Genomic DNA, 57671 nt, shown 5'->3' with positions numbered 1-57671 from the left:
ACCACTGCCGGGATTATCGCGATGCTCGGTCGATAAATAGCGTGCGATAAACGCTTTGTATTTCGATCCTCTTACTGTTGCTCGTGCCGCCTGCCCTTGCTCCAATAATTCATCTACCGCATAAGCACAGGTCTGCGCCATTAAATCTTCTTTGGATGCGAAATGGCCGTAAAAGCCGCCGTGGGTTAAGCCTACTTTTTTCATCAGGTCGGCTATGCCGATACCGTCAAAACCCCGCTCGCGAAATAATTGCGCTGCGGTGTGCAAAATTTTTCCGCGATTTTCTGCTGCTTGCTCTCTGCTTACTCTCATCGTTATTTCCGCCTGCGAGTCGATAATCGATACAAATGTCATATGGCTATGACGAAATAGTGTTTGACAGTATACATGATACCCATCATATAATCTTATACATTATGACCATCATGTAAAACCCGGAGCATCCAATGAGCGCGCAGACACGTATTGTTATCACCGGCATGGGCATCACCTCGCCGCTTGGTTGCGGCATAAAGCCTGTATGGCAGCGGCTGTTGGCGGGGCAATCAGGTTTGCGTCGTTTGCCGGATGAAATCGTTAGCGACCTGCCCGCAAAAGTGGGCGGTGTAGTCCCCTCGCTTGAAGAAGATGCAGAAGCAGGCTTGAATCCGGACGCGGTTGTCAGCACCAAAGACCAACGCAAAATGGATCGCTTTATTTTGCTCGCGCTCGCCGCCACCGATGAAGCTTTACAACAAGCGCAATGGCAACCAACAACGGCCGAACAACAAGAGCGTACAGCAACGATTATCGCCTCGGGTGTAGGTGGATTCCCTGCGATTGCCGAGGCGGTACGTACTGCCGATGAACGCGGCACGCGCAAATTATCGCCCTTCACTATTCCCTCGTTTCTGGTCAACCTGGCGGCGGGACATGTCTCGATTAAATACGGATTTAAAGGGCCCTTAGGCGCACCCGTAACTGCTTGTGCGGCCGGAGTACAAGCCATTGGCGATGCCGCGCGCATGATCCGCGCCGGCGAAGTGGATGTTGCGATTTGCGGCGGTGCCGAAGCTTGTATCCACACCGTAAGTCTCGGCGGATTTGCGGCAGCGCGCGCGCTATCATCTGAATTTAATGACGCGCCGACCAAAGCATCGCGCCCGTTTGATCGCGACCGCGATGGTTTTGTAATGGGCGAAGGTGCGGGCATTTTGGTGATTGAATCGCTTGAACATGCACTCGCTCGCGGCGCGCAACCGATTGCCGAAATTGTCGGCTACGGCACCAGCGCTGATGCTTATCACCTGACCTCCGGCCCGGAAGACGGCGACGGAGCAAAACGCGCGATGGAATTGGCCATCAAACAAGCAGGTATTACCCCCACCCAAATCCAACATTTAAACGCACACGCCACCTCAACTCCGGTTGGTGACAAAGGCGAACTTGCTGCGATAAAACGCGTGTTTGGCACAAACAATACGATCGCAGTGACCTCCACCAAATCGGCTACCGGCCATTTGCTGGGAGCTGCGGGCGGTATTGAAACAATTTTCACCGCGCTGGCATTGCGCGACCAAATCATCCCGCCCACGTTAAACCTGGAGCATCCCGACGAAGCGGCAGCGGGCGTGGATATCGTCAGCAGCGAAGCGCGTGCTACCGCTATCGAATACGCTATTTCCAACGGCTTTGGATTTGGCGGGGTAAACGCGAGCATTCTGTTAAAACGCTGGGTGTGAGCCGCACGCCTCAACGCGTATACTGCGCATTCTTTTTTTGCTGCAACAGTTGAGGAGCAAGCATGTCGAAGTTTTGGAGTCAGGTGGTGCGCGAACTGGAGCCTTATGTGCCCGGTGAGCAGCCGCAAATTGATGGTCTAATTAAGTTGAACACTAACGAGAGCCCCTACCCGCCCTCGCCAAAAGTGATCGACCTGATGACCCATGACGCCATCGACCGCTTGCGCCTCTACCCCGACCCTAACTCCAAAAAGCTGAAAAATACCATCGCTGGCTATTACGGCGTAACGGCGGAACAAGTGTTTGTCGGCAATGGCTCGGATGAAGTTCTGGGGCTGTTATTTATGGCGTTTTTCCAGCAGGAAAAGCCGCTGCTGTTCCCGGATATCAGTTACAGTTTTTATCCGGTGTATTGCAAATTATTCGGTATCGAAGCGCAGACAATTCCACTGCGCGATGATTACACCATTAACTTCGCTGACTATGCGCGTGCGAATGGCGGAATTATTTTCCCTAATCCGAATGCACCTACCGCGATTGGAATTGCGTTAGCTGAAATCGAAGCATTGCTACAAAGCAATACTGAATCGGTTGTAGTAGTCGATGAAGCTTACGTGGATTTCGGTGCGGAAACGGCGATCAAGTTAGTGGATAAATATCCAAACCTGTTGGTAGTGCAAACCCTGTCCAAATCGCGCTCGCTCGCGGGTATGCGTGTTGGTTTTGCCGTTGGCCACAAAGATTTGATCGATGCATTGGATCGCGTGAAAAATTCCTTCAACTCTTATCCGCTTGATCGTCTGGCTGAAGCAGCAACTGTCGTTGCGTTTGAAGATGATGCTTACTTCAAAAGCTGCCGCGATAAAATTATCGCCACGCGCGAGTGGACGGTGAGCGAATTGGAAAAACTCGGCTTCAAGATATTGCCATCGCAAGCGAACTTTGTATTCGCCGAACCTGTCGGTAAAAATGCGGCAGACGTTGCGCAGTACTTGCGCGATCACAAAATTCTGGTGCGCTACTTTAACAAGCCGCGCATCAACCAATTCTTGCGCATTACCATAGGTACTGATGAGCAAATGCAAGCGATGATCGATGCACTCAAAGCCCTGTAATTTGCATTAAATCCCGCCTAATAAAAAAGCCCGAGCATATCGGGCTTTTTTGTTGCTCTTATCCAGCTGAATCCTGTTTTACTTCGTAGTGGAGATCTGGGTAGTCTCAATCACAAAATATTTATCCATGCCGCTCCACTCCAACAGCTGGGCAACCTCTTTGTTGCAGTTGCATAATTTGATGGCATCGCGCGACGAACCTTTACGCTCTTTGAATAACAGCAGCATACCCAGGCCAGTCAAACTCAAGGTTGGCGTCTCGTTGAGATTAAACTCGAACTCTTTGATATTCGCCGCCTCGGGATCATTCAACAAACGCGTCCATTCTTTACGCAAATCGTTATCGATATTGCCATAAACACTCACGCGCATACCGCGACCATTATTGATTGCCACCCAATCCATACCTGCTGAATCAGAAAAGGTAACCGCGTTTGATACAACTGCTTTTTTCGGTGCGATAGTTTTTGCTGGAGGGAGGCTTTTACCCCCTGCTTTGATGGGTACTTGCCCTTTGGGTACAGAAACGGATGCACGGGCAACAACTTCAGCAGGTTTGGGTTGGGATTTATCATTCCACCCTTTTGGAACAACATCGTCCCAACTACTTTCCACTTTGCCATCACCCACAACGTCGTCAATCACACGGCCACTCATTCGCTTAGTGCGCGCCTGCTCATCATCGGCGCGAACAACCTTGCGTTCACCCACGAAAGGAACATGATGGCGCATTCAAGACTCCTGACAATTGCCGTTGGTCGTTAACATAATTTTAGTTCAGCACTTCGCAAAAGCGAGTTGCAGATCGCGCCGCTAAAGCCAAGCCACAAGCCGCTGCACCTCACGCGCGTTTTTTACTCACTCTTATGAAAACATATTATTGGCACACTTTTCATCTTTTGCACAAAATGCCGCCCTGTTTGGGAATTTTGGAAACACTAAAACACCTACTACAGCTCAAGTGCCCCTCTTGTTTGAGGGATCTTCATAGTTTCCCTGTTTAATTATCATAAAAAGAATCGCCAATAAGCTTTTTTGTTGTAAAGTGCTGATTCGATGTAGAAATTTGGGAAATGTAGGCCCCGGAAGAGCGGCCAGAGAGTAGATTTTTAGTGATAGTGGCCCACCGCCGTTAATGAGGAAGATTCAGAGGCAGGGCGCACTAAATGGCGATACGATTACCCAAATTGAGCGATTATGCAAAATAGTGAAGCGGGGCAGTCCAAGAATACTGCCATAGAATTAATCAAAAAGTTCCAGCAACTTTTTACCGATTTGAATCACAAACAAATTGCCGAGCGGCTGGTGAAATTGGTTATTGCCAAGAAGACCATTAGCCGCGCGGTGCTCATTGTTGAGCGCGATAGCCATCTCTATGTTGAGGCCATTGCCTCTTCCGGCTCAGGCGAACCCATGGTCAACGGCGTCGCCACCTCCCTCAGCCGATTGAATTATTTACCGCACCAATATATCCATCAGGTTTTCGATTCTGGTCGCGCATGCGCGCTTGACCAACAAACCATCAGCAAACTCGGCGCGCTCTTTATCCAGAAAGGCACCCACTCCTGTTTTTTACATCCCATCCAGGAAAAAAACAAAACCATCGCCGTGTTCTACATGGAATCCGCCGAAGAATTACCTGCGCTGCAAAAAGCCGTAAGTGAATTGGATACCGTCTGGACGTTCAGCTCTTTGCTCGTTCGCCAGGTTATCGACATGTGGCACCACGAGGAGCAAGCCGAACGCTTTCGCCTCGCCGAGCAAGCACTTTGGGCGAGCGAAACTTATCTCAATGCGATCCTGCGTTATTCCCCTGCACTGATTTCAGTTAAAGATCTGGACGGCAACGTCGTACTCGCCAGCGAACACTTCAAACAAATGGCGAATATTGATGAGTCAGGATTCGTCGGCAAAAACGTATTTGATGTCTACCCCAAAGACGTGGCCCAATCCATGTGGGAGATTGATGCCGCCGCCAAAACCAAACAACAGACCTACGAAGTCGAACTGGATTTGATGCACAAAGACGGCAGCCAGCACACCTATTTGATGGTGAAGTTTCCGCTGCGCAGCAAAGAAAATAATGTGTTTGGTGTGTGTACCATCGGCACCGATATTTCCGAGCGCAAACTCGCAGAGAACGCATTACGTGAGCAGCAATCGCGCCTCAATTACATGGCCTTCCACGACTCGCTCACGTCACTCCCGAACCGCTCACTGTTTTACGACCGCATCTATCACGGCCTTGCGCGCGCGCGTCGCGCCAATTCCAAAGTGGCGTTGATGCTGCTCGATATCGACCGCTTTAAAAATATCAACGACAGCCTCGGGCACGACGCTGGTGATATTTTGCTGAAAGCCATCGCCATGCGCCTTAACGAAGGTGTGCGCGATATGGATACAGTGGCGCGCTTGGGTGGCGACGAATTTGTAGTGGTACTTGAAGGTATTCACGATCTCGACGATGTGGTTTTTGTCGCAAACAAATTGCTGAGCACACTGTCGCGCCCGCTGGAAATCAGCGGCCACAACATCACCACCACTGTCAGCATCGGCGTTAGTCTATTCCCTGATGATGGTGCAGACACCGACGAATTGTTGAAGAACGCCGACATCGCCATGTACAAAGCGAAAGAGGCCGGTAAAAACAATTGCCAGTTTTACACCAAGGGCATGAATGCGACCGCAGTAAATTATTTGCTGCTGGAAAACGATTTGCGCCGCGCCGTAGAGCAGCAACAGTTAGTGCTTTACTACCAACCGCAAGTCGATTTAAAAACGGGCGAAATGACGGGTGTGGAAGCGCTGGTGCGCTGGCAACATCCCGACCGTGGTTTGGTATCGCCCGCGCATTTTATTCCGCTGGCGGAAGAGACAGGTTTGATTGTGCCAATTGGCGAGTGGGTGCTGCGTGAAGCCTGTCGCCAACAAAAGCTGTGGCTGAATGCAGGCAAGTTTGTAGGCAAGATTGCAGTGAATTTATCACCGCGCCAATTCCATCAGAAAAACTTTCCTGGCAAGGTCGAGGCGATCCTCAACGAAACCGGTTTGGAAGCAAAACATCTGGAACTGGAAATCACCGAAAGTTGCGCCATGGAGCACGCCGGTGAAACCATCAACCAGATGAATCAACTGAATCAGATGGGCATGTTCCTCGCCATCGACGACTTCGGCACCGGCTACTCATCACTCGCCTATTTGCAGCGCTTTCCGATCCAGAAACTCAAAATCGACCGCAGCTTTATCAACGACATCCACGATGACGACAACGATGCGGCTATCGCCAAATCGATCATTGGCCTCGCCCACAACATGCAGATGCGCGTAGTCGCAGAAGGTGTGGAAACCGAGGGGCAAGCGGAGTGGTTGCGCGATAAAGGTTGCGACCAGGCGCAAGGGTTCCTCTACGCCAAGCCCATGACCGCCAAACAATTGGAAAACCATTTCCGTAACGGCAAGTTCTATTTTGATGGCACTGTCGTCAATCTGGAACAGCATATGAAAATGGGGGCTTAAAGCCCCCATTTTTTACTCTCATTCAATCAGCCTTTGCCACGGGTTTTGTTGGCATTAGGGCGCGCATTTTCCTCGACGAACTCTACGATTGCATCGGCGATATCCTTCTGAGTCGCCCCCTCAATCCCCTCCAATCCCGGAGACGAATTCACTTCCATCACCAAAGGCCCACGACTTGAGCGCAACAAATCAACACCGGCGACTTGCAAGCCCATAGTCTGCGCCGCCTTGATCGCCGTGCGCCGCTCATTAGGGGTCAGCTTGGTCACTTTCGCCGTACCACCGCGATGCAAGTTGGAGCGGAATTCGCCCTCTTGCGCGGTGCGCTCCATAGACGCCACGACCTTATCGCCAATAACAAAACAGCGCACGTCACTGCCGTTGGCCTCTTTGATAAATTCCTGCACCAGAAACTCGGCGCGCAGCTCGCGGAAAGCTTCAATCACACTCTCTGCCGCCTTCTGGGTTTCCGCCAGCACGATTCCGCGCCCTTGGGTACCCTCGCACAGCTTGAGCACCAGAGGAGTGCCGCCGACCAATTTGATCAGCTCTTTGGCATCGTGAACGTTGTAAGCAAAACTGGTTTTAGGCAAGCCAATGCCTTTGCGTGACAGCAGCTGCAACGCACGCAATTTATCGCGCGAACGACCGAGCGCAATGGATTCAGTCAGGCAGTAAACGCCCATCATTTCAAACTGGCGAATCACCGCCAAACCATAGTGAGTGACCGACGCGCCGATACGCGGAATCACTGCATCAAAATCTTCCAGCTGTTCGCCCATATACCAAATAGCCGGGCTGGCAGAGGCGATATCGATATAGCATTTGAGGATGTCGATAACCCGAACTTCATGGCCGCGCTTGATGCAAGCCTCCACCAACCGACGGGTTGAATAGAGGCGGCGATTGCGCGACAGAATAGCGATTTTCATAAAAAATCCGATTGGATAAAGGAAAGGGGGTTGGTTACATCGACGCCATGGCTGGCTGGTTTTTGTTACCACCCAGTAAAAAGGATTTGCTGCTGTCCACCCAGAACCCTTGCCTGAGCGCGCTGCGCCCCAGCAACATCCGGAAGCGCATATTTTCCCGATCGGTCAGCGTCACCTCGATGGTCATGCTGATCCCGTTAATCAGGATGCGGGTTTCGATCACCACCCGCTCTTCCGAGTGCCCGCCGGAATCCGTCACCATGCGTACATCCTTCACCGGAGTTTCACATTCAATGCAGGTCAGGCTGTCTTTTTGCAAGGGATGCAATCCAAACTTCACCCATGGCTTGCCATCTTTTTCAAAAGGCGTAACGTAGTAAGCATGGAGCGCGCTGGTTTTCGCGCCAGTATCGACCTTGGCTTTAATGGCGGGGATGCCTAACTCCGGCAGCCCTATCCACTCGCGCCATCCGATCACTTCAGGTTGTTTTTTTGTCACTGTCTGGAGTCCTCGTTTTGCTGGATCTGAAACTGGAATATGTCGGCCTGAATCTGATTTGAAAGCACCAAGCGCGATCAACTGGACAGGCGCGCTTTGTACCCCAGTTCAGGGCCAAGGTAAAAAGAAAAATTTTATTGTCGCCCATCGATTTTTCTTTTGTTTTTTAATGGGCTATGGTAAATAGCGCGGGTCAAATTCCCACTTGGGGAAATCGACGCCACCCCTCTCTTCTGTCAATGTTGGAGTAGTCTTATGTCAGTTGATGTAGAGTCACAAGATACTGATCTGATGAGTGATGTTAGCATCGAAACCGATGATGAAGAGGCAACGCCGAAGCTAACGGGCAAAGAAGCCAGCCAGCACACTTTGGAAATGCGCCGCAAAATCGAAGATCGCTTGGAACGTCGCCGCATTAAAGATCAACTGGGATACGACGAGCTTTCCGATCTGGACTTTTGATTCTAAAGTCCAATCCTCAAGTCGCCCAGCAACAAACCTGAACATCAGGTATTCGGTCAATACCCATAACTATATTGTTAGCCGCCAGAACACCGGCGGCTGATTTTTCCCCCGTTTTTGCCCACCGTTTCATAACTTTACCAATCCCTGCTACACACGCTATTGCTGTACTCCCATTTAACTTCTATGATCAGCCCAAGTCGCTTGGATGCACATTAACTATAAGCCACTTTTTCAGGCAAAGACTCCAGGGCGGGATTCAGGAACAGGCTGACATCAACCAGATCGCGTTCCCATAAACACAGCGAAAATAAGAATAGTTGTTGGATGCAAAAATGTATCCGCCGCTGGAGCCCAGATGTATGCGACAAACCTCTCCCAACCATTTGTATTTTGAAATTGTCCTCGGACTGCTCGTTATCCTCACTATTTTTGCGATAGCCGGGGAAGAGCAAATTCTTGAGGAGCATTTGGTCATCGACCAAAACTCCGGACTCGCACTGAATACTTACGACGACCGGGAAAGCGGCGGCACTTCGAGTATCTATCTTGAAGACGAAAAAAATATGCGCTGGCATTGCATCCTGCGCGACAGCTATTCCTATCCTTATTGTGGTTTTGAAGTGCTCTTCGACAAAGAGCGCACCAACGGCATTGACCTGCGCCACTACAACAAAATCCGCCTTTGGCTGGACTACAACGGTCCCAGCCAAACTGTGCGTATTTCGCTGCGCAATTTCGATCCGCTCTACAGCAAAAAAGAAATTCTGCAGAGCACCAAATATAACCAGATTGAATTCAATGTCGCGCTGTTAAATGGCGTCGCCGAGTTTTCGCTGAAAGATTTTTTTGTCGCTAACTGGTGGGTGTTGGAAAATAAAATTCCGCCACAGTTAAGCCATCCACAATTCGACAACATCACTATTTTTGAAGTGCAAAGTGGTTCAGGAAAACCATTGGGAAAACATCAATTCCGTTTGCATCGCGTTGAATTTATCGGGCAAGCGCTAAGCACCGCAGACTGGTATCTCGCGATCATGGTGGTGTGGCTGTGCATTATTTTATGTTTCCTTGGTTATCGCATTATCAAACTCAAAGATGAAGTAGTCATTCAACGCAAACGCGAATCCGAGTTGATTGAGATTAACGAAGTATTGGATATGCGCAGTAAAGCGCTGGAATTACAAACCAAAACCGATCCACTGACCGGGGCGTTTAATCGACTGGGAATTGAAGAGGCCATTAGTATCGGGTTACAAGACTGGTATCAGCATCGCAAACCACTGTCGCTGGTGATGATTGATATCGACCACTTTAAGCAGATCAATGATAAATACGGGCATGATGTGGGTGATCTGGTGCTCAGCAATCTATCGAATACTGTGCAACAACATACACGCACGCAGGATTTGTTTGCACGCTGGGGCGGAGAAGAATTTGTGTTGGTTTGCCGCAATACCGACCTTGAAAGTGCACGCACTATTGCCGACAAATTGCGTGAACTGATTGCCAACCAAACCCTGCATAAAGATATTAAAATCACTGCCAGCTTTGGTGTCGCCACTTTAAAAACTTACGAAAATCTTGAGCAGCTTTTCAAAGCGGCCGACACTGCACTCTACGAAGCCAAATCGTCCGGCCGCAACCGCGTAGCTACTGCAGCCTGACATTATCCCAATAAAAGTGGCGCGGTTCGGATAGTTGCAAAGCAAAAATGGTGAGATTGCTGATCTCATCCATCACCATCGCTCGTTTTCGCGGCGCAGTGCGTACATCATCCAAATTAATTTGCAGATGGTTCCACCCAGAAGCCAATACAAAAGGTCGATTAAACCTGTCGTTATAGCGATTATCCCCACGATCATGCTGAAGATCAGAAATTCTGATAACCAACTCTATGGGTGCAGCATCTGGATTGTAAAAGTCCATTGTTATAGTTTTATATTTCCCCCAGTCACCGTAGGGGCCAAGCAGACTTAAACCCGCAAATTTGTGGGTATCAAGTTCAACATGTAGCGACTGGTTACCATCTGTATGCAGCGATAAATCCTGACGAACTTTTACTTGTGCTTTATTGAACTGTAATTGCTGGAGTTCATAGCGCGAATCAAAACTATTCACCTGCGGAAACTGGTGGCGCATTACCAGATTTGCAATACCGGAATCGATAATCAGCCAAAGCGCAGGCGAGATAAATAACACACTGACTGCACGTAGAATCCACACCGAGCGATTCGGCTTTTGCCCCCAAAATAGTCCAAGCCAAACACCAAATAAGTTATGCAGAACATCATCAGCACTGGCACTGCGACCAACAAATGATTGAACAAACTCAATCAACACACCCAACAAAATTGCAATCAGCGTCACTAGCAGCCACTGCCGCCAGTGTGGCAATGGTTTAAATGCCTGAATCAGCAACATCACCACCGCAAAAAAAACAATATGGCCAAAGTTCCAGATGTTTTGCAGCACTGGCAATGAAAAAACGTCAGGTCCACCAATAAAAAAGAACGGCATTACAACCAACACTAACAAACCGGAAAACCACGAAGGCAAACTTGCTTTCAAAGCAGACTCCATCACAAAAATAATCAAGCAGGAACAATTTATTACAAAAGGCTGGCGCACCGTTTGGCAATCTGTAATGACTAAAAACTGACAAGGTTTAGTATAAGGATTGCACTCGCTGGGACAGGGATGCATTCACCCTATGTTTACTACTATTAACACCGTGTTTACCACATAGTGTTGAGTAGATGGTTTTTTACATAGTTCCTTCATATCTAATAACAGGACTTACTATTATGAACAAATTCATTTCATTCACTCGCGCCGCTATAAGTAGCTGTGCGATATCACTGGCAGTTTGCGCAAGCCTATTCAGTTTTGGCACACAAGCACAAACTATCATTAGCCCGGAACCTACCGGCACCACTTACCTGGTGAAACAGGATTATCGCAAATGCGCATTTCCATTGTGTGGCGGCTGGTTTTTAACGCCAGTTAACCAATATTCACTCCATTTAGAAACTGAAGATGAAGCCTACCAAAATGCTGCCTTATTGCCCAACAGCATTTATGTGTCTTATATCAACTACAAGCGCCTTGGTTTGACCAAGGAACAAATCGCAGAGTTTGAAAACGCGATTCGCAACGAACAAGCCTTATTGCGCGGCGCAGTAGTCAATTCGCCAGTGTCAGGAAAAATTATTACCCGCACTAAAACTTTAGCGGCAAACGGTGCCTGGGTTGGCGCCAACAAAAATGTTGCAGTTGGTCCCTATCTGAAGATTTCCAGTACCGGAATTGTGTGTATTACGACTCCCTGCCCTTACTTTAACGCGGCACTAATAAACAGTGGCTATTCCAGTCAGTTCCATGATTTAACCTTCGAAAAAGCAGCATTGGATCGCGAGCAGGAAGCACAAGCCTGGCAAGCAATATCAACCACCGGATTGATCATAACAGGCACCACTTATGTATCGAGCGGTTTTAATGAAAGTGGCGCTGAACCAGGTAAAGGGGTAGGCATCGCAGCGACCAAAGTGCTCTTTGCGTTTCCCGTTAAAAAATAAGGAATAAAAAAATCCCCACATCAAGTGATGTGGGGATTTTTATTTGTACAAAATATTGCGCCCTACCCTATCTGCTTGACCTGAACGCTAAATCAATACTGCGAATACCCCATCCCATTAAATTGCTTGGCAAGATTAGTCGCGTAGTTATCAGTCATGCCACTGATGTAGTCGATGACGGCCATCAACGCCATGTATTTATAATTTGCTTCTCGTTTACTTACAGCAGGATGGAAATTATTTTCGCCAATCAAGGCCATCACACGATTGTCTTTGTAAGTCATCTGCGATGCGTCGCCGAGCGATGCGTAAACTGCAGAACAAATGGTATTCAGCAATGTGCCTATTACTGTGTAAGCACCAATCTCCAATTCAACGCGGCGTGAATGGTTAAATATTTTTTGCTTGGCTAAATCTTTTGCCGCTTGCACCGCATTTTTTACTTTTGGATCACAGAGGGATATTAAATCACCCTGCACTTCACCGCGTAAAAAGGCGTCCTGATGTTTTATAAATGCCGCTGTGCCTGCATTGATAAACGCATCAATCACTTTGCCGCGCACCAATGCGGGCTTGCGGCCATCGTTTACTTTTTTCAGTAATCGCTCTAATTCAGGTAATTGCGCGGAATCAGCAATTACCGGGTGCAGCAGCTCGTAAATTTCAGCCCAGTTTAGAATTCCCATCTCCAAACCATCTTCAAGATCAATGATGCCGTAGCAAAAGTCGTCTGCCGCTTCCATCAAATACACTAGCGGGTGACGACAATACCAATCGCTCCCCAGTTCAATCAACCCGGTTTTTTGTGCAATCTCGTGAAAGTGATCCAACTCCGATTGAAAGATTCCATATTTAGTATCTTTAGGGCGCTGACCTAACACTGTGGGCGATGATGTCCAAGGATATTTAATCGACGACGCAAGCGTTGCATAGGTCAAACGCATACCATCGTGAAACTGGTGATACTCCGATGTAGTCAATACACGCAAGCCCTGCGCATTACCTTCAAACACACGGATATCATCTTGCTCTGAAGGCGATAAATCCTTTAAAAATTCCGCTCCCTCTTTTTGAAACCAGTTACGGATAGCATCTTCACCAGTGTGACCAAATGGCGGGTTACCTATGTCATGCGCCAAACAGGTGGCTTGCACAATATCGCCAATATCCGTCGGCCAAATATGCGTAGGTAAATCGCCTTTATCTTTCAGCGCCTGCCCCACCCGAATTCCCAAAGTGCGGCCAACGCAGGCCACCTCCAAACTGTGCGTCATACGATTGTGGATATGATCGTTAGTCGCCAGTGGATGCACTTGTGTTTTACGCGCAAGGCGACGAAACGCTCCGGAAAAAATAATTTTGTCGTGATCCGAATGGAAGGGCGAACGCCCTTCTTCGTGCTTTGCTACGCGCTTACCCAAACGGTCAGCGCAGAGCAATTGGTTCCAGTTCATGGACATCAGTTAATCTCGTTAATCATTAGTTTTAGAAACGATAACTCGCACCGATCCGAAAATAATTATCGTCATCAGCCTCGGAATAAGAAGCTTGCGCACTCACATTATCGCCAAAAAAAGTTCTCACTCTCAGCTCATACACATCTTCGGTATCAACATCATCGGCATCAGTCGCCGAATAAGCCGTGCCGATACTCACCGATTTATTAATGTAGTAATCAACACCAAGAGCATAACTGGAGCTGGAAAAACCATCGTCATCTGCTTCTGCGTAAGATACCTGAAAATTCAACGCCTGTTCGGCTGGCAACAACCACACATATTTACTTTGGATATTCCAGAAATCACTAACATCCTGCCCTTCAATAAAACTGGTCCACACTAACCAACCATCAAGAGGTGTTACCCCCAACACGGCGGTACCGAGATAATCCCAACCATCTTTATCACGCGATGAATCAGTTATTCCCGCAGAGGTAACCTTCGTCACTGTTTCCGTTTTATCTGCAACAACGCCTAGGCCTGCGTAGAAAATCGTATTCGGAATATAGTACTCAATACTCAGTAATCCGCTATCAGTCTTGTATTCGCTTTGGATCTCATAATTATTGCTACTGAAGCTAGAGTCAGTCTCACTCCGCCCGTAGGTCAATCTCACACCACTGGCTCGCCGCAAAAACGCCGCTTCCGCTAATGGCCCGCGCGAGGTATCCACTGCTTGAAAATAACTCACACCATCAAGCGTTACCCCCCAATTATCGTAATCTTGTGAAGGTGCAGTATCGCGATTGATCTGAGTGTAATAAATGGAGTTTTCGTATTGATAGGATTGCGCGGCCACTGAAAGGCTGGTGCACAACCCCATAGCGACAACCAAGCGGGAGAGAGCGAAAGGAGAGACAGCAGAGTTAACAACAGCAAGATGATTTACAACATTCATTATGGATAAGTCCCTATTTCAATTTAAAAATCGTTCAAAACCCGAAGGCTTTCCGTACAGCTTTAAAAAGGTAGCATGCGATTGAAACCCCATCGGGTTATTTAGCCCCTGCCACAAAAACACTGCGCCATTATGCACCAGATTGACTCAGAATAATTTTTTTAACGCACAAAATAAGCGCACAAAATCCCTCTTTTATTCATTGCTTTTCAGCCTGCTCCTTCATTTTTATACGTCATTTAACTCATTGAATAACAAGGATTTTGTGCCTTACAGCCTAGCATAGCACCCACTCAAAATTCGATTGGCATAGTTTCTGCTGAATACAAACTTGTATCCAAGATTGTATTTAAGTGAAGAGCTAATTAAAGAGTTAAGTGGGAACGATAATGGCGCAGTCTGCAAACCAAACAACAACCGGCTGGACAATTAGCGAATGGCTCAATGGCTATCGCAATAACGGGTTGAACCTACGCGAAACATTGCAACAATTGCGCGCGCAACTTAGCGCCGATGACAACGCCTGGGTTTATATAGTTTCGGCTGCCGAACTTGATTCACAAATTGCGGCAGTGGAACAACTCAACAATGCCAGCAGCTTACCGCTTTACGGTGTTCCCTTCGCAGTGAAGGACAATATCGATGTTGCAGGAATTCCGACTACCGCTGCATGCCCCGCATTTACTTATATCCCTGAAGTCGATGCGACCAGTGTTGCGCGACTCAAACAGGCCGGCGCAATCGTGCTCGGCAAAACCAATCTCGATCAATTTGCCACTGGCCTTGTAGGCACACGCTCGCCCTACGGTGCAGTGTCGAATTCATTTAAAGCAGATTATGTTTCCGGTGGTTCAAGCTCCGGTTCCGCCACAACAGTCGCGCAAGGTGTAGTGCCTTTCAGTTTGGGAACCGACACCGCCGGTTCTGGCCGTGTACCGGCAGGCTTCAATAATATTGTTGGCTTAAAACCCACGAAAGGCCGCTTCAGCACTAAAGGTGTTGTACCCGCGTGTCGCAGCCTGGATTGTGTTTCTGTATTTGCACTTACAGTTGATGATGCAGAAACCGTTGCAAACGTTCTGGAAGCATTTGATGCAGCAGATGGCTACTCGCGCACTGCGCCCGCTGCCGCAACCTACTTCTCATCAAAACCACGCTTTGGCATTCCCGCTAATCCCGATTGGTTTGGCGATACACAAGCCGAGGCAGCATGGTTGGAAACACTGGAAAATATTTCCGCGTTCGGTGCGGAATTAGTCACCATTGATTTCACACCGATGCTCACCCTCGCGCAATTATTGTATGGCGGCCCTTGGGTAGCAGAGCGTCATGCGGCCATCGCCGATTTTATGCAAGATCACGCGGGCGATATGAACGATGTTGTGCGCGGCATTGTTGAAAAAGCCGTTAACTTTTCTGCAACCGATGCCTATCGCGCTGAATATCGCCGCGCCGATCTCGCACGTGAAATCCAAACACTCATGAACAATGTGGATGCGCTGCTGGTTCCCACTTCGCCACGTCATCCAACTATTGCTGAAGTCGCGGCCGATCCCGTTGGCGTTAACAGCCAACTCGGCACTTACACCAATTTTGTCAATCTCGCCGACTGCTCTGCCCTCGCATTGCCAGCCAGTATGCGCGCCGATGGCTTGCCATTTGGCATCACCTTGATTGCACCTGCATGGCAAGACGCAGCGCTCGCTGCATTCGGAAAAAAATGGCACAGCAGTGTGAATTTATCCTTGGGAGCGACAAGCAAACCAACACCGGCATTGGCAATAAAAAATACTCCACCGAAAGGTTATGTCCGTCTCGCTGTTGTCGGCGCGCACTTAACCGGTATGCCTCTTAATGTGCAGTTGCAAGAGCGCAACGCCATTTTTGTAGAGAGCACCTACACCGCAAACAATTACCGTTTATTTGCACTACCGAATACCACACCGCCAAAACCCGGTTTGATTCGTTCCGCAGAAGGAGCAGAAATTATCGTGGAATTGTGGGACGTACCAGTGCAGCACTTCGGTAGTTTTGTTGCCCTGATTCCCGCTCCACTTGGTATAGGCACATTGAGTTTGCACGACGGACGCGAAGTGAAAGGTTTTATTTGTGAAGGCGCAGCTGTGAATGGTGCAACGGATATTACGCATCTAGGTGGATGGCGGGTTTACATAAAGTCACTGCAAAAATAATTAACCCCACCCCAACCCTCCCCTTAAAAAAGGGAGGGAGTAAAAGCTCCTCCCCCTGATAAGGGGGAGGTTGGGAGGGGGTCAAAAACCAGGATTACAGCCGGAGAAGAATCATGTTAAAGACCGTACTTATCGCCAACCGCGGGGAAATCGCGGTGCGCATTGCCAAGACCCTGAAAAAAATGGGCATCGAATCAGTTGCTGTTTATTCCGATGCAGACCGCAACTCAGCGCATGTCACTGCCTGTGACAAAGCAATTTGCCTGGGTGGTAATACGGCGGCAGAAAGTTATTTGAAGGCAGATTTAATTCTCGCTGCCGCAAAGGAAACCGGTGCACAAGCGATTATTCCCGGCTATGGATTCCTCTCTGAAAACGCTAAATTCTGCGAGCAGTGTGAAGCAGAAGGCATCGCATTCTGCGGCCCTACGCCTGCACAAATCCGCGAATTCGGTTTAAAGCACACCTCGCGTGAAATCGCTGAAAAAGCGGGTGTGCCGCTCACTCCTGGTACTGGCTTACTAGGTTCAGTTGATGAGGCCGTTACATCGGCTGCTGAACTCGGCTATCCAGTGATGTTAAAAAGCACCGCCGGTGGTGGCGGTATTGGTCTGACCCGTTGCAACAACGAAGCTGAATTAGTTGCCGCTTATGAGAGCGTAAAACGTTTGGGCCAAAACTTTTTCAGCGATAGCGGTGTGTTCCTTGAACGCTTCGTTGATAACGCTCGCCACGTAGAAGTACAAATTTTTGGCGATGGAAAAGGCAACGTACTTGCACTCGGCGAGCGCGATTGCTCCCTACAACGCCGCAACCAAAAAGTAGTTGAAGAAACGCCTGCACCAAATTTGCCAGCCGCTACGCGCGATAAATTATTGGCAGCCTCAAAGAGTTTGGGCGAAGCGGTAAATTATCGCTCGGCAGGAACCATTGAATATATTTACGACGCAGCGCGCGATGCCTTTTACTTTTTGGAAGTAAACACTCGCTTGCAAGTTGAACATCCCATCACTGAAGCTTGTACCGGTGTCGATCTGGTTGAGTGGATGATCCTTACCGCTGCGGGCACGCCGCCGAAATTGGATATCGAAATTAATCCAAAAGGCGCGGCAATTGAAGTGCGTTTGTATGCCGAAGATCCAGTACGCGACTTCCAACCATCACCAGGTGTATTAACTGATGTAGTGTTTTCCGAATCTGCGCGCATCGATACCTGGGTTTCAACCGGTACCGAAGTATCGCCCTACTACGATCCAATGATCGCGAAAATTATTGTGTACGGTAAAGACCGCGCTGATGCAATTAGTAAAATGAGCGCAGCACTGAATGAAACCCGCGCAGCCGGTATTGCCACCAACCTGGATTACTTGCGTCAGATTATCAATTCAGATTTCTTTGGCAGCGGCGATGTCGCCACCAACAAATTAGCCAGCTTTGAATATCAAGCGCCGGTTGTTGAGGTATTACAACCCGGCACTTACACCAGCGTGCAAGATTATCCCGGCCGCGTCGGCTTGTGGAGCATTGGTGTTCCACCGTCTGGCCCAATGGATGACTACGCATTTCGTTTAGCCAACCGTATTGTCGGCAACCATGAAAGTGCTGCCGCGCTTGAATACACCATTATCGGACCGAAATTAAAATTCCATCGCGATGCAATTATCGCGCTTGCGGGTGCAACATCACCTGCAAAAATTGATGGCGAATTAATTCCTTTCTGGCAACCGGTAGCCATTAAAGCCGGACAAATTCTCGACATAGGCAAAGCTGACCAAGGTTGTCGCGGTTATCTCGCGGTGCGCAACGGTTTCGATGTACCGGTTTATTTAGGCAGTCGTTCTACATTTGCACTCGGCCAATTTGGTGGTCATGCCGGTCGCACATTGCGCGCGACCGATATGCTACCAATCAGCAATCCGGCAATTGCTGCATGCACGACTCCAGCACCGATTTATGAAGCAGCAGCTGCGCCGGTTGAACTGATTCCGACCTATCCGAATGAATGGGAAATTGGTGTGCTTTACGGCCCACACGGTGCACCGGATTTTTTCAAACCCGAAGCGATTGAAATGTTTTTCTCCACCGCGTGGGAGGTGCATTACAACTCCAACCGTTTGGGTATTCGTTTGAATGGCCCCAAACCAACCTGGACTCGCAGCGATGGCGGTGAAGCCGGTTTGCATCCATCCAATATTCACGATACCGAATACGCAATCGGCTCAATTAATTTCACCGGTGATATGCCGGTAATTCTCACCAAAGACGGCCCCAGTCTCGGTGGATTTGTTTGCCCGGTAACTATCGTTAAAGCGGAATTGTGGAAAGTCGGTCAAGTAAAACCCGGCGATAAAATTCGCTTTAAACGCTTGAGTTTTGATACTGCATTGGCGATGGAATTATCAATTGATCGCGCAATTGAAAACCTGAGTGTTCAACCAGCGGTTCTACCAATCCCAATTACCAAACCGGAAAATACTATTTCCGAATGTATTGTTGCTGCACTTCCGCCACAAGGCAGCCGCCCGTTAGTGAGTTATCGCCAAGCAGGTGATAAATATATTTTGCTGGAATACGGCGACAACATTCTTGAATTGAGTTTGCGCCTGCGTGTGTATGCGTTGATGGAAGCATTAAAGGCATCACCAATTGAAGGCGTGATTGAATTATCGCCCGGTGTGCGCTCACTGCAGATCAATTACGACAGCCGTGTTATTCACCAACAGCAATTAATTAATCAATTGTTAGTGATCGAAGAAACATTAGGCGATGCCCGCGATACCAAAGTACCTAGCCGCATTGTGCACTTGCCAATGGCATTTGAAGACTCTGCAACACTTGATGCAGTTGCGCGTTATCGTCAGTCCGTGCGCGACACTGCGCCTTGGCTGCCAAGCAACACCGAATTTATGCGTCGTATTAATGGCTTGGATTCAGTCGATCAAGTTAAAGAAATTTTGTTTGAAACAAGCTACATGGTGTTAGGTTTGGGCGATGTGTATCTCGGTGCACCTTGCGCAGTACCGGTTGATCCGCGTCATCGTTTGCTCACCTCAAAATACAATCCAGCGCGTACTTACACTGCAGAAGGCACAGTGGGAATCGGCGGTGTGTACATGTGTATTTACGGCATGGATTCCCCCGGTGGTTATCAATTAGTCGGTCGCACCTTGCCTATCTGGAATAAATTCCTGAAAAACCCGGTGTTCAAAGATGGCGAGCCATGGCTGCTGAAATTCTTTGACCGTGTACGTTATTACGAAGTGACTGAAGAAGAACTCACTGCACAGCGCGAAGCATTCCGCGAAGGCCGTTTAAGCCTGCGCATTGAAGAAGATTATTTCAGCCTCGCGGAGCACGAACAATTCCTGCAAGACAACTCCGCGAGCATTGCAGAATTCAAAACCAAACAACAAGCCGCTTTCACTAAAGAAGTTGCGCTATGGCAAGCCGACGAAGAAAAACAAGTCGATGCCGCACTGCAAGCCAAAGTCTCCAGCGGCCCGATTGAAGTAGACGGCCATGCAATCACCGCCGACATCAGCGGCAACATCTGGAAACTACTGGTAGAGCCGGGCCAATTGGTAGAGGTTGATCAACCACTGTTAATTGTTGAAGCAATGAAGATGGAATTTTCTGTGTACGCAGATCGCGCAGCAAAAGTTAGCGCTGTGCACTGCGCACCAGGTAAGCAAGTGAATGCGGGTGATTTGTTGTTGGTGCTTGAGACTGACTAATTTAAAAAACCTGCCTACGGTACAAAAATGAAATTAATCAAAAACGACAAAAGCAAAAAGAAAGCTGATGAACCGCGCACCAATTTAACGGAGCGTATTTATCAGACGATCAAAGACGATATTTTTTCATTCCGTTTGTTACCGGGCGACAGGTTCAGCGAAAACGAAATTGCCGAGCGCGTTGCGGCGAGTCGTACACCAGTGCGCGAAGCATTAGCTCGCTTGCAACGCGAAGGATTTGTGGATGTTTCTTTTCGCAGTGGTTGGCAAGTAAAACCATTTGACTTTAAACAATTTGAACAACTCTACGATGTGCGCATTGTGCTCGAGCTGGCAGCGGTAAAAAGATTGTGCGAGATGGAACCAGGTCCTCATCTGGAAGATTTAAAACGTATCTGGTTAGTTAAACCGGAAGATCGCTTGGAAGATGGCCCAACGGTTTGTGCACTCGATGAGCGTTTTCACGAACAGTTAATTGAAGCTACCGGCAACATGGAAATGGCACGTATCCATCACGATATTACCGAACGCTTGCGCATTATCCGCCGTATCGATTTCACCCAGCGCAACCGTATCGAAGCGACCTATGACGAACACGCAAAAATCCTGCGCACAATTATGGAACGACGTGCAGAGGACGTAAAAAGTTATTTGAAGACACACATAGAAGCCAGTAAAGCAGAAGTTAGAAAAATTACCTTGCACATGCTCTATGAAGCACAGCAACAGAACCCGGATTAATTGTTAGTTTTTAAAAACCAGAGTGACAACACAGAGCATACGTGAAGCACATGCACTGTGATTAAGGAAGAAAAATCTGTCACCCACTATTAGCGTTAAAGGCGTTACCGGAAAAATGGGAGCTTATAAAAAAATTAGCATCCCGAACTAAACCACTGAGTCATTAAAACCATCTAGGAGATAGACCCATGAAGCTGAAGCAAATAGCAAAACATGTCGGGGCACTCGGTATCGCCTGCGGCTTGACCATCGCCTCGTTCAGCGCAGCTGCTGCTGACACCATCAAAGTCGGTGTACTTCATTCACTGTCAGGCACCATGGCGATTTCAGAAACGACCCTGAAAGATACCATGCTGATGTTGATTGAAGAGCAAAACAAAAAAGGCGGCTTGCTCGGTAAAAAACTTGAAGCCGTTGTTGTTGACCCAGCGTCTAACTGGCCACTGTTTGCGGAAAAAACCCGTGAGCTGTTAACCAAAGATAAAGTTGCAGCAATCTTCGGTTGCTGGACTTCAGTTTCGCGCAAATCAGTTCTGCCAGTCATTGAAGAATTGAACGGCGTACTGTTTTATCCAGTGCAATACGAAGGTGAAGAATCTTCACGCAACGTGTTCTACACCGGTGCTGCACCAAACCAACAAGCAATTCCTGCTGTTGATTACCTGATGAAAGAAATGAAAGTGAAGCGTTGGGTGTTGGCCGGTACCGACTACGTATACCCACGTACCACTAACAAAATTCTTGAGGCCTATTTGAAATCAAAAGGTGTTAAGCAAGAAGACATCATGATCAACTACACCCCATTCGGCCATTCCGATTGGCAAAACATTGTGTCTGACATCAAGCGTTTTGGTTCAGCGGGCAAAAAGACTGCTGTAGTGTCTACCATCAACGGCGATGCAAACGTTCCTTTCTATCGCGAACTGGGCAACCAAAAAGTAACTGCTGAAGATATTCCGGTTGTTGCTTTCTCTGTAGGTGAAGAAGAACTTTCTGGTATCGATACCAAACCGCTGGTTGGTCACTTGGCTGCATGGAACTATTTCATGAGCGAAGACAATCCTGCGAACGCGGCATTCATCAAACAATGGAAAACTTTCATCAAAGATCCAAAGCGCGTAACCAACGATCCAATGGAAGCTCACTACATTGGTTTCAATATGTGGGTTAAAGCAGTTGAGAAAGCAGGTACTACTGACACTGATAAAGTAGTTGATGCAATCATCGGCGTTGAAGCTCCTAACCTGACTGGCGGCGTAAGCAAAATGTTGCCAAACCACCACATCACCAAGCCAGTATTGATTGGCGAAATCCAGGCTGATGGCCAATTCCTCACCGTATCGCAAACCGATGGTTTGGTTCCAGGTGATGCATGGTCTGACTACCTTGATGGTTCAAAAGATCTGGAATCAGATTGGATCAAATTGAAGTGCGGTAACTACAACACCAAAACCAAAAAATGTTTAGGTGCTGCTGCGCAGTAATGCCTTGCCTTCCCTCCCGGGTTATCCCGGGAGTGGAATAAAACATCAAGTAATTCATTTACGATTTAGCAATATTCAAGAACACCTGAAAAAACGAAAAGCAACACATAAAACTAAAAATATCCAAACCCTATTTTATTTGCGTTAACAGAGACAAGACTATGCGAAACCCACTAAAGCCGCTTGGCAGATGGCAAGTGCAATTGATAATACTGTTATCAATTTGCTGTTCAGCAACGGTTTTTTCGCAAGAGAGCACTACTGCTCAAGAGCCAATTCAATCGGCAGAGGCCGATGTATCACCCGCAGCCGAAGCGCAAGAGACGCAACAAGCGGCTGAATCCCAACCTGAATTTGACACCCTCGTCAAAGCACTTACCCAAGGCAGCTTGCCCAAGCGTGCACAGACGGCTAAAAAATTAGCCAAATTAAATGACGAGCGCGTAGCCGCTATTTTTTCTGCACTGCAACAAGGCTCGCTCTACGCCACCAAAGGTGATGATCCAGTAGTTGCTATCGCGAGTAACAGCAACACATTTACCAACGCGATTAGCGGTGAACAAATTACTTCCGCTACCGATGATCTCAAGCGCGTTCCTATCAACAATACAATGCGTACCCAATTGCGCACGCTATTAGCCGCACTGAATCTGAATGATAAAAGTTCTGCTGTGCGTTTGGATGCAGTCAACCGCATGATTGCCGATGGTGTTGATGAAGACAGCATTGGATTATTGCAAGAGCGGCAGAAAACAGAACCGGATGACGATGTACGCGCAGCAATTACCGCAGCCGTAGCATTAATGAATTTGCAAAGCACGGAAATGCAAGTGCGTTTGGATGCAGTGCAAATATTGCGCGGCAGCTTGCAACCGGAAGTGCGTACCGCATTGATTGATGTAGCTGAAAACGATGCAGAGGAAAAAGTAAAACTGCAGGCCAAGTTAGCACTCGATTCCATTGAAGATCGCATCTCCGCGTTTCGCCTCGCAGAAAATATTTTCTTTGGCTTGAGCCTTGGTTCGGTACTGCTCTTGTCAGCAATCGGCCTCGCCATTACGTTTGGCGTAATGGGCGTAATTAATATGGCGCACGGCGAATTGATGATGATCGGCGCCTACGTAACCTGGGTAGTACAACAACTATTCCCCAACCAAATTGCCTACAGTTTAATGATCGCTATTCCAGCTGCCTTTATTGTTGCTGGCTTAGTAGGTATTGCGATTGAACGCGGCGTGATTCGCTTTTTATACGGTCGTCCACTGGAAACATTGCTCGCCACATTCGGTATCAGTTTGATTTTGCAGCAAGCAGCGCGCAGCATTTTTTCGCCACTTAACCGCGCCGTAGAGTTGCCTGAATGGATGAGCGGATCACTGGTAATCAATCCGGTTTTCTCAATCACCTACAACCGCTTGTACATTTTCATTTTCGGTTTGCTGGTGTTTTTTGCTCTCTTGATGATCCTGAAAAAAACCACCCTCGGATTAAAAGTTCGCGCTGTTTCGCAAAACCGCGCAATGGCTCGCGCAGTCGGTGTACGCGCCAGCTGGGTAGATGCAATGACCTTTGGTTTGGGTTCTGGTATCGCTGGCATCGCCGGTGTTGCACTGTCACAGCTCACCAACGTCGGCCCCAACCTCGGGCAAGCCTACATTATCGATTCATTTATGGTGGTGGTATTTGGTGGCGTCGGCAACTTGTGGGGAACACTTGTGGGCGCGATGGGCTTGGGCATTATCAATAAATTTTTAGAACCCTACGCCGGTGCGGTACTCGCAAAAGTCTTGGTGCTAGTGCTGTTGATTTTATTTATCCAGAAGCGACCGAAAGGAATATTTCCGCAGAAGGGTCGTGCGGCGGCGGATTAACCCCCACCCGGCCTCCCCCTCAAAAATGGGGAGGAGTTACACTTAATCTCCCACCTTTCAATAAGGGGAAGAGATCAGAGCGCCGCTTTTGCTCCTCCCCCTTGCAAAGGGGGAGGTTGGGAGGGGGTTAAGTTTTTCGGAAAAATTTTAAAGAGAAAATTTATGTTAACCCAACGTTTATTACTCAGTGATCGCGGCGGCATGATTGTGCTGGGATTGGTATTGCTCGCGATGGTGCTGGTGCCCATATGCAATATTCTTGTACCGGAAAGTTCTGCACTGCATGTATCGACATTTACTGTCACGCTACTGGGAAAATTTTTATGTTACGCACTGCTCGCGTTAGCGGTGGATTTAATTTGGGGTTACTGCGGAATTCTATCGCTCGGCCACGGTGCATTTTTCGCACTGGGTGGTTATGCGATGGGTATGTACCTGATGCGTCAAATAGGCCCGCGCGGCCAATACGGTGATCCTCTCCTGCCCGACTTTATGGTGTTCCTGAACTGGAAAGAATTGCCTTGGTATTGGCAGGGCTTTGATATGTTTTGGTTCGCGATGTTAATGGTCATTGTTATCCCCGGCATACTCGCGTTTGTATTTGGTTGGCTCGCATTCCGTTCACGTGTGACAGGTGTTTATTTTTCGATTATCACCCAGGCACTAACTTACGCTCTGTTGCTCGCGTTCTTCCGCAACGAAATGGGCTTTGGCGGTAACAATGGCTTGACCGACTTTAAAGATATCCTCGGTTTTCCTATCGCGGCTAACGGCACACGTATCTCACTGTTTTTAGCATCGGGCTTTATGTTGATCATTGCCTATATTGCCTGTCGTTACATTGTGACTTCACGTATGGGAAAAATTATTGTCTCCATCCGCGATGCAGAAAGTCGCACGCGTTTTTGCGGTTACCAAGTAGAAAGTTACAAACTCTGGTTATTTGTTTTCTCTGCAGTGCTTGCAGGAATCGCTGGTGCGCTCTACGTACCGCAGGTGGGCATTATCAACCCCGGTGAGTTTTCGCCACTCAACTCAATTGAATTGGTGGTCTGGGTTGCAACAGGTGGCCGCGGTACTTTGTTTGGTGCAATTGTCGGCGCCTTTACGGTTAACTACGGCAAAACTGTGTTCACATCTTACTCGCCGGAAACCTGGTTATTTGCACTCGGTGCGTTGTTTGTAATCGTAACGCTGGTGCTACCAAAAGGTTTGGTGGGTTTATTTAATCGCAATAAGAAGGCTGCGGTTAAAAAAGAGGCGAGCAGCACCACCGAAAATACCGTTGCTAACAAGGAGCCTGTGTAATGAATATTTTTTCTCGCGACCGTCGCAGCATTGGCCAAAAAGATCCTAATTTCGGTGCACCGCTCGATACTTCCCACGGCCCTATCTTGTATGTGGAAGGTATCACCGTAAGCTTTGATGGTTTTCGTGCGCTTAATAATTTGAATTTGTATATCGACGAAGGTGAATTGCGCTGCATCATCGGGCCAAACGGCGCAGGCAAAACCACCATGATGGATGTAATTACCGGTAAAACCAAACCCGATGAAGGCAGCGTTTATTTCGGCCAGCAAATTGATTTACTGGGTTTGTCCGAACACCAAATCGCACGCGGTGGTATCGGCCGTAAATTCCAAAAGCCCACCATTTTTGAAGCACTAAGTGTGTACGAAAATTTGGAGTTGGCGACGGCAGCCGATAAACGCGTTTGGTGGACACTCACCCAAAAATTAAACAGTGCCCAACTGTACCGCATTGACGAAGTACTTATCCAAATTGGTTTGGCTGAACACAGATACAAAAATGCCGGCTCGCTGTCACACGGCCAAAAGCAATGGCTGGAGATCGGCATGCTGCTGATGCAAAACCCGCGCGTACTTTTGGTCGATGAGCCCGTTGCCGGTATGACCGGTGAAGAAACAGAAAAAACGGCAGAACTATTGTTATCGCTTGCAGGTGAACACTCTGTGATTGTGGTTGAGCACGACATGAAATTTGTGCGCTCAATTGCACGCAAAGTGACGGTATTACACCAGGGTTCTGTGTTAACCGAGGGTACTATGGATCAAGTACAAAACGATCCGAAAGTGATTGAAGTGTATCTTGGTGAGTAACTCCTGACGGGTGAATAGCATTTGTGCGAAAGAATTTGGATGAGTGAATCATGCTGAACATTAAAAATATTAATCAATATTACGGCCAAAGCCATATCCTTTGGGATTTGTCGCTCGATTTAAAAGAAGGCACTTGCGGCTGTTTGATCGGTCGCAACGGCGTGGGCAAAACCACCTTACTAAAATGCATTACCGGTTTATTGCCGGTGCGCGATGGTGCCATACAATTTAATGGTTATGAGATCAATAAACTCTCTACCGAAAACCGCGCGCGCGGCGGCATAGGTTTTGTTCCGCAAGGCCGCGAAATATTTCCACTCTTGACGGTGGAAGAGAATTTAAAAATATCGCTAGGCGCACGCAAAGATAAAGCGCGCTTTATTCCCGGATTGATTTATGAACTATTCCCTGTGTTAAAAGAAATGAAACACAGACGCGGAGGCGATTTATCCGGCGGGCAACAGCAACAGCTCGCGATAGGAAGAGCATTAGTGCTCGATCCTAAATTACTGATCCTCGACGAACCTACTGAAGGTATTCAGCCAAACGTAGTGCGCGATATTGGCGAAGTGATTCGCAAACTTAATCGCGAGCTGGGATTGACGGTTTTGCTCGTCGAACAAAAACTGCCCTTCGCCCGCCGCGTCGCCGATGACTTTTTTATTATGGAAAAAGGCAGCGTAGTCGCCACTGGCCCGATTGCCGATTTGAAAGATGATTTGGTACAGCGTTATTTGAGTGTTTAACCCTCCTCATCAAGGTGTCAGCACATTCGCTGACACCGACCTAACCTACAGAAACTCTCGCCACCTCTTTCCCTCACCTGAAAGCCGCTACAAGTTTTGTTAAGGCTAGCCCGCCACAGTTATATACACCTTGACTATAAGATTGGTTTAGGCGATCCTACTGCCGACTTGTACACGAGTATCCAACACCTGCGGTACAGGGTGATTGATCGGCATGGACTGCTATGCTGGTTGGACAACCCCATTACATTAATAAGAAGTCATAACAATGAATCAAACCACGCAAAAACTCTCGGTTGTAGAGAAAGTCGGCTACAGCCTGGGCGACCTCGCCGCCAACCTGATCTTCCAAACACTGGTTACCTTCCTCGCCTTTTTCTATACCGATGTCTACGGCATATCGCCCGGAAAAGCGGCGATGATTATGGCGGCGGGCGGCCTGTTTGGAGCCTTTTTTACTCCCGTAATGGGGATCATTGCCGACCGCACCTCAACCCGCTGGGGTAAATTCCGCCCCTGGTTGCTGTGGACCGCAATCCCGTTCGGCGCCGTTGCCTTACTCGCCTTTAGCACACCGGATTTTGAAGAGAACGGCAAAGTCGTTTACGCCTTTGCAACTTACATCGCGCTATTGGTGATTTACGCGGCGAACAACCTGCCCTACTCCGCCTTGAGCGGCGTGTTGACCGGCAATATGGCTGAGCGCAATAGTTTGTCAGCCTACCGTTTTGTGGCGGTGATGGTGGCGCAATTCATTATTCAAGTATTGTTGTTGCCGCTGGTATTAATCCTCGGTGACGGCGATAAAGCGGTGGGTTTCCACAACACCATGTTAGTGTTCTCGATCACCGGAACGATTTTCTTTTTGATCGCATTTATCACCACCAAAGAGCGTATTTTGCCGGTGGTAGAAGCACGTAATAGTATCGCGCAGGATTTTTCTGATCTCGCTAAAAACCTGCCGTGGATTGTGATGCTGGCGGTTACGATTTTGGTATTCGTCACCCTCGCGCTCAAAGGCGGCATGTACATTTATTATTTTGAAAACTACTTGAGTGAGGCTCATCTTGCGCAGTTTTTAAATGATATCGGCTTTAACAGTTTCATCGCCGGACTCAACAGCGTACTTACCAGTGTCGGTTTATCTGAATTCCAATGGCCGAAAGATGCCCCAACCTCAACCTTCAGTTTATTTAACGGTTGCGGCATTATCATGATGATAATCGGTATAGGTTTCTCCAAAAACCTCGCCGACAAATTTGGTAAACGCAATGTATTTGCCAGCGCACTTTTCCTCTCTACCGTATTTGTCTTCGCGTTTAAATTTTATTCGGCCGAGAGCATCGGCATTGTGTTTGTATCGCAAATCCTGCACGGCTTTTTCTACGGTGTAACCATTCCGTTGCTGTGGGCGATGATCGCCGACGTAGCCGATTATTCCGAATGGAAAAACAATCGCCGCGCAACCGCGATGGTATTTTCCGCAATGATTCTCGGTTTAAAACTGGGTTTGACCATCGGCGGTTCATTAGTCGCGGGCCTGCTTGCCCATTACGGTTACGAAGCAAGTCTTGCACAGCAAAATCCGGAAACAATTGAAGGTATTAAAACCGGCGTAAGCGTATTTGCATCGCTGCCATTCTTTATGGCGGTTGCCTGCATGTTCTTCTTCTCAATCAACAAGAAGATGGAAAACCAAATCGAAGCCGATTTGAACGAGCGCCGCAAAGCGGTAGGTAAATAATTTTCCAAACGCATTTTTTAGTTTTATTGAAATTGAAAGTGAGACATTGATATGGCTGCTGAAGAAACCCTAGCCCCGGAAGTCATCGCCGATTTAAAAGCGCGTGCGATTTCCCAACCGCTGGTTGAACACATTTACACCGCTGATCCATCGGCGCATGTGTTTAACGGCAAGATTTATATTTACCCATCACACGATATCGAAGCGGGCATTCCGTTTAACGACAACGGCGATCATTTCGGGATGGAGGACTATCACGTTATTTCATTGGACTCGCCCGATAGCCCAGCCGTCGATAACGGTGTCGCCCTGCATGTGAAAGATGTCCCTTGGGCAGAACGCCAAATGTGGGCACCGGATGCTGCGCACAAAGACGGCAAATATTATTTATATTTCCCCGCAAAACGCGCCGACAATATTTTCCAAATCGGTGTTGCCGTGGGCGATTCACCTATCGGCCCTTTTAAAGCCGAACCCGAAGCGATCAAAGGCAGCTACTCCATCGACCCGGCAGTATTTGAAGATGTCACTCCTAATAAAAACAGCAACTACTACATGTATTACGGCGGGATTTGGGGTGGCCAGTTGCAGAATTATCGCAACAACCAATATGACGCAAACCGTGGCGAACCGGCTGACAACGAGCCAGCACTCGGCCCAATCGTCGCGCGCCTCACTGCTGATATGAAAGAGTTCGCCGAAGCACCGCGAGAAATCCAGATACTTGACCAGGACGGCAACCCGATATTGGCTGGCGACCACGACCGCCGTTTCTTTGAAGCCTCATGGGTGCACAAATACAACGGTAAGTACTACTTCTCCTACTCCACCGGCAACACTCACTTTTTGTGTTACGCCACCGGCGATAATCCTTACGGGCCATTTACCTACCAAGGGCAAATCCTCACCCCCGTCATCGGCTGGACGACTCACCATTCAATCGCCGAATACCAAGGCCAGTGGTATCTGTTCTATCACGATTCAGTGCTGTCAAAAGGTATCACTCACTTGCGTTCGGTGAAAATGGCCCCACTTACTCATAAGGCGGATGGCAGTATCGAAACCATCACTCCCTACCGCGATTAGCAATCCCTCCCAACCTCCCTGGCTACGCGCCCCGTTTCAAAGGGAGGGGCTTGATGCCACCCTTTTTGAAAAAGAGGGGTTTGGGGAGATTAAAGCCAATCGGATTGAGCCGAAATTAAGGCTCGATCACTGGGGAGAATGGAGGTAGAATGCCGCCACTCGCTGCTGGACGTGGGAAGCTCGCAAGAACAACCCTTCGAGTAGCGAATGGGGTCGATTTGGATTCGACGCCGGTAACAAAGCCCAAGGTGCATGTCGTGATGACAGCCAATCACGTTAATCCAAAGCTGTACTTGAATAGTCGCAAACGACGATTCTTACGCTTTAGCAGCTTAATCGCTGCTAACGGTCTATAACAAGGTGCCAGTACCGCGTTAAAGCCCGTCATACAGAACTGGATCGCAGCAAAGCTTGCCTGGGGTGGCGCTGCTAAAACTCTACAGGATCGCGCTTTTCGTCCTGCCTGTTGGGCTGATAAGCGTTAAATCAATAAACGGATCTAAACATGTAGAGCCGCGGATGGAGTGCTGGCGGACGGGGGTTCAAATCCCCCCGGCTCCACCAAATTCCAACTAAAAAACCCGATCAGAAATGATCGGGTTTTTTATTGCTTGCTAACTCAACAAAAAGACCAGCACAGCGTTTGACTGGCGGTTGCTTACACACGAAATACAATTATTGACAATCTTTGTACACCCCCCTAGCATTTTCAGAGCAATATCTGCCTTTGGAGGCCGCCATGCATGTATCACTGACACCGGAACTCGAATCCCGCATTAAAGCCAAAGTGGAAAGTGGCCTTTACAACAATGCCAGCGAAGTCATCCGTGAAGCCTTGCGCTTTATGGACACCCACGAAGACTGGATTCACGAGATCAAACTGGCTCGCCTACGCGAGCAATTAAAAGTTGGCGTAGATCAGTTGGATCACGGCGAGGGCATTGCCATTGAATCCAAAGCTGCACTCGACACCCTGTTTGATAGCATCAAGGACTGATCGCGGTGCCTACTCACCAACTCATCATTGCTCCAGCCGCGAAAGCAGACCTAAAAGACATCTACCAATATGGTCTGAGGCAATGGGGTCAGGCTCAATCCGAGGCCTATCTGGAAATCCTTAAAGGAAAATTCTGGTCACTGACTGAACAGCCCCTCATGGGAACTGAGCGGCAAGAACTTCTCGCGAGTATGCGCAGCCTACCAATTGAAAGCCATATTTTGTTTTACCGTGTTACGACCACAAACGTGGAAATAATCCGTGTACTTCATGGCCGCCAAGATCCTGCACGTCATTTGAAATAACCAATTAGTTCACGTTCAACTGCGCCGGGGGGATTTGAACTGGTACCCCCACCAACAAGACTGCTTCATCCAAAATAAATCAATCTTTTTAAACCCCACTCGATCACAGCTCAATTACTGTTCAAAACCTGATTTAACCCGATTTTTTAACTAGAATGCGCCTCAAACAACAGTTTCAGGATGAGCCGCATGTCCCAACAATCCAACAACCTTGCTGCCTACATTTGGTCGCTCGCCGACCTGCTACGCGGGGATTTTAAACAGAGCCAATATGGTCGTGTGATTCTGCCCTTTACCCTGCTGCGCCGTTTGGAGTGTGTGCTTGCCTCTACCAAGGCGGCGGTGCTTGCGCAAGTGCCAGCAGTAGATGCCATGAAGCTGCCCGAAGAGGCCTCAGAAAAATTTCTGCTCAATGCGACTAAAACCGCTAAGAATCCCGGTGGTCTCGCCTTTTTTAATACCTCCCCTATGGATTTAAGTCTGCTGGGCGAAACCGGCATTAAGCCTAATCTGGAAAAGTACATTCAAAGCTTTTCTAAAGATGCGCGGGAGATATTCGACCACTTTAAGTTTTCCGAATTTATTGGCTTGCTTAACGATGCCAACTTGCTCTACAAGATTGTGCAAAAGGTGCGTACGACTGACTTAAGCCCCGAGGCGGTTTCAAACCACGACATGGGCTTGGTGTTTGAAGAGTTAATCCGCAAGTTTGCGGAAAGCTCCAACGAAACCGCAGGGGAACACTTTACCCCACGCGATATTGTCCACCTCACTACCTCTTTAGTATTTTCTGAGGATGACGATGCACTCACCAAACCCAATGTCATCCGCTCCATTTACGACCCCACGGCGGGTACCGGCGGCTTCCTGTCGTCCGGTATGGAATATGTGTACGAGCACAACCCCAATGCGCGTATGGCGGCTTTTGGTCAGGAACTTAACCCCGAGAGCTACGCCATTTGCAAGGCGGATATGCTGATCAAAGGGCAAGAAGTTGCCAATATTAAATTGGGCAACACCCTCTCTAACGATCAACTCTACGCCGATAAATTCGATTACATGCTTTCCAATCCGCCGTTTGGGGTGGATTGGAAAAAGATTGAAGGCGAGATTCAAAAGGAACACAACGAGAAAGGTTTTAATGGTCGCTTTGGTCCAGGCCTGCCGCGTGTGTCCGATGGTTCGTTACTGTTCCTATTGCATTTGATTAGCAAACTGCGTGAGCTTCACGAAGGCGGTGGCCGCATCGGAATTATCCTCAATGGCTCGCCGCTTTTTACCGGCGGTGCTGGCAGTGGTGAAAGTGAAATCCGTCGCTACATTTTGGAATCCGATTTATTAGAAGCCATAGTCGCACTGCCGACCGATATGTTCTACAACACTGGCATTGCCACCTACATCTGGATTTTGTCCAACAAAAAACAGGCGGAGCGCAAAGGCAAGGTGCAGCTTATTAACGGCAGCGACCTTTACAGCAAAATGCGTAAATCCCTCGGCTCCAAACGCAATATGATGGACGAAGAAGATATTCGCACTATCACTCGTTGCTTTGGCAACTTTGATGCGATCGCCGCTTACGATTTAGATAAAGCCGCCGACGTAAAAAGTAATCGTGGTCGCCAGTCTGCCAACGCGAAGGTAGAAGCACCCAAAACCTTTGCCAGTAAGATTTTTGAAAATCACGAGTTCGGCTACCGCCGCATTACTATCGAGCGCCCCTTATGTTTGTCTGCGCAATTTAGCGATAAGGCGATTGCCAACCTGCGCTTTGCCACAGGTGCCTTTAAGCCAGTCATGGAATGGATTTACGAACATGTGGGTGAAGAATGGACGGACGAAACATACGGGCAACTCGCCACACATGAAGAATCTATTCGTGCCAAAATCAAAAAAGATTTCACCGACTTAAAAGAAAAACAAATTAAAGATGTGTTGGATGCAGACCTCTGGCTTTCCCAGAAAAAACTGATGGAAAAAGCCCAGCAGTTGCGCGCCTGTTTTTCAACAGAAGGGGGTGATGCCGAATACCATGACTTTAATTTATTCGAGCCGCTTTTGGCACAAACACAAAAAACTTTGGGCATAAAGCTGGATACCAAAGAGCAAAAACAATTGCTCGATGAAATTACCTGGAAGAACCCGGAAGCCGAACCGATTATTAAGAAAGTGCTCAAGGAAAAAGAAGATCCTTTCTACGGTAAATTCACCTATAAAGGCAAAGTGGTAATTTTTGAGCAAGACGGCGATTTGCGCGATAACGAAAACGTGCCGCTCAATCCGGCGCTGTCTGTAAATGAAATTAACGAAGCCTACTTCAAAAAAGAAGTACAACCCCATGTGCCCGATGCCTGGATTAACCCCGACAAGCGCGATGCCAAAGATAACGAAATCGGCATAGTGGGTTATGAAATCCCCTTTAACCGCCATTTCTACGTTTACCAACAGCCGCGCAAGCTGGAAGAGATAGATGCGGACTTGGATGAAGTCACCAAAAGCATTTTGGCATTGCTGCAAGAGGTGCATTCCTAAGCGGCAGCCCGTGGGCTTGAGTTGGCTATATTTGTCTTATAAAGCGTGCTAACCTGTCCGAAATATAGGGTCATTTTTCGGACAAAAAACAGGTTTTTGATAAGTTGAATAATGTTGAAAATCAAATAGTTAGTTCGATATATGGGCATGGTAGGGGTTGGTCTTTTTCTAAAAAAGATTTTGCCTCCCTCGCCCAGCCGGGCACTATTGACCGCAGCCTGAGCCGTTTAGCGGAAAAAGGCACTATCCGGCGGCTCAATCGCGGTATTTATGACTACCCCAAATACAGCAAGCTGCTCGGTCAAAGCCTGGGGCCAGATATGGATCAGGTCGCCCATGCCTTGGCGCGCAAACACGGGTGGAATATTCAAGTATCCGGCAATGCCGCGCTCAATATCTTAGGTCTGTCTACACAGGTGCCTACGCAATACGTTTACCTTAGCGATGGCCCCAGCAAAACCTACGATATCGCAGGCCAAGCACTCGCGTTCCAAAAAACCAAAATGACGCACCTAGACCTTAAATACCCGGAAAGCGCCCTGCTGGTTCAAGCGCTTGAAGCCTTAGGTAAAGAGCCGCTAAGCGAACAGCAACGCGCAGCTATTTACCAATACTTTCAGCCGGATGGCGATGTGTCTCCTTACCGCAGAGCGCGAATCCTGAAAGATACCCAATACGTCACCAGTTGGATTTATGAGGTGATTAAAAGCATTTTCGCGTACCCAAGCCAAAAGGCGAGTACGAACAAGGAACCCACATGAAAACCCTCGCGCTACGCTCAGCCGCAGAGCGCCGCGAGGTATTCAGTGCAACTGCCACCGCAATGGCCATTAGACCCGCAGCGGCAGAAAAAGACTTTTGGTTGTGCTGGGTATTAATGCAAGTGTTTGAAGAGCGAACACTGGCGGCCTGTTTGCGCTTTAAGGGCGGCACCTGTTTAAGCAAATGCTTTAATTTAATTCAGCGTTTTTCGGAAGATATAGATTTAATTCTGGATTGGACGCAAGTCACCGATATTGACCCCTTAGCGCCACGCAGCAAAACCCAACAAGATAAACTCAATCAGCAAATGAACAGCCAAGCGCAAGCGTTTATTGCGCAGACGATTTTGCCAAAACTATTAAGCGTTATAGCGCCTGTGTGTACCGCCGCTATAGATAACGAAGATCCGCACACGATTAATATTCAATATCCCGCCGAATTTGCAGCAGGCTATTTGCGCCCGCAAATTCGTTTAGAAATCGGCCCACTCGCCGCCATGATGCCAATGGGCATTTACCCTGTAACACCTTATGCAGCAGAAAAATTCCCAAAATTATTTGTGCAACCCAGCATTCATGTTTCCGCCATAAAACCTGAGCGCACCTTTTGGGAAAAGCTAACTATTTTGCACGCCGAAGCGCACCGCCCAGAAACTAAATCCATGCCGTCGCGCTATTCGCGCCATTATTACGATGCTTACCAATTAGCCATCAACCCAAGCGTGAATCATGCGCTGAATGATATGGCCATGTTGCAACAAGTGGTTGAGTTTAAGCAGCGCTTTTACCCCAGCAGTTGGGCGAGTTATGAAACAGCGGCAGCCGGTACATTTAAACTCAGGCCAAGTGAGCATCATTTGTTAAAACTAAAACAAGACTACAAAGAAATGGGTGAAATGATTTTTGGCGTAAAGCCAAGCTTTGAAGAAATGCTTGAAACTTTGGCGGCTGTGGAACAGCAAATTAATGCCCTCCATGCAGGAGATAGAAATTGAGTAGGTATCAGGCTTATCCAGAGTATAAGGATTCTGGAGTTAAGTGGCTGGGAGAAGTGCCAAGTCACTGGACTCTGTGCAGAATTAAAGATATAGCAATGATTAATGCATCAAAGTCTGAGGTAAGAAGCCTTCCTGCGGACTCTTTAGTTAGTTTCTTGCCGATGGAATCCATTGGTGAAAAAGGAGAACTAGATACATCGCGAACAAAATTTTTATCGGAAGTTTTGACGGGTTACACATACGTTGCGAATGGTGATCTGATGATCGCCAAAATAACTCCTTGTTTTGAAAACGGTAAGGGTGCAATTGCCAATGACTTAGTTAACGGTGTTGGTTTCGCTACTACAGAAGTAATTCCTATTCGACCAGTCACCAAATCTGATGCTAAATTTTTGTTCTATTTGCTGAACTGCGATCCATTCAAATTTATGGCCGAAAGTTCAATGTACGGTGCCGGAGGGCAAAAAAGAGTTGCAGATAGTTTTGTCGCTGAATATCACTTAACTTTTCCATCAAAAGATGAACGAAATAGAATCGCCAACTTCCTCGACCACGAAACCGCAAAAATCGACACGCTGATCGAACAGCAACAACAACTGATTCAACTGCTAAAAGAAAAACGCCAGGCCGTTATCAGCCATGCGGTTACCAAAGGGCTTAATCCTAATGCACCTATGAAAGGTTCTGGTGTGGAGTGGTTGGGGGAAGTGCCGGAGCATTGGGAAACTCTGCCTATTTCAAAAATTTCTACAAAAATCACGAATGGATATGTAGGGCCAACTAGAGATATTCTTGTTAACGAGGGGGTGTCCTACATCCAAGCGACACATATTAAAAAAGGTGCCGTGAATTTTGATGGCGAATATTATGTAACTAAAGAATGGAGTGAAAAAAATTCCAAGTCTATTTTGAAGAAAGGAGATGTTCTAATTGTCCAAACGGGTGCAGGGGCTGGAGATGTTGGCCTTGTGTCTGAACACGAAGAAGGATTCAACTGCCATGCACTTATTATTGTTCAGTGCAATCCAAATATGATGTTAGGCGAATTTCTTTCAAACGTCTTAAGTTCGAGCTATGGATATGCAGTTTTGTATTCCATAAGAACCGGCGGCATGCACCCCCATCTAAATTGCGGTGAAGTAAAGTATGTGAGAGTTCCAGTGCCTCCATTTACTGAGGCAATTGAAATTAATGCGCATATCCAAGATATGAAATCTAAATTTTCAAAATTAATTGACGTTGCAGAAAATAAAATAGAAATATTGAAAGAACGCCGCACCGCCCTAATCTCCGCCGCCGTCACTGGCAAAATCGATGTGCGCAACTGGCAGGCACCAACACACCAATAAGTAAATACAAAGGGAACACCATGCTAGACCAAACGGCAGAGCGTATTTTTCAAGAGGATATTATTCGCCAAATGCTGGCGAGTGGTTGGTTGTTAGGCGAAGCAAAACACTACAACCGCGAGCTGGCGCTCTACACGCAGGACACGCTGGATTTTGTGCAAACCACCCAGCCGGAGATGTGGAAAAAGTTTTGCGCTAACTATCCTTCAAGCCCCGATGAAAAATTTATCGAGCTGGTAGCAAAGCAACTTAATAAAGCTGACCCCAATGCGACCAGCAGCGAATCGCGCAAGTTTGGCACCTTGGGTGTATTGCGCCACGAACTGCGCGACCGCAATACCCGCTTTAGCCTCTGCCAATTTAAACCCGAGCATGACCTTAACCCGGACACCCTCGCCAATTACCAACAAAACCGCCTGCGTTTAGTGCCCGAGCTGGTCTATAGCCCTTGGGTTGCTCAGCAGTTAAATAAAGGCACCTCAATTGCTGAGATGTCATCGGCCTATACCAATGCTGCAATTGAAAAAACGAAAGCAGTTAAATCTGATGCTGCTAAAGCATGGCGAATTGATCTGGTGTTATTTGTGAATGGTCTGCCTGTCGCTACTCTGGAATTAAAATCGGAATTTAAACAAGCGGTAGATCGCGCAGTTAAGCAATACAAAACCACACGCTTGCCGGTGGACCCCGTCGCTAAAAAGGCGGAGCCACTATTAACCTTTAAACGCGGCGCGCTGGTGCATTTTGCGGTGAGTCAGTATCAAGTATTTATGGCCACCAAGCTGGCAGGTAGCGATACGTTCTTTTTACCCTTTAATAAAGGTACTAGCGATGGCGCTGCCGGTAACGATACACCGGAAGACATCCACCAATATGCTACCGATTATTTGTGGAATGAAGTGTTGCTGCCAGACAACTGGTTAAATATTCTCGCCCGCTTTGTGCATTTGAACATCGAAGAAAAAGAAACCTGGGAGGGCGAGAAGTACAAAAAAGAAAGCATGATCTTTCCGCGCTATCACCAATGGCGGGTGGTGAATAATTTGTTAGCGGCCGCTCAAAGCGAAGGGCCAGGTCAGCGCTATTTAATTCAGCACAGCGCGGGTTCGGGCAAATCCAATTCCATCGCCTGGACTGCGCATCAACTGTCATCGCTCTATACCCAGCAAGGTAAAAAGCTGTTTGATTCAGTGATAGTCGTTACCGACCGAACCGTATTGGATGCGCAACTGCAAGACACCATCTACCAATTCGAACACACCGAAGGTGTTGTAGGGCGTATTAATAATCAAGAGGGTGACGGCTCAAAATCTGAAAAGCTGGCGAGCGCGTTGGAGCAATCCCAGCCTATTATTATCGTTACGATTCAAACCTTTCCCTTTGTATTAAAAGCCATCGCCAACAGCGCGCAGTTAAAAGAGCGCAGTTACGCCATTATTGCGGACGAGGCGCATTCATCGCAAACCGGGCAAACCGCCAAAAAACTCAAAGATGTTTTGCAATTAGACGCCAGCAAAAATGATGAGGATGAACTGGAGGGGGAAGACGTTATCAGCGCAGCTGCAAGCCAATCTAATACCAATTTAAGTTACTTTGCATTTACCGCCACACCTAAAGCCAAGACTCTGGAAATGTTTGGCCGTTGCCCCAACCGCACCGAACCGCCCTCCAAAACCAATAAACCCGAAGCCTTCCATGTGTACAGTATGCGTCAAGCGATTGAAGAAGGTTTTATTTTGGATGTGCTAAAAAATTACACTAACTATAAAGTCGCCTACAAACTTGCGCTAAAAGTTGCTGAGGCAGATACCGAGGTAGAAAGTAATCGCGCTAAAGCCAAGCTCAATCAATGGGTACGCCTGCACGACCATAACATCAGCCAAAAGGTTGCGGTCATTATTGAGCACTTTAAAGAGCATGTAATGGGGCTACTCAATGGGCAAGCCAAGGCGATGGTAGTGACCAGCTCGCGCAAAGAGGCGGTGCGCTACAAGCTCGCCGTTGATAAATATATTACCGAAAAGGGTTACCAAAAAATTCATGCGATGGTCGCATTTTCCGGCGAAGTAGAATTTACACCTAATGATCCAAACAGTGCAGCGCTGGTGGGTGAGAAATTTACCGAGAAAAATATGAACCCCGGCCTGCACGGCCGTGATATGCGCAAAGCCTTTGATACAGACGACTACCAGGTAATGATAGTCGCCAACAAATTCCAAACCGGCTTTGACCAACCCAAGCTCTGCGCTATGTATGTGGATAAAAAGCTGGGAGGCGTTGAGTGTGTGCAAACGCTCTCGCGCTTAAACCGCACTTATCCCAGCAAGGCAGAAACCGGCACTTTCGTGTTGGATTTCTTTAACGAGCCGCAAGAGATATTGGATTCCTTCCAGCCTTACTACCAAACGGCCGAGCTGACGGATGTATCTGACCCGAACTTGATATACGAGTTACTCGATAAATTGCGCGCAGGCGGTATTTTCTTATGGACGGAGGTCGAACAATTCTGCAGAGCGTTTTATGTAAAAAATAAAACCAATGCCGCTGTCTCTAATATTTGCAAACCAGCTGTAGAGCGCTGGACTCTACGCTACAAGCATGCCGCTGAAGCCTTTAGCGATGCGAAGATGATTTTTGAGCGCACCAAAAAAACAGGCGACGCTGTATTAATCGCAAACACTGAAAACAGCCTTAAAGAATGCAAAAAAGCCAAAGATGCTTTAGAAGTCTTTAAAAAGGATTTAGGTAGCTTTGTGCGTTTTTACGATTTTATGTCGCAAATCGTCAACTACGAAGACAGCGACCTGGAAAAACTCTGCCTCTACGCTCGCACCTTGCGCCCCATGCTGCGCGAAGTTGTACTGGAACAGGATGAGATAGATCTGGATAACCTTAGCTTGAGTCATTATCGCCTATCACTATTGCGCCAGCAGGATTTAAAGCTGGTGGTAGATGCTGGCGAGCAGTTAGATCCAATTACTGAATTAGGTTCGGGGGCAGGCCGCGACCAAAAAGAAGAGTTTCTCTCGAAAATTATTGATCGATTAAACGAAATCTTTGTCACCGATGAACTTACCGACAAAGATATGGTGAACTACGCCTACACCATCCGCGACAAAATGAGCGAAAACCAAAAAGTCATGGATCAAATAGCCAATAACTCACCTGAGCAAGCGCTGTTGGGCGACTTCGCCAAAGCCTTCGATAGCGCCATCATCGATTCAGCCGCAGCGAATCAAAACCAAACAATGCAAGTAATGGGTGATGCCAATAAAGGCCAGAAATTTATGAAACTGGTGTTTGATTTATTGGTAGCGGCGATGAAGGCAGATAAAGAAAACACCGAGAGTGACGCAAATAATGCATAAAAAGCTCTTTAGGGCAAATTCATTTAGATGATGTAATAAACATCACCTAAATGAATGTGAATTCAGACTTAATTGAAATGACGATTCCAGATAAACCGAATAGTCGTTTGCAGAGATATCGCCTAACCGCTAAGGGTAAATACTTAATCTCTCAAAAATGATCAGATTTTTGAAGATCTTCATCGCAAGTATCAAGATGCCACCTGCACAACTACCTTCTCCTCCCTAATCGGCAAATTCACTAACGCAGCAGCGAGTGCTAACGCTGCATCCGCCCACCACATCCATAAATAATTACCGGTAGATGTAACCGCGATACCACCGAGCCATGCGCCGAGGAAGCCGCCGATTTGGTGGCTGAGCAAGGTGAAGCCGAAGAGTGTGGCGAGGTAGCGGACGCCGAAGAGTTTGCCGATTAATCCGGCGGTGGGTGGGACTGTGGCTAGCCAGGTTGCGCCGAGTACGGCGGCAAAAATATAAAACGTCCAAGGTTCTTTAGGTGCGGCGAGATAAATGAGAATGGCGATGGTGCGTGAAGCGTACATCCAAAAGAGGATCATTTTCATGCGCACGCGTGAGCCAAGTGCGCCGGCGGCGAGACTGCCGAATATATTTGCCAAACCGATAATAGCTAACGAAGCAGATGCAACAGTAACACTCAAGCCACACAAATTTACTTCGTTCGGTAAATGCGTTACTAAAAAGGCGATGTGAAAGCCGCAGGTAAAAAAACCTGCTTGTAAACACCAATAACTGCGATCACGTGATGCAATTTTTAATTGCTGCCGCAATGACATTTGTTCAACTGCAATTACAGTTTTTGGTTGTGGTCGCCCACGCAACCACCACGCCATAGGAGCGGTGGTGAGTGCAAATACCGCCATCATCCACATGGCTTGCATCCAACCAAATACCGACATTACTGCTTGATTGAGTGGTGCAAAAATAAATTGCCCCATACTGCCGCCCGCGTTAATAACACCACCGGCAAATGAGCGGCGCTGTGCGGGAATGTGTTGTGAGGTTGCGCCAATCAATACGGAAAAACTGCCAGCGCCTGCACCTGCAGCACTCATGATTCCAATCGCTAAAATTAAACCGAATTCGCTGGTGACTTGCGTGGTGAGCACACAACCTGCCGCTAATAAAAATGCGCCGAACACAATAACGCGACCCGGCCCCCAGCGGTCAGCCACTGCACCGAACACCGGTTGTACCGCGCCCCAAACCAACTGCCCTACTGCCATAGCAAAACTGATTGTGGCGATGCCGAGACCGGTGTGGACGTTGAGCGGGTACATAAACAATCCCAGGGATTGTCGCGCGCCCATGGTGATCATAAGAATCGCCGCTGCAATCAGGATAAAGAACCAATAATTTCTTTGCGTCACCACGCACATCTCCCACGCTTTTTTCGGCTTTTGGTTATCCAGCAGATGATTATTTATAGAATGCAGTTAGCACTTCATCAAATACAAAATGAAAGCAAAGTCTTTCTTATCCCACTCACGCCCTTTCAATTGCAGCATATTTTGGCCAAAACAAAAGATAATTGTACAAGTTAAAGGTTTAAATATAAAATCGAGGTTTGTTTTATAGTCACTTTTTAAAGGCCTAATATGATTAGCACTGCGCAAAGACGATTGGAAATCGTGAACCTGACCCAGGATCGAGGTCAGGTATCTATCAATGAGCTTTGCGCAGAATACGGTGTATCTGCAGTGACTATCCGCAATGACATAAGAGAGCTGCACAACAGAGGCTTGATTGTTCAATCGCGCGGTGGTGCTTTAAAAAATGATCGTTTAACGCAAGAACTTTCCGTCAGGGAAAAAAGCGGTGAAAACATTTTGGTAAAACAGCGCTTGGGGAAAATGGTCGCTGAATTAGTATCGGATGGCGACTCTATTATTCTCGATTCGGGAACCACAACCCTGGAAGTTGCCCACTGCTTATCGAACCATAAAAACCTGGTGGTAATGACTAACGGATTGAATATTGCGTTAGAGCTTTCCAAAACCGAAGATATTGAAGTACTGCTTACCGGCGGCAAACTTCGTCGCAAGTCGCAATCGTTTTACGGCAGACAAGCCGAAGAAAGCCTGAATAATTTGCGCTTCAACAAAGCGATTATTGGCGTAGATGGATTTGATATTAACGGCGGGATCACGACCTATTTTGAACCCGAAGCCTGTTTGAACCGTTTAATGTGCGAGTCGGCAGCGGAAGTAATTGCAGTGACTGATTCATCCAAATTTACCCGTCACAGCCTGCATTTAATCAGACCGCTATCCAAAATTAATACCGTTGTCACTGACGATGGCATTAACAAAGAACATCTCAGAACCTTAACCCAACAGGGAATCAAGGTGCTTTTGGTTAAACGCGATTAATACAACCAGTATCTGAAAACTCATATCCCAAAAAAAAACGGCGATAGATATCGCCGTTTTTTTATTTTTACCTACTCGATCTTTACAGCGAAAATGGTGCTGCGCCAATCTTATTGGTATTTTCAATAAACGCCGGGAAAGTATCTGAACCTTTTACACCCCAGGCTTTTTCTGCAAACACTTTGAGTGGAACCTCATAGAACTGGTTAAACCATCCATCTGCTTGATGCTCCGCGCGATCCGCCCACAAACATACCTTATAACCTTTAAATTGCGCGCTGGTTTCTGGCTGCCATTTTTCATAAATAGATTTTGAATCAAAATAACCATAATCACCGGGAGCCTTTCCGTTTAAGCCGGGAGTAATGTAAAGCGCTTCCGGTCCATCTTCAAATGTCGAGATAATGTTGTAACCCTCTTGCAAAATAATGCCTTGGGTTTCTTTGTTCCAGACATTCACTACAACATCTTTGTCCGGTGAAATTGAAGTAACATTTTGCTTCTCAGCGCTGGGAGAAAAATTCCACCAGCTCCAGATTTGGGTAGTTTTACCGTAAGACTTTACTTGCGCATTGACTTCGTTAATCCAGGCAACAAAAACATCACCCGGGTATTGGTAGCCCAATGCTTTGGTTGCGGCAACCAACTCCGGGCATTCCATTTTTTGTTTATCGTACTGCCACTCGTCACCACCCACATGGAAATAAGGGCCGTCGAATAATGGAATAAATTCATCAAACAATTCTTTAATAAACTGTTTCGTTTGCGGTTTGCTGACATCCAGAATCCAACCGGGATTTTGTGGATTTAAATCCTGCGGCAACCAATTATTGCCAATAGTGTTGCGCATGGATTCACAGCTAAATGCCAAATCCGGATTCCATTTAATAATGTGGGTAGCGTGCGCAGGCAAATCTATCTCAGGCACAATCATAATCTGATATTGCTTGGCGTAATCCTGCAGATCACGAATATCTTGTTTTGAATAAGCCTGCTCCGATGCAAGAGTAGGAAACTTGTCGCTCTTTAATCTGAAGCCAGACCAATCCGTGAAGTGCAAATGCAACACATTGAGTTTCTGCCACGCCATATTACGAATAACCTGTTTTAGATAAGGAACTTCGTAATACCGTCTACCCACATCCATCATAAATGCACGCTCAGTCAGGATAGGATTATCTTTTATAACACCTCTTGGTAAGCGGCTTTGCCCAGGCTCTTGTTTAAGGATTTGCAGCAAGGTTTGGGTCGCGTTAAAAATGCCTTTTTCTGTCCCCGCAAGAACCTCCACTTTGTCGGCGATGGATATTGAATAACCATCCTCACCATAACCTCCCTCTTTTGAATAGGAGAAAGAAATATCGCCCGCATTTTTACCTTCAGCAAACGAGTAGCCTTTTCCACTCATCAATTTCAGATCTTGCAAGAAAAGGCTTACTGACGGGATTTTTTCTGCGGCAGAAATCGTTGTTTTATCGGTTAAAGTAAAATAACCACTCTTCGCCTGCCATTCTTTAAGCGCAGGAAGCACATTAGGCTTTTGGTTTAACGGACCTTCCGGTTGCTTGTCGGTGCAACTGGTTAGCAAGAGCAGTGAAAAAAAGATGGATAGCAAGATTCTAAGTTTCATAACAAATTCCAATTAGCATTGTTTTATAAAAAATTTACCAGTGAGTGATTTTGTGACCCTTAACCGCATAGAAGAGGATGACGAGATAACAGAAGAAAAGCGTGATATAGGCGTGCTGATGGCTAATGCCACTGTGGGACAAACCGCCGAAGACAAGCGGAAGCAATGCACCGCCAGCAATACTCATGATGAGCAAAGCAGAGCCGATGCCGGTGTATCGCCCTAAACCGTTAAGCGCCAGCGGCCAAATTGCTGGCCACACCAATGCATTAGCCATACCCAGCAGCGCAAGAAAAAATATTGAATTAGGAATAACCGGAATGCCTAACCAGGATAAGAAGATATGCGAGAGAGTTGCATCTTGCGGAGAACTAAAAACAATTCCGCAGGTGAATAGAATTCCCAACAATGCAGAAATGGCGAGCGCAGATTCTTGCTTTACGTAACGTGGGATTAACAAAATGCCTGCAATATAACCCAGCACCATAAACGCCATAGTGTAGGAGGTGAGCATACCGAAGTGTGCCAGCCCTAGCTCTTTTCCATACAAGCCAATAGTATCGCCAGCAATCACCTCTACTCCGACACCCATAAATAAAGCCAATGCACCTAAAATAGTGTGCGGGTATTTTAAAATACCAGACAGTTTTAATTTTTCACCTTCCTGTTTATCGCCATCACACTCAAGTTCTGGCAAAGGTGAAACTTTAATGAACAGCATCAAAATAAATAGCGTAACGGCCAGTCCTATATAAGGAGAAACCAATCGTTGCGATAAGGCGGTTAATTGCGCCTGCCGAGCTTCTTCATTCAACAATGCTAGCGACTCTTTGGTGTATTGATCCATTCCCGTCAGTACATAGGCAGTGAATACAATCGGCGCAATAACACCTGCACTTTTATTTATTACCCCCATGATACTGACGCGTACCGCTGCACTATTTTGCGGGCCGATACAAACCACATAAGGATTTGCCGCTGTTTGCAATAAAGTTAAACCTGCACCCAACACAAACAAGCCAATTAAAAATATCGAAAAGGTGGCTAACTTCGCAGCAGGGATAAAAATAAGCGCACCCAGCGCCATTATTCCCAACCCCGCTGCCATGCCATTTTTGTAGCCAATTTTCATCAACACCAACGATGAAGGAATTGCCATAATCGTATAGGCGGCATAAAACGCGAAGGTTACAAATAAAGCTTCAAAACTGTTGAGCTCGCACACGACTTCCAACAGAGGAATCAGGCTTCCGTTTAACCAGGTAACAAACCCGAAGATAAAAAACAGCATTCCGATAATAGCCATGGGAATGAGTGTTGAATTTTTATAGGAATAATCATTCATAGTTATTTCGCTTTCTGCTGTGTTTTTCTTTTTCGACTGTACATTCAGTGCAAATCCGAATTGGCTAAAAACCTCAAAAAAATGCTGAGATTGTTTCGCTTTTACTGAACACTAAATTGCCATCCAGAATAGTGGCCTGCACATCACCGGTTTCATCTGCAATCGCAAAACAAGCACGCTTGTTAACTGCAATACTGCCGAGACTATCCGCAAGACCGAGGAATTTAGCTGGGACAAGACTGGCCATATTGATCGCATCTACTTCCGAAATGCCGGCCAAATTGACGAAATTTTCTATCGCACGATTGAGTGTTAAGGTGCTACCTGCCAGCGAGCCTTTTAATGTTCTGGCAACGCCCTGCTCCACTTTTACATCCAGCTCACCCAACCGATAAATACCGTCATTCAATCCACCGGCATTAATGCAGTCGCTGATCAGGGTGATTTTTTTTGAATCCTTCAGACGATAAATCATTCTAAGAATTGCAGGATGCAGATGGACACCATCGGCGATAACCTCAACAAATGCATCATCATTCAGCAATACCGCCCCCGCACAACCAGGGTCGCGATGATGGATACCACTCATACCGTTAAACACATGCACACCGCCACTGGCACCAGCATCCAGTGCACAACAGGTTTGCGCCCAATTGGCATTGGTGTGGCCGAGCATGACGCGTACACCGAGGGATTTCAGATAGGGAATTAAATCAGCAGCACCATCTACTTCCGGTGCCATAGCGAGAACTTTCAGGGAGCCATTTGAGGCACTGACTATTTGGTCGATTCGCTCTTTGGTTAGAGTCAAAAAGAATTGTTCGTTATGCGCACCTTTGTGCTCATTGGAAAAAAATAACCCTTCGTTATAGGCGCCCAACACTTGCGCTCCGGGCATTTGTTTTCCCGCTGCCTCGCCAATCACCGAAAATGCAGCAAGGCTTTTTTCCCACGAAGATGTTACCGTAGTCGCTAAAAATCCAACAATGCCATAGCGCGCAAGCGATGAAGAAATAGTTTCAAGTGAGGACATTTTTGCATCCATCACATCGCAACCATCGCGACCGTGAATATGCAAATCAATTAAGCCGGGCAATACTTTATAGTTCCCCAGCTCCAATATTCTGATGTCTATTTGGGGCTGATCGTGAATGCCGGCAATTTTTCCGTTCTTCACAAGAATAAAAGCATTCTTTTTTATTTTGTCTTCCAGATACACACTTCTTGCAGACAAATAATAAGCATCAATTAATTGCATAGCTGACTCCCCAAAATTGCCGCACCACGTACACCGCTGGAGTCACCAAATTTTGCACGCACAATAACGGGAATATTTACGCCGCGAAATAAATGCGGCCGAATAGCCGAAGGCAGGGTTAACAGCACCTCATCCAATTGCGAGATGCCACCACCAATCACAATGACATCCGGGTCGTAATCCATTACCAATGACGCAAAACTGCTGCCTAAAATATCCATGTAGCAAGAGAAAGCTTTAATCGCGATCGGCTCTTTTTTACGGTAAGCCTCAATACATTCATGCGCAGTTGCATTTTCTTTTTCAGAAAAAAAACCGTACAAATACGCAAGACCAGGACCGGAGATATATTTCTCCAAACACCCAACCAAACCACAGCCACAAGACAAAATAGGAAGTTTGTATTTTTGCTGGATGTGCGCACCAATAGGATGATGACCGTATTCGCCAGCAATACCATTTGCGCTTTTATAAAGCTCGCCGTTAACACACAAACCTCCGGCGGCGCCTGTACCGATAATGGCACCAAACATTCGCGCATAACCTTCGCCAGCACCACCCGCTGCTTCAGAAAGTGCGAAGCAGCGAGTGTCATTGGAGATGGCAACCGGACGCTGCAATAATTTGGTGAGATCATCAGCAATCAGTTTTCCGTTGGCGCAAGGCACATTGGCCGACAATGATCGACCCATGCTGTCGATCACTCCCACCATGCCAACGCCAAGCGACCCAACCACATCAAACTTTCTATCTGCTTCCAATACCATGTCGGTAAGTGCAGATAAAAAAAGTGGGTAGTTAAGTTTTGGGGTAGCGATTCGCCAACTATCCACTTTATTCAAGTTGCGATCAAAAATGGCGATTTCGGTTTTAGTGCCGCCAACATCGAGCCCATAGATCATAATCAGCCCCTATTACGCCGCCGAACTGTCTTTTACAAATGGATAAATATTTACACCTTTCACCACGCGGTTTACTTCACCACTGGGTGAAGGATTATCCGGTGATATTCCCAAATTAACTGATTTGTAAAACGCCATCATTTGGCAATAAACCACATAAGGCAGACCGGCCCACACATCGGAGAGAGAGGCACGACCACCCAATGCTTCAATATCCAACGCCAATAAATTGCGCGCCTTATTGTTTGCATTCAGCTCGACCAATAAATCTTTTTCGTAGCCGGAGGTGTAACCCGCTTGCGACATAAAAATAATAATTTCAGTATCTTCATTCACCAATGTTTTAGGGCCGTGCCTGAAACCCAATGGCGATTCAAAGAAGCTTGGCACCTGCCCCGAAGTCAGCTCCAAGCATTTCAGCGATGCCTCTTGCGCAATACCTTTCAAGCAACCAGAGCCGAGGAAAATTAATCGGGATACTGAAGATGTTGCCTGCCGCTGGATTTCAGTAACGTGATCCGTCAGCAAGTGTTTTGCAATTCTGGCCACTTCTTCCAGTTGTTGGGCAGCCGGTGCAAATACACACAAGGTCGCCACATACATTGAAGAGAAACTGCTAGTCATGGCAAAGCTTTGATCATGAGTACGCAACGGCATTAACAGTACAAATGCATTGGCTTCTTGTGCGCAGCGCAATGACAACACGCCTTCAGGATTGCAGGTAATAATGAGGTGGTAACACTCATCGATAATTTGGTTCGCCAGATCAATAGTCGCAATACTTTCCGGACTACTACCCGATCTACCGTAAGAAACCATTAACGTAGGTATTTCTTTAACAAGATAAAGATCCGGATTTGAAACAATATTGGTGGTACTAATTGATTCAAACTGGCGCTTATTTTCTTTGGTGAGGTGTGGAGCCAGGGTATCGCCAATATAAGCAGAGGTACCTGCGCCGGTTAAAATAATGCGCAGATTATTTTTTGCCAATAATGGTTTTAACCAAGCGGATAATTGTTCGTTGTTGGCATCAACAATTTTACTTGTTTCCAACCAGGCGTCAGGTTGCTGGGTAATTTCTTTTGCAGTCCAGAATGCGCCTTTTTCTTTTAATGCGCTTTCGCTGTAGTTTAAGTAGTTAAGCATAACCGGTATTACCTATGTAATATTTCTATTTAGCGCAAGCGTCTGAATACACTTTAGTGACTTGCATAATTTTGTGTTTGACCAATGATTCAGGATCAGCCTGGATTTGTTTATTGCGCACCGCATCGTATTGCACTGGCATAAACTGACTAATGAGTGGCAGCGGTATTTCAATGCGCTTTAAATTATCCAGCAGCTTTTGCACTGCCCCTTCAACACGCGGACTATTCCAGTAGTAACGGATACGGTCGCTGTAACTGTATTGGCGATAAAGCGTTTCTTTTAATGGCGGAACCACGTAAAACTTTTTCCAATACACCGATTTTTCTTGCATCTCGTCTTCGAGAATATCGCGCAAAAATGACAACTGGTCTTTGGGTAACAACTGCTCTTCTATATAAGACAACGCAAACAGTGCCTCGCGCATTGCATAAGTCAGTTGTGGCCCGACTTTTAAAATCGCAAAGTGATCGGCAACCAACTGCGCGTAAGATGAATGGACTTGATAGTCAGTTGAGTGCGCCTCGAACACAATATTGGGATATTGTTTTATGCACTGGCTGAGCGCGACCGCGCGGCCCGCGTTGTAATCAACTACGTTGGTGTGATCAAACTCAACGCCCGGCTGCACCACTAAGCCCACCACCCGCGACCAGGCATCTTGCAATCCGTAACGCTCAAACGCAGCCTTGTGGCATTCCATGGTTTGCGCCACGCGCTCAACCGATGTCAGCTCCAAATCATGAATCAATTCTGCTGCACCACCCGGTGGCGGCACTTCGGTTCCAATAATGTAAACAACATCCGATTTACCAAAAGTATCGCGGGCGGCTGACTCTGCTGCTGCACATAACATTGCTGCACGCTCAGCCACGGTTTCATCCGACAGTGCTACCGGATCATCCGAACAACTCATGCTTGCGTCCAAATGGATTTTCTTGAAACCACTTTTAACATAGACGCTAACCAACTCTTTTGCTTTTTCGAGTGCAGCAACAGAACCTTCAGCAACCCAACATACTGGGCCGAGGTGATCGCCGCCGGGAATGATCCTGTTGCGCGGAAAACCGGCCTTGTCAGCAATCTTGCCGATGAATTCCATATAGTCGGCGGGGCGCATTCCGGTGTAACCACCAAATTGGTTCACCTGATTGGCAGTAGCTTCAATCAGTACATAAGTACCATCTGCCTTGGCCTGCTCAATAGCAGCTTCCACAACAAGAGGTTGCGCACAACAAACAGAATAAATACCCCCTTTGTTGTTAGCCCTGTTGGCCGCGACTATCTCGAAAATCTCATTCATCTGCATATTCCTCTTTACGTATGAAACGCTCAATTGACTAAAACCCACTCAATTTCGCTTTTTTTAATCATACATAAATATATCGAAACTTTTCAAATCTTTTTTTAATTTGCCATTTTGATACTTTAAGTGACAAATCGAGTTAAAAATCGCCTTTAACGGGCAACTCAATGCAACAAAAACAAATATTATTGCCTTTCAATATCTTTTGATTTATAAATTAATACCACTAAACGCTTAAATTTCGAACCAAACTTGGTAAAAGTAGATTTTTAAGGCTTGTTTTTTAGTTTTCTAGCGATTTTTATACAAAACAAAGAAACTGCAGGGCGAAAACCTGCAATAACAAGGTCAATCCGTGGAGGAGCGAATAATGTTTACAAAGACTCAACTATCAATCGCCGTTTGCGCTGCGATTGCCAGCATGGGAATGGCAGGTACAGCAACAGCCCAAACTGACGCCAGCGGTATCGAAGAAGTGGTGATAACGGGTATCGCTGGCAGCTTGACCCGCAGTATCGACATCAAGAAAAACTCGAATCTGGTGTCCGACAGCATTGCCGCAGAAGACCTTGGTAAGTTTCCCGATAACAATATTGCCGACTCCCTGCAGCGCGTACCCGGTGTTGCGATTGATCGCGCCGGTGGTGAAGGACGTTACGTGAGTATTCGCGGCCTTGGCCCCGACTTTACGCAAGTACTGGTAAATGGCCGCAGCGTTGCAACCGAAAACGAAGAGCGCGCATTTAGTTTTGACACACTTGCCTCTGAACTCATCAGCAAGGTAGACGTTTTCAAATCATCCAACGCAACACTAAAAGAGGGCGGCCTCGGCGGCCTGGTGAATGTTGTCACTGCGCGGCCATTTGATTTTAATGGATTGCATGTTGCGGGTAGCGTTAAAGGAATTTACGAAGAAAATAGTGAAGACACCAGCCCGCAGGGCTCACTGATTGTTAGCAATACGTTTAACGATAAAAAGTGGGGTATTTTAGGCTCGCTGACTTACCAAAAAAGATCAGCAGCAAAATACAGCGTAAGCAATAGCCACATCTCCAATACTGAAGAAGAACCTTTCCTCGAATTTATTGAACCTTCACTCGGCTGGGATGGTGGTTACGCTTATTCCGGCGATAGTATTGAAGAAGACACGTTCAGATTGCAGGAAATTAATCGCGGTATCACTTATGAAGAGCGCGAAAGAATCGGCGGAAACATCGCTATTCAAATGCAAGCGACCGATAATTTAGTGCTGACTGCTGATGCAATCTATTCCAAGTACGATACATCAACATCGCAGTATTACACCGGCAACTATTTGTGGGCACCAACACTCTCGCCATTAAATAAAGTGGATGGCAATGGTTTTTATACCACCATCAACCACGGTTATGACGCAGGCTACAATATTTCCGGCTATGCACACGCACTTGAAACGAAAGAGCGCCCTACCGAAACATTAATTGGCGGCTTTAATGCTAACTGGCAAATCAGCGATAGCCTGTCGATGATTGCCGATTTATCGCAATCATCATCGATCATGGACAACAAAGGTCTTGATCGGGTTTACACACTTGAAATCCTTGATCAGCCAGGCATTCTGGTTACCTCAAACGGTGGCATTCCTTCAATAGAATACGCTAATGCCACCGCAGTTTTGCCGAGCGAAGGTAACGCCAACCAATCCAAATTAAGAGCGCGCCAAACATCGAATTACGGAGTTTATGTTGAAGCAGACAACACCGAAGCCAAAGTTGATTTCACTTGGGAGCCAACAGATTTTGCATTAACCAAGGTGAATTTTGGTGCGAACTATACCGAAGCTAAAAAGACCAACGAATACTGGGATACCCCCAACCTTATCAAACGCATGTATCAAAAAAATGCGGAAAAACAAGTTATCGATTATGAAAGCATTGTTGATGGTGTAATTAATCCCGGCAATGTGTTTGGCAACTTGAATGGTGATGTTTATAAAATTGATCCAGTCGCTTATCGCAATTGGATGGCAAACAATATTGATGGCCGCGACAAAGCGAATACCGCCTCCGGTATTGCCACCAAAGCAGCATTTATTGCCAACGGCAGCAGCTGGAATGCAGTGAAGAGTGGTAACTCATTTGAGATTCAGGAAGATGTTTCATCGGCGTATATTGAAGCAGTAAAAGATACCGAAATTTATGATATGCCACTGTCCATTTCTGCTGGAGTTCGCTACACCTCAACCGAACTGACCTCATCCGGCACATCACAAGTGTTAGTCAGCCTTGAGCCTGAAAGTACTTTGCCGGGTGAACCAGAATCGCCCAATCTGGTAAAAAATTACAGCGACGAAGCCGGTTCACCTGTTGCCATGCAAAACAAATATGACAACTGGCTACCATCGATTAATGCCAAGCTTACCGTGACCGATGATTTTATGATTCGCGCCGCCGCCAGCCAAACATTAACTCGCGCAACATTAACATCACTTGCACCGCAATTAATTTACGGCACTACCACCAAAGGTACGCGCGTTGCCACCGGCACTAACCCGGAGTTGAAGCCATTTTTATCAACCAATATCGACGTATCGTTTGAATATTATTACAACGATGCAAGCTTGGTCGCACTGGCATTATTCAGAAAAGATGTTGACGATTTTATTGTTGATAGAAGTGAACCGGAAACATTTACCAATGTTGAAGTTCCTGCGGATCATCCTGAATATCAGGTATTCCAGGTTCGTCGCCCGCACAATGGCCCATCAGCAGTCATTGAAGGTGCCGAATTTAACTGGACTCATATTTTTGAGAATGGTTTTGGTTTTACCGGCAACTACACAGTGGTGGATAGCAACGCAACGCTCGGTAGCGCAGGTGGAGCAGAAACCTTTGCCCTGCCAGGCGTAAGCGATACCGGAAACTTGACCGGATTCTACCAAGCAGACAAGTGGGAAATGCGTGTTGCCTACAACTACCGTACCGCATTCCTCGGGCGCGTATTCAACGGCCCAAGTAATGAGCCAGTAAATGTAGGTGCTTACGGTTCAGTCGATATCAGCGCGAGTTACGACATTCTCGATAACGTCACCATCTTCATCGAAGGCAGTAACGTAACCGGTGAAACGGTTGATAAATATGGCCGCTACTCCAACCAATTTATCAGCTTTGAAGATACCGGCTCACTCTACACCTTTGGTGTACGCGCCAAGTTTTAATGTGTGATCGCCTCTGTTTAGCCCGACATTATGTCGGGCATTTTTCTTCCCAGTGAGCATTCTCCTATGCTCGTAGCCTTTGCCCGATAATTTTTATCGGGCTTTTTTGTGCGCGCAAAACAACCAGCTAGATATTAAAAATCCATCAAGCATAAACTCAGCATTCAAAATAACCGTCAGATTTTTTCAAGCAAAAAAAAGCACCGTTAACAATTTAACGGTGCTGCATTTACCAGAAAACTATTTTACAGTGGAGAAACGCGAATCCAATCAATATACAAATGTTCGGTATGGAAGTTGTAATTCATTACCGGCCAAGGCGCTGGCCATGCACCCGCATAAAGGATCGCCGGATCACCATTTACATGCTCAGTGGTAGTCGCTTGTAAAATATCATCGACATACCAATCAATACGCACATTGCCATTCTTACCATCGTACCAATCAAAACGATACACATGGAATTCGCCATCAAACGGATTAACAGTTGTCGATGAATGATTGATATAAGTTGCATCCTCATCTCGCTCCGTGCGACTCCAGGTATTGAACCCCAGTATTGTTTTTGCAGTATCCCAAGCTGGCGCAGGCTTTACATTGGCAGGCATTTCAATATCAATTTCGGTATAAATACGTTTAGCGGGCGGATTAGCGTGATCATCGCTATCGTAATAAATCCAGAAGCACGAGCAACCATAAGGCCCCGGCAAATTCTTCATGCGAATTTCATAACGCCCACCGCCGATAAGGTTTTTACTTTTTAGCAATCCACCCTGGCGTTTTTGTGTGGGATGCAAATCGCCAAACGTCATACTATCAACCACAGTGATTGTAGATCCTTTATCTTCAACCGTCGTGAGTGCAATATTCTGCGGGCGAATCGGGTATTTGTTGCCGATATTTTCATTCGCAATAGTCCACTTGGCCGTGTCGATAGCTGCTCCATCAAAATCATCACACAAAATATAATTGCCAACACAAGTTCCCGCTGTCGCTGCAACCGAACTTGTAGTAGCAGATGATACGGAAGCTGAAGATATTGCTGATGATAAAGTTGAGGAAGCAGCGCTACTGACAACTGGCAGACTGGAAGATACTTTACTGCTCGCTGATGACACAGTGGATTTTCCACTAGACCCACCACCGCTACTACCGCAGGCAGTTAATACAGCAACTGAAACAACACACACCGGCAAATACAAATACTTCATTGAATACTCCTGAAATAAAAAAGGGCATCCTAATGGATGCCCAAACAACACAAACTAAATCAAAGCGCAGAAACCCTTACCCAATCGATGTACAAATGCTCAACGTTGTGGTTGTAGGTCATACCTGCCCAAGGTGCGGGCCAGTTTCCAACCCACAATTCCGCAGGATGATCACTAACATGCTGGGTTGTTGTTGCCTGCAAAATATTGTCGACATACCAATCGATGCGTAAGTTGCCATTGCCGCCGTCATACCAATCCCAACGGTAAACGTGGAACTGACCATCAAATGGATCAACGGTAGTTGATGGATGATTTATGTAAGTTGCATCATCATCCGAGTCGGTGTGGCTCCAGGTATTCAAGCCTAAAATTTTCTTCCAGGTATTCCAGGGTTTTACGGTTTTTTCGTGCGACGGCATTTCGATATCAATTTCAGTGTAGATACGAGTTGCCGGAGGATTCGCTTCGTTTTCGCTATCGTAATAATTCCATATGCATGAACAGCCATAAGGTCCAGGTAAATTTTTCATGCGCACTTCATAGCGGCCACCCGCTAATTTATTTTTACTGATCAGCACGCCGCCTTGGCGAACACCACCGGGATGAGCATCACCAAATGCCATACTGTCCACAACCGTAATGGTGGTGCCGTTATCATTCACAGTAGTCAGCGCAATATTGGCAGGGCGAACCGGATATTGGTTTGCGATATTGGTGTTACCCACTTTCCAGATATTGGCATTGATGGACGCACCATTAAAATCATCACACAGGATATAAGTTCCTGCACAGGGAGAACCGGCCGCAACACTGGATGCCGCACTTGAAGAAACATTCACGCTCGATGCGCTTGATGAAGGTGTTGATGAGGCAGCCCCACCGCCACCAATTAATGCAACACCATTTAATTTAACGTTGTGCGCATAACCTTTGCCGGTTTGTCCGGTCCAGAATGAACCATACACAGTGACAGTGTTTCCCTGTGCAGTGAATGTCATTGCTGTCACTGCAGTTGAAGCAGCCCAATTACCACCGCGCTCCAGATTTTGCGATCCATTAACCACACCTATGTAGGTGTAACCACCCGCAGAGTTGTACACATTTCCAGTCAAGGTATATGACTGGCCAGGCACTACAACAATATTGCGAATCTCGCCGCGAGAAACAGCAGCATTTGCAGTCAGTGTTAACAAATCTCCGCTCGCCGTAGCATTTCCTGACGCACTAACCCAACTGTAAGTACCTGATGCAATACTGCTTGCAGCAGCACTGGACGCAGGGCTCGATGCAACAGAAGACACAGCTACAGAACTGGAAGTTGTACTACCAATTACCGCCACACCATTTAAAGTAACGCCTTTAACAAAACCATTTCCGGTTTGACCCTGCCAAAAAGATCCATAAACCGAAATGGTGTTACTCGCAGCGGTAAAGGTAATCGGGGTGACCGATGTATAAGTTGTAGTATTGGAACCACGCTCGGTAATTGCTCCCCCGTTATTCAAACCGACATAAGTCCAATTACCGGTAACCGAACTACGGATCTGTGCCCCAAGGGTGTAGCTTTGCCCTGCCACCACTGGAATATTTAAGATATCCGCTTTTGCACGAACACTCGGACTGCCCACCAAAGTCACCTCAGCACCGTTGATGGTGGTGGTGCCCGATGTATTTACCCACTGGGCGGCTTGCGCCGCACCCGACAACCCCACACACAGCATCAGGGCTATACCCCACACTCCTTTCAGCATTCTCATCACATTTACCCTCATTTATTAAAAAATTGTTATTAATCGAAAGTTTCGATAGTTAGCCAAGCCCAGCCAGGTTGCAGTCCAGCGACAGGTAATTCGGGGCACCCTTCAACATCGCTTACATTTTATACCGCACAAACAAAGATACAGCAAGTTTCAATTTCAATTAAAGTATTGAAAACCTGCTTAATTAGGGATAAATTTCACAAATAAAAAGAAATAAAATGACAATAAAAATAAAAAGAAAGACAAGTGATAGGGAAAACAAGGAAAGCTGGAGGGATATATCACCCAATCCCGAGCCGCCCAGAGACATACCAGCTGGCAAAACGAAGGCGGGCAGAATCCCGTGTGACTAAGGAATACAAACGAGGTAATTGATAGGTGGGAATGGAGAGAATCCAGAAGCTACGCAAGGATCAGAATATGGAAAGAAATAATGCAGGATTCAATATGGTATTGAATCCATAACACGCGGCGCTTTTACCAAAGGCACGACTGGACACTCACTCTTTAATCCAGCGCTCTTCCACTTTCCATGGATCATTAGTGTGTTGCTTGTAGATACCGGATTGATAAAAGCCGGTTTCGTTTAGATAAATTTTATAAGGAGTCTTAAGGCCAATACTGCTTAAATCTTTTAAATTAAATAGCACCTCTTCCTCAATATTATTTTGCGTGCTGTCATAGGTATAACGACCACCGGACAAACTCACAACGCGTTTGGTGTCTTTTTCGTATGCAGGCGATATCCAAAATCCGTCAGCAAATATTTTGAGAATTTCCACGCCCTCCATTGGAGTAAACTCCTGGCTATCTTGTGCCTGCAAGGTATCCAGCCGATAGACACCGGCAACATCTTTCCCAAAGTTAAAATTGATAACCCCTATTCCGAGCAAAAATAAAATAACAATATTCTCTGCAAAAAAAAGGGATACCAAAATAGATATTTTATTATTTTTAAACATAAATTAATCCTGCAAGCTATTTATATATTGCTTGAGGATAACAGAGTTTATTTATTTAAAGACTATAAAAATAGGGTTTTTCTACAAACTACCTCATTCACTTAAGGCTTCAACTAAAGTATCAAACACCAAACGAATTCGCGCGGGCACAGGTCCACGCTGTGGACGATAGATATATAAATCCCAGGGTTCCGGAGAAAATTTTTCCAACACGATCTTTAATTTGTTTTCAGCTAAAAATTCACTCGCCAAAAAATCCGGGATTTGCCCAAATCCCAGACCGCTGGTAACTGCAATTAATTCTGCCTCTG

44 protein-coding genes and 1 other RNA gene (2 of these 45 cut by a window edge) are annotated in these 57671 nt (G+C 46.9%); 27 read left to right on the top strand and 18 right to left on the bottom strand.

From position 1 onward, the window contains the following. Positions 1-312 carry the 5' portion of a TetR/AcrR family transcriptional regulator gene (locus AAGC78_RS11195; RefSeq protein ID WP_435784166.1) on the bottom strand. The gene continues 255 nt to the left of window position 1, outside the view, so 312 of the gene's 567 nt are visible here — the first part of the coding sequence; its start codon is at positions 310-312; its stop codon lies beyond the left edge, outside the window. Positions 313-446: 134 nt separating this feature from the next. Here AAGC78_RS11195 and fabF point away from each other — a divergent pair, with 134 nt between their 5' ends. Then, positions 447-1721 carry a beta-ketoacyl-ACP synthase II gene (fabF, locus tag AAGC78_RS11190; protein WP_435784165.1) on the top strand — a complete coding sequence of 425 codons (1275 nt, stop codon included), beginning with the start codon at positions 447-449 and terminating at the stop codon, positions 1719-1721. A gap of 62 nt (positions 1722-1783) precedes the next feature. Continuing rightward, positions 1784-2836: a histidinol-phosphate transaminase gene (gene hisC, locus AAGC78_RS11185; RefSeq protein WP_435784164.1), complete on the top strand. Its 1053-nt coding sequence runs from the start codon at positions 1784-1786 to the stop codon at positions 2834-2836. A 78-nt stretch (positions 2837-2914) separates the two neighbouring features. Here hisC and AAGC78_RS11180 read toward each other — a convergent pair whose 3' ends face one another. Continuing rightward, positions 2915-3568 (bottom strand): STAS domain-containing protein, encoded by a 654-nt coding sequence (locus tag AAGC78_RS11180; RefSeq protein ID WP_435784163.1) that lies wholly within the window; start codon positions 3566-3568, stop codon positions 2915-2917. A gap of 465 nt (positions 3569-4033) precedes the next feature. Here AAGC78_RS11180 and AAGC78_RS11175 point away from each other — a divergent pair, with 465 nt between their 5' ends. After that, entirely contained in the window at positions 4034-6352 is a 2319-nt protein-coding gene (locus AAGC78_RS11175; RefSeq protein WP_435784162.1) for a putative bifunctional diguanylate cyclase/phosphodiesterase, read from the top strand. A 26-nt stretch (positions 6353-6378) separates the two neighbouring features. Here AAGC78_RS11175 and rimK read toward each other — a convergent pair whose 3' ends face one another. Beyond that, positions 6379-7284, bottom strand: coding sequence for a 30S ribosomal protein S6--L-glutamate ligase (gene rimK / locus AAGC78_RS11170; protein ID WP_435784161.1), 906 nt, complete (start codon positions 7282-7284; stop codon positions 6379-6381). A 34-nt stretch (positions 7285-7318) separates the two neighbouring features. Next, the gene (locus AAGC78_RS11165) at positions 7319-7783 is read right to left on the bottom strand and encodes an ATP-dependent zinc protease family protein (RefSeq protein ID WP_435784160.1); all 465 of its coding nucleotides are present in this window, start codon (positions 7781-7783) and stop codon (positions 7319-7321) included. 255 nt (positions 7784-8038) lie between these two features. On the opposite strand from AAGC78_RS11165, the gene AAGC78_RS11160 reads away from it, so the two are divergent. Beyond that, positions 8039-8245: a PA3496 family putative envelope integrity protein gene (locus AAGC78_RS11160; protein ID WP_435784159.1), complete on the top strand. Its 207-nt coding sequence runs from the start codon at positions 8039-8041 to the stop codon at positions 8243-8245. 362 nt (positions 8246-8607) lie between these two features. Beyond that, positions 8608-9912, top strand: a complete 1305-nt coding sequence (locus AAGC78_RS11155; RefSeq protein WP_435784158.1) for a GGDEF domain-containing protein — start codon at positions 8608-8610, stop codon at positions 9910-9912. Here AAGC78_RS11155 and AAGC78_RS11150 read toward each other — a convergent pair. Continuing rightward, complete coding sequence (locus AAGC78_RS11150; RefSeq protein ID WP_435784157.1) at positions 9899-10816, bottom strand: VanZ family protein; 918 nt, start codon at positions 10814-10816, stop codon at positions 9899-9901. The two genes, AAGC78_RS11155 and AAGC78_RS11150, sit on opposite strands and share 14 nt — an antisense overlap. A 236-nt stretch (positions 10817-11052) precedes the next feature. Here AAGC78_RS11150 and AAGC78_RS11145 point away from each other — a divergent pair, with 236 nt between their 5' ends. Further along, a complete protein-coding gene (locus AAGC78_RS11145) occupies positions 11053-11823 on the top strand; it encodes a DUF6748 domain-containing protein (protein ID WP_435784156.1) in 771 nt (256 codons plus the stop codon). Between the two features lie 92 nt (positions 11824-11915). Here AAGC78_RS11145 and AAGC78_RS11140 read toward each other — a convergent pair whose 3' ends face one another. After that, complete coding sequence (locus AAGC78_RS11140) at positions 11916-13283, bottom strand: deoxyguanosinetriphosphate triphosphohydrolase (RefSeq protein WP_435784155.1); 1368 nt, start codon at positions 13281-13283, stop codon at positions 11916-11918. A 25-nt stretch (positions 13284-13308) separates the two neighbouring features. Continuing rightward, positions 13309-14220 carry a putative porin gene (locus AAGC78_RS11135; protein WP_435784154.1) on the bottom strand — a complete coding sequence of 304 codons (912 nt, stop codon included), beginning with the start codon at positions 14218-14220 and terminating at the stop codon, positions 13309-13311. Between the two features lie 389 nt (positions 14221-14609). Between AAGC78_RS11135 and atzF the strand changes: the two genes are divergently transcribed. The 19 genes from atzF (at position 14610) to AAGC78_RS11040 (ending at position 40406) form a co-directional block, all read left to right on the top strand. Continuing rightward, positions 14610-16412: an allophanate hydrolase gene (gene atzF, locus AAGC78_RS11130; protein WP_435784153.1), complete on the top strand. Its 1803-nt coding sequence runs from the start codon at positions 14610-14612 to the stop codon at positions 16410-16412. 113 nt (positions 16413-16525) lie between these two features. Continuing rightward, on the top strand, positions 16526-20146 hold the full coding sequence (gene uca, locus AAGC78_RS11125) for an urea carboxylase (protein ID WP_435784152.1): 3621 nt from the start codon (positions 16526-16528) through the stop codon (positions 20144-20146). A gap of 27 nt (positions 20147-20173) precedes the next feature. Continuing rightward, positions 20174-20887: a GntR family transcriptional regulator gene (locus AAGC78_RS11120; RefSeq protein WP_435784151.1), complete on the top strand. Its 714-nt coding sequence runs from the start codon at positions 20174-20176 to the stop codon at positions 20885-20887. A gap of 188 nt (positions 20888-21075) precedes the next feature. Beyond that, complete coding sequence (gene urtA / locus AAGC78_RS11115) at positions 21076-22371, top strand: urea ABC transporter substrate-binding protein (RefSeq protein WP_435784150.1); 1296 nt, start codon at positions 21076-21078, stop codon at positions 22369-22371. A 161-nt stretch (positions 22372-22532) separates the two neighbouring features. Then, positions 22533-24242: an urea ABC transporter permease subunit UrtB gene (urtB, locus tag AAGC78_RS11110; RefSeq protein WP_435784149.1), complete on the top strand. Its 1710-nt coding sequence runs from the start codon at positions 22533-22535 to the stop codon at positions 24240-24242. Between the two features lie 162 nt (positions 24243-24404). Continuing rightward, entirely contained in the window at positions 24405-25550 is a 1146-nt protein-coding gene (gene urtC, locus AAGC78_RS11105; RefSeq protein ID WP_435784148.1) for an urea ABC transporter permease subunit UrtC, read from the top strand. Continuing rightward, positions 25550-26362, top strand: coding sequence for an urea ABC transporter ATP-binding protein UrtD (urtD, locus tag AAGC78_RS11100; protein WP_435784147.1), 813 nt, complete (start codon positions 25550-25552; stop codon positions 26360-26362). The genes urtC and urtD overlap by 1 nt, the downstream gene beginning before the upstream one ends. Before the next feature lie 50 nt (positions 26363-26412). Continuing rightward, the gene (urtE, locus tag AAGC78_RS11095) at positions 26413-27108 is read left to right on the top strand and encodes an urea ABC transporter ATP-binding subunit UrtE (RefSeq protein WP_435784146.1); all 696 of its coding nucleotides are present in this window, start codon (positions 26413-26415) and stop codon (positions 27106-27108) included. 268 nt (positions 27109-27376) lie between these two features. Beyond that, positions 27377-28852, top strand: coding sequence for an MFS transporter (locus AAGC78_RS11090; RefSeq protein WP_435784145.1), 1476 nt, complete (start codon positions 27377-27379; stop codon positions 28850-28852). A gap of 51 nt (positions 28853-28903) precedes the next feature. After that, entirely contained in the window at positions 28904-29938 is a 1035-nt protein-coding gene (locus tag AAGC78_RS11085; protein ID WP_435784144.1) for a glycoside hydrolase family 43 protein, read from the top strand. 209 nt (positions 29939-30147) lie between these two features. Continuing rightward, positions 30148-30502, top strand: a transfer-messenger RNA (tmRNA) gene (ssrA, locus tag AAGC78_RS11080). 175 nt (positions 30503-30677) lie between these two features. Continuing rightward, entirely contained in the window at positions 30678-30935 is a 258-nt protein-coding gene (locus AAGC78_RS11075) for a type II toxin-antitoxin system ParD family antitoxin (protein WP_435784143.1), read from the top strand. Positions 30936-30940: 5 nt separating this feature from the next. Continuing rightward, positions 30941-31240 (top strand): type II toxin-antitoxin system RelE/ParE family toxin, encoded by a 300-nt coding sequence (locus tag AAGC78_RS11070; RefSeq protein ID WP_435784142.1) that lies wholly within the window; start codon positions 30941-30943, stop codon positions 31238-31240. A 189-nt stretch (positions 31241-31429) separates the two neighbouring features. Next, positions 31430-33769: a type I restriction-modification system subunit M gene (locus AAGC78_RS11065; RefSeq protein WP_435784141.1), complete on the top strand. Its 2340-nt coding sequence runs from the start codon at positions 31430-31432 to the stop codon at positions 33767-33769. 104 nt (positions 33770-33873) lie between these two features. After that, on the top strand, positions 33874-34530 hold the full coding sequence (locus AAGC78_RS11060; protein ID WP_435784140.1) for a DUF6088 family protein: 657 nt from the start codon (positions 33874-33876) through the stop codon (positions 34528-34530). After that, complete coding sequence (locus AAGC78_RS11055) at positions 34527-35525, top strand: nucleotidyl transferase AbiEii/AbiGii toxin family protein (RefSeq protein WP_435784139.1); 999 nt, start codon at positions 34527-34529, stop codon at positions 35523-35525. Before AAGC78_RS11060 ends, AAGC78_RS11055 begins: the two co-directional genes overlap by 4 nt. Next, the gene (locus AAGC78_RS11050) at positions 35522-36877 is read left to right on the top strand and encodes a restriction endonuclease subunit S (protein ID WP_435784138.1); all 1356 of its coding nucleotides are present in this window, start codon (positions 35522-35524) and stop codon (positions 36875-36877) included. Before AAGC78_RS11055 ends, AAGC78_RS11050 begins: the two co-directional genes overlap by 4 nt. A gap of 20 nt (positions 36878-36897) precedes the next feature. After that, positions 36898-40245 carry a type I restriction endonuclease subunit R gene (locus tag AAGC78_RS11045; protein WP_435784137.1) on the top strand — a complete coding sequence of 1116 codons (3348 nt, stop codon included), beginning with the start codon at positions 36898-36900 and terminating at the stop codon, positions 40243-40245. 50 nt (positions 40246-40295) lie between these two features. Then, positions 40296-40406, top strand: a complete 111-nt coding sequence (locus AAGC78_RS11040; protein ID WP_435784136.1) for a Fic family protein — start codon at positions 40296-40298, stop codon at positions 40404-40406. Positions 40407-40436: 30 nt separating this feature from the next. On the opposite strand, the gene AAGC78_RS11035 is transcribed toward AAGC78_RS11040, so the two are convergent. Next, entirely contained in the window at positions 40437-41639 is a 1203-nt protein-coding gene (locus tag AAGC78_RS11035; RefSeq protein WP_435784135.1) for an MFS transporter, read from the bottom strand. Positions 41640-41864: 225 nt separating this feature from the next. On the opposite strand from AAGC78_RS11035, the gene agaR reads away from it, so the two are divergent. Further along, the gene (agaR, locus tag AAGC78_RS11030) at positions 41865-42638 is read left to right on the top strand and encodes a transcriptional repressor AgaR (RefSeq protein ID WP_435784134.1); all 774 of its coding nucleotides are present in this window, start codon (positions 41865-41867) and stop codon (positions 42636-42638) included. An 82-nt stretch (positions 42639-42720) separates the two neighbouring features. Here agaR and AAGC78_RS11025 read toward each other — a convergent pair whose 3' ends face one another. The 6 genes from AAGC78_RS11025 to AAGC78_RS11000 all read right to left on the bottom strand — a co-directional run bounded on the left by AAGC78_RS11025 (position 42721) and on the right by AAGC78_RS11000 (position 50225). Then, positions 42721-44268: a family 20 glycosylhydrolase gene (locus AAGC78_RS11025; RefSeq protein WP_435784133.1), complete on the bottom strand. Its 1548-nt coding sequence runs from the start codon at positions 44266-44268 to the stop codon at positions 42721-42723. 34 nt (positions 44269-44302) lie between these two features. Beyond that, entirely contained in the window at positions 44303-45613 is a 1311-nt protein-coding gene (locus AAGC78_RS11020; RefSeq protein WP_435784132.1) for a sugar MFS transporter, read from the bottom strand. Positions 45614-45686: 73 nt separating this feature from the next. Continuing rightward, positions 45687-46871, bottom strand: coding sequence for an N-acetylglucosamine-6-phosphate deacetylase (nagA, locus tag AAGC78_RS11015; protein WP_435784131.1), 1185 nt, complete (start codon positions 46869-46871; stop codon positions 45687-45689). Continuing rightward, entirely contained in the window at positions 46862-47773 is a 912-nt protein-coding gene (locus tag AAGC78_RS11010) for an ROK family protein (RefSeq protein WP_435784130.1), read from the bottom strand. Before AAGC78_RS11010 ends, nagA begins: the two co-directional genes overlap by 10 nt. A 12-nt stretch (positions 47774-47785) precedes the next feature. After that, the gene (locus AAGC78_RS11005; protein ID WP_435784129.1) at positions 47786-48922 is read right to left on the bottom strand and encodes an SIS domain-containing protein; all 1137 of its coding nucleotides are present in this window, start codon (positions 48920-48922) and stop codon (positions 47786-47788) included. Positions 48923-48947: 25 nt separating this feature from the next. Further along, the gene (locus tag AAGC78_RS11000) at positions 48948-50225 is read right to left on the bottom strand and encodes a D-tagatose-bisphosphate aldolase, class II, non-catalytic subunit (protein WP_435784128.1); all 1278 of its coding nucleotides are present in this window, start codon (positions 50223-50225) and stop codon (positions 48948-48950) included. 373 nt (positions 50226-50598) lie between these two features. On the opposite strand from AAGC78_RS11000, the gene AAGC78_RS10995 reads away from it, so the two are divergent. Then, complete coding sequence (locus AAGC78_RS10995; protein ID WP_435784127.1) at positions 50599-53424, top strand: TonB-dependent receptor; 2826 nt, start codon at positions 50599-50601, stop codon at positions 53422-53424. Positions 53425-53669: 245 nt separating this feature from the next. On the opposite strand, the gene AAGC78_RS10990 is transcribed toward AAGC78_RS10995, so the two are convergent. The 4 genes from AAGC78_RS10990 to AAGC78_RS10975 form a co-directional block, all read right to left on the bottom strand. Beyond that, positions 53670-54635 carry a glycoside hydrolase family 16 protein gene (locus AAGC78_RS10990; protein ID WP_435784126.1) on the bottom strand — a complete coding sequence of 322 codons (966 nt, stop codon included), beginning with the start codon at positions 54633-54635 and terminating at the stop codon, positions 53670-53672. 59 nt (positions 54636-54694) lie between these two features. Further along, positions 54695-56395 (bottom strand): hypothetical protein, encoded by a 1701-nt coding sequence (locus tag AAGC78_RS10985; RefSeq protein WP_435784125.1) that lies wholly within the window; start codon positions 56393-56395, stop codon positions 54695-54697. A gap of 503 nt (positions 56396-56898) precedes the next feature. After that, positions 56899-57360, bottom strand: coding sequence for a hypothetical protein (locus tag AAGC78_RS10980; protein ID WP_435784124.1), 462 nt, complete (start codon positions 57358-57360; stop codon positions 56899-56901). A 93-nt stretch (positions 57361-57453) separates the two neighbouring features. After that, positions 57454-57671, bottom strand: the final stretch of a protein-coding gene (locus AAGC78_RS10975) for a LysR family transcriptional regulator (protein ID WP_435784123.1). 673 nt of this gene lie beyond the right edge of the window; only the last 218 of its 891 coding nucleotides appear in the window; its start codon lies beyond the right edge, outside the window — the gene reads right to left on this strand; the stop codon is at positions 57454-57456.

It is taken from the genome of Cellvibrio sp. (assembly GCF_039207905.1).
GTDB lineage: Bacteria > Pseudomonadota > Gammaproteobacteria > Pseudomonadales > Cellvibrionaceae > Cellvibrio.
The sequence above is the reverse complement of the archived record's forward strand: the minus strand, read 5'-3'. Positions and strand labels throughout refer to the sequence as shown.

Excerpts from the sequence above, each read along its gene's own strand:
- fabF (WP_435784165.1), top strand. The coding sequence starts at position 447 with ATGAGCGCGCAGACACGTATTGTTATCACCGGCATGGGCATCACCTCG.
- hisC (WP_435784164.1), top strand. The coding sequence starts at position 1,784 with ATGTCGAAGTTTTGGAGTCAGGTGGTGCGCGAACTGGAGCCTTATGTG.
- AAGC78_RS11180 (WP_435784163.1), bottom strand. The coding sequence starts at position 3,568 with ATGCGCCATCATGTTCCTTTCGTGGGTGAACGCAAGGTTGTTCGCGCC.
- AAGC78_RS11175 (WP_435784162.1), top strand. The coding sequence starts at position 4,034 with ATGCAAAATAGTGAAGCGGGGCAGTCCAAGAATACTGCCATAGAATTA.
- rimK (WP_435784161.1), bottom strand. The coding sequence starts at position 7,284 with ATGAAAATCGCTATTCTGTCGCGCAATCGCCGCCTCTATTCAACCCGT.
- AAGC78_RS11160 (WP_435784159.1), top strand. The coding sequence starts at position 8,039 with ATGTCAGTTGATGTAGAGTCACAAGATACTGATCTGATGAGTGATGTT.
- AAGC78_RS11155 (WP_435784158.1), top strand. The coding sequence starts at position 8,608 with ATGCGACAAACCTCTCCCAACCATTTGTATTTTGAAATTGTCCTCGGA.
- AAGC78_RS11145 (WP_435784156.1), top strand. The coding sequence starts at position 11,053 with ATGAACAAATTCATTTCATTCACTCGCGCCGCTATAAGTAGCTGTGCG.
- AAGC78_RS11140 (WP_435784155.1), bottom strand. The coding sequence starts at position 13,283 with ATGTCCATGAACTGGAACCAATTGCTCTGCGCTGACCGTTTGGGTAAG.
- AAGC78_RS11135 (WP_435784154.1), bottom strand. The coding sequence starts at position 14,220 with ATGAATGTTGTAAATCATCTTGCTGTTGTTAACTCTGCTGTCTCTCCT.
- atzF (WP_435784153.1), top strand. The coding sequence starts at position 14,610 with ATGGCGCAGTCTGCAAACCAAACAACAACCGGCTGGACAATTAGCGAA.
- uca (WP_435784152.1), top strand. The coding sequence starts at position 16,526 with ATGTTAAAGACCGTACTTATCGCCAACCGCGGGGAAATCGCGGTGCGC.
- AAGC78_RS11120 (WP_435784151.1), top strand. The coding sequence starts at position 20,174 with ATGAAATTAATCAAAAACGACAAAAGCAAAAAGAAAGCTGATGAACCG.
- urtA (WP_435784150.1), top strand. The coding sequence starts at position 21,076 with ATGAAGCTGAAGCAAATAGCAAAACATGTCGGGGCACTCGGTATCGCC.
- urtB (WP_435784149.1), top strand. The coding sequence starts at position 22,533 with ATGCGAAACCCACTAAAGCCGCTTGGCAGATGGCAAGTGCAATTGATA.
- urtC (WP_435784148.1), top strand. The coding sequence starts at position 24,405 with ATGTTAACCCAACGTTTATTACTCAGTGATCGCGGCGGCATGATTGTG.
- urtD (WP_435784147.1), top strand. The coding sequence starts at position 25,550 with ATGAATATTTTTTCTCGCGACCGTCGCAGCATTGGCCAAAAAGATCCT.
- urtE (WP_435784146.1), top strand. The coding sequence starts at position 26,413 with ATGCTGAACATTAAAAATATTAATCAATATTACGGCCAAAGCCATATC.
- AAGC78_RS11090 (WP_435784145.1), top strand. The coding sequence starts at position 27,377 with ATGAATCAAACCACGCAAAAACTCTCGGTTGTAGAGAAAGTCGGCTAC.
- AAGC78_RS11085 (WP_435784144.1), top strand. The coding sequence starts at position 28,904 with ATGGCTGCTGAAGAAACCCTAGCCCCGGAAGTCATCGCCGATTTAAAA.
- AAGC78_RS11075 (WP_435784143.1), top strand. The coding sequence starts at position 30,678 with ATGCATGTATCACTGACACCGGAACTCGAATCCCGCATTAAAGCCAAA.
- AAGC78_RS11065 (WP_435784141.1), top strand. The coding sequence starts at position 31,430 with ATGTCCCAACAATCCAACAACCTTGCTGCCTACATTTGGTCGCTCGCC.
- AAGC78_RS11055 (WP_435784139.1), top strand. The coding sequence starts at position 34,527 with ATGAAAACCCTCGCGCTACGCTCAGCCGCAGAGCGCCGCGAGGTATTC.
- AAGC78_RS11045 (WP_435784137.1), top strand. The coding sequence starts at position 36,898 with ATGCTAGACCAAACGGCAGAGCGTATTTTTCAAGAGGATATTATTCGC.
- AAGC78_RS11040 (WP_435784136.1), top strand. The coding sequence starts at position 40,296 with ATGAATGTGAATTCAGACTTAATTGAAATGACGATTCCAGATAAACCG.
- agaR (WP_435784134.1), top strand. The coding sequence starts at position 41,865 with ATGATTAGCACTGCGCAAAGACGATTGGAAATCGTGAACCTGACCCAG.
- AAGC78_RS11025 (WP_435784133.1), bottom strand. The coding sequence starts at position 44,268 with ATGAAACTTAGAATCTTGCTATCCATCTTTTTTTCACTGCTCTTGCTA.
- AAGC78_RS11020 (WP_435784132.1), bottom strand. The coding sequence starts at position 45,613 with ATGAATGATTATTCCTATAAAAATTCAACACTCATTCCCATGGCTATT.
- nagA (WP_435784131.1), bottom strand. The coding sequence starts at position 46,871 with ATGCAATTAATTGATGCTTATTATTTGTCTGCAAGAAGTGTGTATCTG.
- AAGC78_RS11010 (WP_435784130.1), bottom strand. The coding sequence starts at position 47,773 with ATGATCTATGGGCTCGATGTTGGCGGCACTAAAACCGAAATCGCCATT.
- AAGC78_RS11005 (WP_435784129.1), bottom strand. The coding sequence starts at position 48,922 with ATGCTTAACTACTTAAACTACAGCGAAAGCGCATTAAAAGAAAAAGGC.
- AAGC78_RS11000 (WP_435784128.1), bottom strand. The coding sequence starts at position 50,225 with ATGAATGAGATTTTCGAGATAGTCGCGGCCAACAGGGCTAACAACAAA.
- AAGC78_RS10995 (WP_435784127.1), top strand. The coding sequence starts at position 50,599 with ATGTTTACAAAGACTCAACTATCAATCGCCGTTTGCGCTGCGATTGCC.
- AAGC78_RS10990 (WP_435784126.1), bottom strand. The coding sequence starts at position 54,635 with ATGAAGTATTTGTATTTGCCGGTGTGTGTTGTTTCAGTTGCTGTATTA.
- AAGC78_RS10985 (WP_435784125.1), bottom strand. The coding sequence starts at position 56,395 with ATGAGAATGCTGAAAGGAGTGTGGGGTATAGCCCTGATGCTGTGTGTG.
- AAGC78_RS10980 (WP_435784124.1), bottom strand. The coding sequence starts at position 57,360 with ATGTTTAAAAATAATAAAATATCTATTTTGGTATCCCTTTTTTTTGCA.